We start from the raw sequence: 41,830 nt of genomic DNA, 5'->3' as shown, positions 1-41,830 counted from the left end.
GTGGGGCGGTGTGTGTTTTCGCCCCCGCCGTCCTTACCCGTCCCATCCCTGGGGCTGCCGCCCCAGACCCCGCTGTCGGCCCTGGACGGGCCTTGTCCTCAGACGCCGGACGGGCTGGGATGGCTGGGCCTGGGCTGGACTGATGCGGCAAACGGGTGGGCGGGAAACGCGACCTGGGCTGGACGGGCCTTGTCCTCAGACGCCGGACGGGCTGGGATGGCGGGCCTGGGCTGGACAGAGACGGTCAGGAGAGTTCGCGGGGCAGGGGGGTCGTGTGGGTCACGATCAGGCCCGATACCGCTCGGGTCAGGGCCACGTACAGGCGTCGTAGGCCCGTGCGTTCGTCGGGTTCGGCGTCCACCACCGCCTGGGGGTCGTCCAGGACCACGTAGTCGTACTCCAGGCCCTTCGCCAGTGACGCCGGTACCAGTGTCAGCCGGGTCTCGTGGGTCGTCTCCTCGCCCGGGGAGAGGTGGCCGATGCCCGCCGCCGTCAGTGCCTGGGCGAGGTCGGGGATGCGGGCGTCCGCCGCGATCAGGCCCGTCGAGCCCTCGTTGCGCAGCAACTCCTCGCAGGCCGCGACCACTTCACCCTCCCCGCTGATCGCCCGTACGTCGAAGAACCCCGGGTTCTCGCGGACCGACGCCACCGGCGTCAGACCCGGCGCGATGTGCGGCAGGAGGCGTGAGGCGTACGTGATCACGTCCGTCGGGACGCGGAAACCCGCCGTCAGTTCCTCGATCACGGCATCGGACTTGCCCAGGTGGGTGAGTGCCTCCGCCCAACTCCGCGTCGCCCACGGCGTCGTACCCTGCGCGAGGTCGCCGAGGACCGTCGCCGAGCCCGTCGTGCAGCGTCGGCCCACCGCCCGGTACTGCATCGGCGAGAGGTCCTGCGCCTCGTCCAGGACGACATGCCCGAGCGAGTGCGTGCGCTGGACCAGGTCGGTCGTCTCGTCGATCAACACGGCGTCCGCGGCAGACCACTTGGCCGCCTTCACCGACCGTACGGGCTTCGCCCAGAGGATCTCCTTCTGCTCGTCCGCGTCCAGGATTCCGGCCGCGTGGACGGCGAGGAAGTCGGCGTCGGTGAGCAGGCGAAGGACGAGTTTCGCGGGCTCGACGGGCGGCCAGAGGGTCTTCACGGCCGCCTTCACCGCCGCGTTGCGTGCGACGGCGTCCTGCACACGGTCGTCGGGGGCCTCGCCCGACCGTTCCATCTGCACCAGCACGAGGTGCGCGATGCGCTGCGGCAGGGCCTCCCGGGCGGCGCCGTAGCGAATGCCTCTGTCCAGCAACTCCCGTACGACGGCTTCGAGTTCGTACGCCGGGACGCGCCAGCGCCTGGATCCGCGTACGACCACCACGGGCTCGGTGGGCAGCGTCACGTGGGAGTACACGGCGCTGCGCAGGACGTCCGCCATTCGCGCGTCGCCCTTGATGACGGCCGCCGCCGACTCGTCCGTGCCACGCACTTCCACATGGGCCACCAGATCGTCGACGGTGGCCTGCTTGACCTCCAACTCGCCCAGGGCGGGCAGCACTTGCTCGATGTACTGGAGGAAGGAGCTGTTCGGCCCGATGACGAGGGTGCCGGTACGGGCCAGCCGCTCACGGTGGGCGTAGAGGAGATACGCGACCCGGTGCAGACCGACGGCCGTCTTCCCGGTGCCGGGACCCCCCTGCACGCACACCGAGCCGCCCAGCCCGCTGCGTACGATCTCGTCCTGCTCGGGCTGGATGGTCGCCACGATGTCGCGCATCGGACCCACACGCGGGCGCTCGATCTCCTGCTGGAGCAGCTTGCTGGTGGCAGCCGTCTCGGAGGGGTCGGAGAGGTGCTCGTCCTCGTACGCCGTGAGGTCCCCGCCGGTGTACCCGAACCGGCGGCGCAGGCCGACGTCCAGCGGGTCCTTCTTGGACGCCCGGTAGAACGGCTGGGACACCGGGGCCCGCCAGTCGATGACCATGGGGTCCCCGTCGGCGTCGTGGACGTGCCGCCGCCCGATGTAGAACTGCTCGCCCTCCGCGCCCTCGGCCTGCTCGGCGCCGGGGGCGTGCAGGTAATCGAGGCGGCCGAAGAACAGGGGGGTGTGGCTCAGGTCGGCGAGGGCCTTGATCCGCTCCTCGATCTGGCGGGAGAGGACCGCCGCGTTGACCCAGTTCGCGGTGACGTCCTTGATGTCGAGCGACTCCGCGTCCTCCCGCATGGCGCGCAGGGCCGCCCGGGAGGCGGCGAGGTGGGAGCGTTCGCGGCCGAGCGGATCGTCGGAGACGTGTGCGGGAATGGGCGCGGGAACGGGTTCGGACACGGGGCTGGACAAGGGGGTGCCTCCGGAGACCTGCCGCGTATCTGCTGGGTACGCGGTGCTGGGGTGTGGCGTCGAGAGCCGACCGGTTTCCGTCCGGGCGGCGGCACTCCACGACGGGAGGCGGGCAAGAGCCGAGATCCTAGGGGACACAAGGGCGCGGAGGCCAATCAATTTCGGCGCGTGCCCCCGCGTTCCCCCGCGTGCCCCCCGTGTTCTCCGGAGCGCGGACGTGCGTACGGTGCCTGTGGTTCCCTCAGTGGTCCCCTAGGGGACGGAGTCCACCTGCCTGTGGGGGAGACGTCCACCCCGAGGTGGACAGGGGGAGGCGGGAGGTTAGACCCGCAGGCCGATGCCACGGACGGCCCCGGAAGCGACCATGGATGCATGAGCGCAGCAGCCTTCAACCCCGCGTCCGTAGCCTCCGTGGCTTCCGCCCGCTCCGGCGCCACCCCCGTGCGGGGCGGCCACCGCCACCCCGTCGGCGACGCCCTGCGCGCCGTCAAGGTGTTCGCGGGCGCCGCACTGAGCGTCATACTCCTCGGCGAGTACGGGGAGGAAGCGGGCATCCGGCGCGGGTAAAGCGTTCAGGCCCTGTACGTGGTGCGGGAGGGCAGTCCCCGCAGCTTTGCCCGGTGTCCCGGTGTCCCGCTGTCGTGGGACTGCCCTCTGCCGACTTCCGATCATCCGATCAGGTGTCGGGACGTGCGTCGTCTGTCAGGTGGGGCTGGCTACGGGAGCGAGGTCCACTTCTGGTTGTTCTGGCCGCTGCACGTCCACAGGATGGCCGAGGTCCCGTTGGCCGTTCCTGCCTGTTCGGCGTCCAGGCACAGCCCGGCGTTGACGTTGCGGATCGACCCGTCGGCCTGCGTGGTCCACTTCTGGTTGTTCTGGCCGTTGCAGGGCCAGATGATGACTGGTGTGCCGTTGGTGGTGCCCTGGCCGGAGGCGTCCAGGCACTTGTCGCCGTAGACGCGGATCTCGCCGCCGGCCCAGGTGGTCCAGAGCTGGTTGGCGGCGGTCTGGCAGTCCCAGATCAGCGTCTTCGTCCCGGCCGCCGTGGCGGCACGGTCCACGTCCAGGCAGCGGCCGGATCCGGTACCGCGCAGGCGGGCGGTGGTGGAGGCCACAGGGCTGCCACCGGTCATTCTGAACACGGCGACCCCGTGCGCGGGGACGCTCGCCGAGATCTGCCCGGAGGTGTTCGACGTACCACCGGTCCACAGGTCGGTGAGCGTGAACGACCCTCCGGACAGCCCGACCTGCGCGGCCGTGGCGGTGACGGTCGCGGTGCCGCTCCCCCGGTTGAACAGGCCGACCGCGACCGAGCCGTCGGACAGGGGCTTGGCGAACACCTCGGTGTCGCCGTCGTCGCGCACCCTGCGCCCGCCCGCGCCCAGCGAGTCCTGGTCCACAGCCAGCAGCCGTGGGTTGCGCAGGATCGCGCTCACGTCGGTGGACATGGTGCGGATGTCGTTGCCGGCCATGAGCGGTGCGCCCATCAGTGACCACAGGGCGAAGTGGGAGCGGGCCTCGGTCAGCGACAGACCGGGACGGCCGACGACCAGCATGTCGGGGTCGTTCCAGTGCCCCGGGCCCGCCTGCGCGGCCAGCGGCGCGGTGATGTCCAGGACGTTGCCGACGCCCATGGGATAGCTGTTGGTGTTGCCGTTCTGCCAGATGTCGAGCAGGTCCTCGGTCGTCCGCCACAGGTCGGCGACCTGGCCCCAGTCGTAGGTGTTGCCGGTGGGGGAGTGGAAGCTGTTGGAGTTGATGCTGTAGACGATCGGACGGCCGGTGGCGCGCAGGGCGTCGCGCATGGTGGTGAACTGTGCGATCTGCTCGCTGAGGGTGCCGTTGCCGGAGCACCAGTCGTACTTGAGGTAGTCCACGCCCCATGAGGCGAACGAGGCCGCGTCCTGGGCCTCGTGGCCCTTGCTGCCGGTGGCGCCGGGGTAGTTGCCCACGCCCTGGGCGCACGTCTTCTCGTTGGGTGCCTGGTAGATGCCGAACTTCAGGCCCTTGCTGTGGATGTAGTCCCCGAGCGCCTTCATGCCGCTGGGGAACGTGGTCGGGTTGCCCCGCAGGTTGCCCGCGCCATCGCGCTGCGGGTCGAACCAGCAGTCGTCGACAACGACGTACTGGTAGCCGGCGTCCCTCATCCCCGAGGACACCATCGCGTCGGCGGCCTGGCGGACCTGCGCCTCGGTGATCCCGCATCCGAAGCTGTTCCAGCTGTTCCAGCCCATCGGCGGGGTGAGCGCCGGGCTGCCCGGCGCGGCCTGGGCGGTGGTGCCGGCGGAGGCGGTGACGCAGGTGGTGAGCGTCAGCGCGGTGGCTGCGAGGAGACGCAGCAGTCGTCTGTGTATGCGAACCATGGGGGGCCTTCCTGCGGGTGGCGAAAGGGAAGCCGCTTGTCAGCGGGCCGTTACAGGCACGGTCGCGAGCTGGTGATCATGTGTGAGCGCTCGGCGAGCGGTTGTTCGTGATGTCGAACGATGGTCGAACTGCTGAGCGGGCAGGGAGTGAGGGGGTAGGGGGTGAGTGAACAGGGAGTGAGTGAGCGGGAGGATGGAGAGCGACCCGGCGCTGCTTCCGCAGCGGCCTCAGTTCCGCACGATGCGCCAGCGGTTGTCGGTGGTGCCGTCGTCCGCGTCCTGGACCGCGAACGCGCCGACGGCGGTGGAGTTGTTCGCGATGGCGAGCAGCTTGCCGCTGTTCACGTTGCGGATCTTGTAGGTGCCGTCGCCCTGGTCGAGCAGTGTCCATCTGTGGTCGGCGGTGCCGGAGTCCGCCCACTGCAGGACGGTCGCGCCGTTGTCCGTGGACATGTTCAGAACGCCGAGCACCTTGCCGCTGTTGGCGTTGCGGAAGCGGACCGCGCTTCCGTCGGTGACCATGTACCAGTTGTGGTCGGCGGTGCCGTTGTCGGACCACTGAAGAGCGCGTCCACCGTCGGCCGTGGACATGTTCTGGATGCCCAGCAGGAGACCGCTGGCCGCGTTGACGAGACGGACGGTGCCGGTGGCGCCGGTGCTCCAGTACACGGTGTAGTTGTGGCCGTGCGCGTCGTGGAACGGGCCCAGGTTGACGGTGGAGCCGCCCGCGGTGGCGGTGAAGGCGAGCGAGCTGTTGCTGGTCCGGGTGATGGACGAGGTGTCCAGTGCCGGGAGGGAACTGAGCGCGGTGTCACCGTAGTTGCCGGACAGGACCACGGGGCCGTAGGTGATCGCGGCGACGTTCGCGTTGTCGTTGGCCGCTCGGACGACGGTCCGCATGGGCAGGCGGACGGTGACCGTGTCGCCGGAGGTCCACGAGCGGCTCAGGGTGGCGTAGCTGCCGGGGGTGGTGGCGATGTTCTGCGCGACGCCGTTGACGCTGACGGTGGCCCCGGCCGTCCAGCCCGGGATGCGCACGCGCATCGCCCAGGTGCCGGTGACGTTGCCGGTGACCTGGAGGGTCGTGGTGTCGCTGACGGGGTACGACGTGGTCTGGGTGACCGTGATGCCGCGCTCCGACCAGTTGAGCACCGAGGGCACGAACAGGTTCACGATCAGGGTGTTGTCGGTGCGGAAGTAGATGGAGTCCATCAGCTTGGTGTGCATCTCCAGGCCGGTGCCCTGGCAGCACCAGAAGGTGCCGTAGTCGGTGCTCCAGGTGCCGCCGCCCCACGCCGGGCCCACACCGCGTCGGCCGCCCGGGTTGAGCGGGGTGAAGTAGGTGACGTGGCCGTGGCTGTCGGCCGGGTTCTGCTGGCCGATCATCTGGTTCAGCCACGCCTGCTCGTAGTAGTCGAACAGCGCGGCCCGGTTCGGGTCCAGCGCGAACAACTCACGGGTGAGAGTGAGCATGTTGATGGTGTTGCAGCTTTCGCAGGTGTCCTTGTTCAGGAAGCCGGCGAGGGCGTTCGGGGCGCGGAAGTGCTCCGCCTGGCTGTTGCCGCCGATGGCGTAGGTGTGCGAGTTGACGGTGATGTTCCAGGCGTTGGTGGCGATGTCCCGGTAACGGGTGGTGCCGGTGGCCTTGAACTCCCGTGCGGCCCCGATCCACTTGGGCACCTGGGTGTTGGCGTGCAGCCCGTTGAGCTGGTCCTGGTTCGCCGCGAGCGGGTCGAACACGGCGGCGTGGTCGAACCGTTGGGCGACGGTGAGCCACCGCGCGTCGCCCGTCTGCTGGTAGAGGTCGGTCAGCACGGTGTTCATGCCGCCGAACTCGGTGCCCAGCATGGCCTGCATCTGCTGGCCGCTCAGTCGGCCGGTGCGCGAGTCGACCCAGCCCGCCAGGGCGAGCAGCACGTCACGGGCTTGGGTGCTGCCGATGAGGCGCCATACGTCCAGCAGTCCGGCGAGGGTCTTGTGGACGGTGTAGTACGGCACGTTGCCGTTGTTCAGGGTCCGCTGCTCGAGAGCGGTGAAGTCGGACTCGGGGTAGCCGGAGAGGTACCCGGCGCTGAAACCGGCGGCGCCGTTGTTGGCCTGGCACTTGGCCAGCTCCGCGACCACGTAGGTGGCCTTGTCCCGGCAGGTGGTGTCCCCGGTGACGGCGTACAACTGGGCCCACGCCGTGAGGAAGTGCCCCTGGACGTGGGTGCGGAAGGGGAAGTCCGGCGCGTCCCAGCCGCCGGTCGCGGCCGCGCCGTTGGTGGACAGCCGGTGGTTGGCGCGGAAGTTGTACAGCAGCCGGTCGGCGTCGACGAACCGCAGGTAGTTCTGCGTACGGTTCTGGTTGTCCAGCCACCGGCTCGCGGTCAGCCGTACCTGGCCGAGGTCGAAGGGGTGCGCCGAGACCCCGATGTCGGCCCTGGCGGGGGGAACGGCCGCCGCGAGGGCGGGAGAGCTGCCGACGAAGACTCCGGTGGCGGAGGCGGCGGCGGTGGCCCCGGCTGCTTGCAGGAGGCGTCGTCTGCTGACGTAGGAGGACATCTCAAACCTTTCGGGAGGCGAGAGAGCATGACTCGGCGCCGTGGGTGTGGCGGCTCACATGTCGGGCGGTGGGACGCGGCGCGCGGCTCGTTACGGGTTGGGGTGCTCGGCAAAAAAGTCCGGCCCCCAGGGGGGGCTCGGACTCTCGGGCTCATCGATCTTTGCCTTGCTACATGGGAGGGATTAACGGATATGAACCCACCTGGTGTCTAGCCTTGTGACACAAAAGCCTTGCCCCTGCACCGAATTGGCCTTCGAGTGGTGCCCTGTCGGCCAAGCCGGACATGGGATGTGTGGGGGATGTGTGAGGAAGCCTTCGGCTCCTGAACCCGCCGAACACCTCAGCCGTGGTACCGACAGGTCCTAGGGTCGCCAGTGGGCCCGCAGGGCTTCGCCCTGCGGGCCCACTGGCGAGCGTGGGGATCGGTCAGGCCCAGGGGCTGACCGCCGTGAAGGAACTGTCGGCGCGGAAGGTGGCGTTGTCCTGGAAGGGGTCGATGCGCAGTTCGTAGTTGTAGTGGCGGAGGAAGCGGCCGGGGTAGTTGTACGACTCCAGGCTGACCGAGCCGGTGGCCGAACCGGGGCGGGCGCAGTAGGTGGCGTCCTTGTTGAAGGCCGTCGTGCCGTTGCTCGCGTCGGCGCGGATCCGGTAGTCCATGTGGCGCAGGTAGCGGCCGGACGCGTCACGGAACGAGTAGCAGCTTCCGTCGGCCAGACCGGGGACGATCGTGAAGGTGGCGCTCTGCTTGACCGGCGCGGTGCTGGTGGACGTCACGGGGTCGATGTAGCCGAGGCTGTCGGACCGTACGACGGCGTAGCGGCCGGGGTAGTTGACCGACCTCAGTGAGCGGGTGGTCTCCGTCGGCAGAGTGGTGCCGGCGGTGACCGGGGCGATGCTGGTCAGGGTGGGCACGACCTTCTTGATCAGGCCGCCGGCGTCGAACTCCAGCTTGTCGATGGTGGTTTCGCGGTGGGTGCCGTCACCGCCGGGGATGGCGAAACGGTGGTAGGCGATGTACCAGTCGTCGGTACCGGGCACCTGGACCACGGAGTGGTGGCCGGGGCCCTTGATGCCGAGGGCGAGGTCCTTCTCCAGGATCACGCCTCGATTGGTCCAGGGACCGGTGGGCGAGGGGCCGGTGGCGTAGGCGACGCGGTAGTTCTCGTCCCGCGTGTCGTTCTCCGACCACATGAAGTAGTAGGTGCCCTGGCGCTTGATGACGAAGGAGCCCTCGCGGAAGCCGCTCGGGGTGATCTCGGTGACCTTGGAAGCGTCGAAGGAGATCATGTCGTCGTTCAGCGGGACCACGTAGGCCCGGGCGTTGCCCCAGTACAGGTACGACTGGCCGTCGTCGTCGGTGAAGACCGCCGGGTCGATCATCTGGCCGGAGTGGGAGCCACTGGCGATCAGCGGCTTGCCCAGGGGGTCCGTGAACGGGCCGGTGGGGGAGTCGGAGACCGCGACGCCGATGTTCGTGTCGGCGGAGTAGTAGAAGTAGTACTTGCCGTTCTTCGCGGTCATCGTCGGTGCCCAGGCCCGGCCGTTGGCCCAGCTGACGTCGGGGCCGAGGTCGAGGATGACGCCGTGGTCCGTCCAGTGGACCAGGTCCTTGGAGGAGTAGGCCTTGAACTGCGTACCGCTCCAGTTCGCGAAGCCGTCGGTGGTCGGATAGATGTAGTACGTGTCGCCGAAGCGGACGATGTTCGGGTCGGCGGTGAACCCCGGCAGGACCGGGCTGCGCATGACGAGCGCCGAGACCGTCCAGGTGCGCTTCGTCCCGTCGGAGCCGGTCACCTCGTACGTCACCGGGTTGGTGAAGTCGCGCGGGGTGCCGGAGGCCGGGCTGATGGACGCGCCCGTGGTCAGGGTGAACTGCGGGGCGAGCGCGGTGACGTCCGTGCCCTCCTTCACCGGCAGCGTGATCCTGCTGCCCGCGTCGTCGATGATGGCGTCGATCTTCAGTGCGGGGGAGGAGGCCGCGGAGATGCCCGCGGTGTTGCCGCTGATTTCGACTACCTCGCCGGGCGCCAGCGCGCGGTTGTAGACCCGGAAGTCGCGGATCTTGCCCTTGAAGAGCTTGTCCCCGCTGTAGAGCGACTTGCCGATGTAGTTGGCCGCGGTGGCGCCGGCGCCGATGGAACCGGGGGTGACGGTGACCGACGTGTTGCGGGCCACCTCCACGCCGTCCCGGTAGAGGATTCCCGTCGTGCCGGTCTGGGTGTAGGCGACGTGCTTCCAGACCGAGCGCGGCAGCGCGGCGGAGGTCCGGGTGTTCTGCTCGGTGGAGAAGCTCCCGGAGGTGATGGCGGTACGGAACGAGTCGCCGGTGCTGAACAGGTACCCGTTGCCGGTGCCGTTGGTGGTGTTGCCGAAGCCGTAGAGGAAGTAGGGCGTGCCCTGGGTGGCGTCGATCTGCACGTCCATCGAGACGGTGATCGAGTTCATGCCGCTCATGATGTTGTCCGGCACCTTGATGTAGGTGCTGGACCCGTTGAACGTGAGCCCTTCACCGGAACCCGACCAGCCCGCGGTGCCGTTCACGGTGCCGTTCCGGCCGTTGCCCGAGGCGTCCGCCGCCACGGTGCCGGAGGTGGCGTCGAGTTTGTACCAGAGGGCGAGGCCGTCGGTGATGTCCGCCGCCCGGGCAGGGGCGGCCGGGCCGACGACACCCACCAGAAGCGAGACGGCGGCGGCCACGGCGGCCAGAGCGCCCTGCCGGAATCTCCGGCGGCGCTGAGGTATGAGGCTGTGCATGGTTCACATCCCTCTGAGGAAGACAAGGGGTCAATTCGTCACGCGGGCCTGGTGACGGCGGCCCCCGGGCACCCCGATCCGCCGCGTCCGAGTGCGGTCGGTGCGGTGCGGCGACCAAGCGAGTTGTTCGATAAGTCGAACATTGTCCGTAACTTCGGGCAGACGCTAGGTGTGGGAAGCGGGGGGCGTCAATACCTCGGACGGCAGTAGTCCGCGGCACCTGAGAAGGCTGTGGGACTGAAACATGGCATGTCTATGGCGGAACAAGCGGCTACTTAAGCGAGTAAAGCGGCATGTTCTGCTCCCGCTTGAGGCACTTTCATCCACTTAACCGTTGACACGGGGCGGTTACGTCCCTGACCTTCATGCGTAACACCCGGCGCCTCGGAGCCCGAGGGGGCCCGCGCCTGAAGGTCTGGAGACCGAACGCCCTCGGGCCACCGCCCCATCTGCCGCACCCCGAACAGCAGAGTCACCCGAACCCGGAGTACACCCATGTCGTCAGGAAGACTGTCCCGTCGTAGCCTCCTGGGTGCCGCGGGCGCCGCTGTCGCCGCGACCGCGCTGCCTGTGATCCCCGCACTGTCGCCGTTGCTGGCGGAGGCCGCCGCCGCCGACCCCCAGACCAATCTGGAAAACCTGGCGAACATGCGGTTCGGCATGTTCAACCACTTCAACCTGGGCACCTTCACCAACCAGGAGTGGGCCGAGCCGAACCAGGATCCCGCTCTGTTCGCCCCCACGGCCGTGGACTGCGCCCAGTGGGCGGACGCCGCCGCGGCGGCGAAGATGAGCTACGGCATCCTGACGACCAAGCACCACGACGGCTTCGCCCTGTGGCCGAGCGCCCACGGCACCCAGAACGTCGCGAACAGCTCCTACAAGCAGGACGTCGTGAAGGCGTACTGCGACGCCTTCCGGGCGAAGGGCCTGAAGGTCGGGCTCTACTACTCGATATGGGACCGCACCTTCGGCGTCGAGGCGTGGGAGAGCCGGCACAAGGTGTCCGGACTCGAGATCACCGACGCCATCCAGCCCAGCGACATGACCTTCGTCCTCGGCCAGATCACCGAGCTGCTCACCAACTACGGCACCATCGACATGTTCGTCACCGACGGCTACGGGTGGCAGATGGGCCAGCAGGCCATCTCCTACCAGCGGGTCCGTGAGCTCGTGAAGTCGCTCCAGCCGGACATCGTCATGATCGACCACGGCGGACTGTCGGTGCCGTTCCTCGGCGACGCGATCTACTTCGAGGAGCCGCTCGGCATCACCGCCCCGGCCGGAAACACCTACGCCGCCACGCAGGGACAGACGATCAGCAACGGCTGGTTCTGGCACCCGACCACGCCGACCGAAGGCCTCATGAGCAAGGCGGCGATCCTGTCGCATCTGGCGGACCTGGAACCGAAGTACACCTCGTTCATCCTCAACTGCCCGCCCAACCGCAACGGCAAGCTGGACACCAACATCGTCAACCGGCTCGCCGAAGTCGGGGCGGCCTGGAGCCCGGACACCTCCAGGCCACCACTGCCGGCCCAGATGCCGCGCGCCGAACACCCCGTGACGCCTGTCAGCGCCTACGCGACCGGATTCCACACCGGCGAGGGACCGCTCAACGCCATCGACGGGCTGAGTGACAAGGGCTACGAGACCTGCTGGTCGACCTGGGGACTGTCCCCGGCCCTGCCGCACTCGATCACGATCGACCTGGGCGGGGTGTGGAGCAACGTCTCCACCCTGGAATACCTGCCCAAGCAGTGGAACCGCAGCGAGTCGGCCGACGGCGACATCACCTCGTACACCATCTCCACCAGCACCGACGGCGTGAACTTCACGCAGGTCGCCACCGGTACCTGGGCCGTCGGCCGCGCCACCAAGGTGGCCGAATGGCCCGCCCGGAACGTGGGTTTCGTACGGCTCCAGGCCAACGCGGGTACCGGCGGCTACGCCAACATGGGCGGTGTTCACATCGGCGGCCGGACGGCCAAGCCGGCCCTGCTGTCCACCACGCTCCCCGGCGACAGCACCGTCTACCGGCTGGTCGCCCGCCACAGCGGCAAGGTCGCCGACGTGCGGGGCGGCGGCACCGCGAACAACACCAGCGTCATCCAGTGGCCGTGGCTCAACAAGTCGAACCAGCAGTGGACCTTCGTCAAAACCGGCGACGGCTACTACAAGATCAAGGGGGTGGCCAGCGGCAAGCTCATGGAGGTCGGGGGTCTCTCCCGCGTGGACGGTGGCGTCGTCGGCATCTGGTCGGACGCCAACGCCCCCCAGCAGCACTGGGCGGTCACGCCCACCGGTGACGGCTACTACTTCCTCATCGACCGCTACAGCGGGCTCTGCCTCGCCGTCGACGAGGGCAGCACCACCGACGGAGCCACCATCGAGCAGCAGCCGTACGCGGCACTGACTCGGCAGCAATGGCAGATCATCGCCGTCTGACGATCGCACGGGTTGCGGGAGCGGGGGGTGGCGGGAGCGAGGGTGGGGGGAGCGGGCGTATCAGGCCCGCTCCCCCCACCCCCCCGCTCCCGCCGGGCTCAGCTCTCCGTCAGCAGTTCGTCCGCGTCCATGATCCGGTAGGCGTACCCCTGTTCCGCCAGGAACCGCTGGCGGTGTGCGGCGAAGTCCTGGTCGATGGTGTCCCGGGCGACCACCGAGTAGAAGTGGGCCTTGTGGCCGTCGGCCTTCGGCCGCAGCACGCGCCCCAGCCGCTGCGCCTCCTCCTGCCGCGACCCGAACGTGCCCGAGACCTGGATGGCGACGGTGGCCTCCGGCAGGTCGATGGAGAAGTTCGCGACCTTCGACACGACCAGCACGCTGATCTCGCCCTCCCGGAACGCGTCGAAGAGCTTCTCGCGCTGCGAGTTCGGCGTCTCACCCTTGATGACGGGCGCGTTCAGATGCTCGCCCAGTTCGTCGAGCTGGTCGATGTACTGGCCGATGACGAGGATCTGCTGTCCGGCGAAGCGCCGCACGATCGCCTCCGTGACCTTCCGCTTGGTCGCGGTGGTCGCACAGAAGCGGTACTTCTCCTCGGTCTCGGCGGTGGCGTACGCGATCCGCTCCGACTCCGTCAGATTGACCCTGACCTCCACACAGTCGGCGGGCGCGATGTAGCCCTGCGCCTCGATCTCCTTCCAGGGCGCGTCGAACCGCTTGGGCCCGATGAGCGAGAAGACGTCCGACTCCCGCCCGTCCTCCCGGACGAGGGTCGCGGTCAGGCCGAGGCGTCGCCGGGCCTGGAGATCGGCGGTGAACTTGAAGACGGGCGCGGGCAGCAGATGCACCTCGTCGTAGATGATCAGCCCCCAGTCGCGGGAGTCGAACAGCTCCAGGTGCGGGTAGACACCCTTACGCCTGGTCGTGAGCACCTGGTACGTGGCGATGGTGACCGGCCGGATCTCCTTGCGCGTACCGCTGTACTCGCCGATCTCCTCCTCGGTCAGCGACGTCCGCTTCACCAGCTCGTGCTTCCACTGCCGGGCCGAGACGGTGTTCGTGACGAGGATGAGGGTGGTGGCCTTCGCCTCGGCCATGGAACCGGCCCCGACCAGCGTCTTTCCCGCCCCACAGGGGAGTACGACCACTCCGCTGCCGCCGTGCCAGAAGTTCTCCACGGCCTGCTGCTGGTACGGGCGCAGCGCCCACCCGTCCTCGGCCAGCTCGATCGCGTGCGCCTCGCCGTCGACGTACCCGGCGAGATCCTCGGCCGGCCAGCCCAGCTTCAGCAGCACCTGCTTGATCTGCCCGCGCTCGGAGGGGTGCACGGCCACGGTGTCCGGGTCGAGCCGGGCGCCGACGAGCGGGGTGACCCGCTTGGAGCGCAGGATCTCCTCGAGCACGGGACGGTCGGTGGTCGTCAGGACCAGTCCGTGCGTCGGGTGCTTGCTCAACGTCAACCGCCCGTAGCGGTCCATCGTCTCGGCGATGTCGACGAGCAGCGCGTGCGGTACGGGATAGCGGCTGTACTGCACGAGCGCGTCGACGACCTGCTCGGCGTCGTGCCCGGCGGCCCGCGCGTTCCACAGGCCCAGTGGGGTCACCCGGTAGGTGTGGATGTGCTCCGGTGCCCGCTCCAGCTCCGCGAACGGTGCGATGGCCCGACGGCAGTCGCCGGCCTGCTCGTGGTCGACCTCCAGGAGCAGGGTCTTGTCCGACTGGACGATGAGAGGACCATTCACGTGCGTACACATCCCTTCCGTACGGCCTACGTACGGCCAAACGTCCAGTGTGCCTTACCGGCGGCCGGTCACGGCGGGGTGCGCATCACACCCCTACGGCTGGTCGTCCGCCAGTTCCGCCACCCCGGTGATCCGGTGCAGGGGGTACGTCCGTACCTCGTCCGCCGTGTGGTCGTACGCCGTCACGAAGCCGCCCTCCACGCGGATGGGGGCGATGACGCGCTGGCTGGCGGCGCCCTCGGCGTTGACGTACCCGATCCAGACGGCCTCGCCCGTCATCACGGCGGCCTGCATGGTGGCCAGGGTCTCGGCGGGGCCGGTGCGCGGGAGGTCGCCGTCGACGGCCGGGGTCTCCGTCGGCCTGCGTGGGGCCGTCGACGCCAGGTCGCCCGCCCTGATCGCGCGGATCGCCGCCGACAGGAGCGTGGCGTCGGGAGCCGGCGGGCCGTCCGGCACCGGGTCCGGGGCCGTGCGGGCCGGGGTGCGGTGGGCGTGGGCGCGGGTGATCAGGACGTCGCCCTCGGCGGACTCGGCGGCCGGCGCGAAACCCATGCCGCGCAGCCCTTCGAGGAGCGCCGACGGGTCGGCCTGGGCGGCCAGCACCGTGGGCGCGAGGCGCCGCAGCCGCAGATTCGCGGACCGCTTGTCGGCGAGGATCTCGCTGAGCACCGCGTCGTCGTCGCAGCGCACGTACGCCGAGGCCGCGCCGATCCGCAGGTGCCCGTGTCTGCGCGCGACGTCGTCGATGAGGTAGGCGAGGGGCTGCGGGACCGGCGTACGGGAGTGGGCGGCAAGGAAGTCGTGCAGGTCGGAGGCGGAGCGGCCGGCGTCCAGGGCGCGGCGTACGGAACCCGGGGTGAAGCGGTAGACCGTCGCGCCGCCCTTCGACTCGACGTCCGCGAGCACGCCGAGCACGTCGGCCAGCGGGCGCTCGAGCGGGCCCGGGGCCACCGCCGTCAGGTCCGCCTGGAGGAGGACGTGGTCGAGCGGTTCGGGCAGGAGCGGGGCGAGCAGCCGGGCCGCGGCGGCGGAGGCGACGGCCTGCTCGGGCGGCGAGAGCGGCTCCGGGACGGGATGCGCGGGATGGGTGTGGTGGGCGTGATCGGTGTGGTGGGTGTGGTTCGTGTGGTGGTGGACCGGGAGTTTGTCGCCCGGGCCGGTCGGTTCGGCCGTCTTCGCCGGTGCGGCGGGGGCGCCGAGCAGGGCCCGGCCCTGCGACGACAGGGCCCCCCGTCCCGTGACGCCCAGCGACTCGGCCTCGGACAGCGTCCAGCGGGCGAGTCTGGTGCGCAGGTCCTCGTCGCCCTCCCGGTCCTGCTGCGGGCCGCGCGTCGGACGCTCCCAGTGCAGCCGGGCCAGCACCGAGTCGACGGTCGGGGCCGTGCCCTCCGGGAGCGCGGCCAGCAGGGCCAGCACCCGGTGCCGTACCTCCGGCGCGGCCGACCGGTCCAGGCCCGGGCCGAGGGTGGACAGCGTACGGTCCTTGGCGTCCCGGCCGCCGATCACTCCCGGCGTCCGCGTCATCGTCAGCCACGCCTCCGCGAGCCGCGCCCAGCGCCGCGCCGCCGGCCACTCCAGCCACTCGTCGTACGCGGGGGTCGCCGCGTACCGCTCATCGGCCTCCCCGTCGGACGCCAACAGACCCGCCACATAGGCGAGTTCGACCCAGAAGGCGGCCACCGGCTCGGACACGTCCAGGGCGGCGGCCGTCCGCTTCAGATCACGGACGCTCAGCCCGCCGGCCCGCAGCACCACCGGGCCGCCCTCGTCCCAGTCCTTCAGCAACTCCTCGACGGTCGCGAGCGCCGTGTACGCCTGCCCGGCCGCCGCGCTGTCCACAACCTGTGGACGATGCGTCGCGACCGGCTCGATGCCGGGCGGCAACGGCTCCGTCGTACGGTGCGCCCGCCCGCCGCGCAGATGCAGCGCCACCTCGCGCGGCAGCACGACCGTGCCGGGCGTGGTCGGCAGCAGCAGCCCCCGGTCAAGGAGCCAGCGCAGATGTACGGCCGGAGCGGCGGTGACCTGCCCGTACGGCGGCCCCCAGACCAGGCGCCGCAACACGTCCAGGGAGTCCGGGGAGGCACCCTCGAGCAGCGCGGCCATCCGCTTGCGGTCGGTGAACAGGGCCGTCAGCGACGCCACCGCGCTCACCGCGTCGTGCGTCGACGTGAGCCCCGCCGCCGCCACGATCTCCTGGACCCGGCCCGGCGACATCCCCGCCGTCGCCTCCGCGACCGTCGGACCGAGCCCCGTCGCGGACGGATGCTGCGGCGAGGGCGCCAGCAGCTCGCGGGCGGTGCGCACGAGACGCAGCCGGTCCGTACCGCCCCACACCAGCGCCTGCTCGCGCAGCACACCGACGGCGCGCGGCAGGGCCGCCGTCACGCCGGGGTCGGCGTCGTCGCCCGCCAGAAGGGCCAGCAGAACGTCGTACGACGCCGGGTCCGGGGCCACGGCCAGCGCCTGCGCCGTCTGGAGCGTGAACCTGTCCAGACGCTCCAGGGCGCGCACGACCGACGCGCGCGTGCCGGCGCGGGTGGCCAGCTGGGTGAGGTCGGTGGGGACGGGGGTGATGAGGTCCGGACGGCTGCGCAGCAGCGCGGCGAGTGACGCGTCGTCCCGCGCGCGTAGCGCTTCCGCGAGGGAACGCGGTGCCGGTGTCTCCTCGGTGCTCATCCCGCCCACGGTAGCGGGTGGGTGCGGAGTCTTTCCGCAGCACGGGGAGTCGGTGCGGGCGTCACTGGGCGCTGCGCCCCCAGACCCCCCTCCGGCCCTGACGGGGCCTTGTCCTCAAACGCCGGACGGGCTGGAGATGCCGGGGCGGGTTGGAGACGCCGGCCGGGATATGGATGCCGGTAACGTCTCGCTCGTGGGTATCGAGAGCGATCAGGTCGTCTACGAATATCTGAGCAGGGTCGGAGACCTGGCCCAGCAGCGACAGTTGCCGTCCAGCGATCGGATGCGCCTCGTCTCCGGGCTGCGCGAGGAGATCGACCGCCGCCGCGCCAAGGCGCCGGTCGACAGCCCGGCCTCCGTACGCCGCATCCTCGACCGCATCGGCACCCCGGACGAGGTCGTCGCCGGCGCGGACCCCGGACCCGCCGCTCCCGAGGCGCCGCGTGTCGCCGTACCCGTGCAGCGCGACCGCGAGGAACCGCAGCGCAAGGGCAGGGGGCTCGGGCGTCTCGTACCGCGCCCGCGTCCGGCGGAGGCGGCGGAGACGTCCAAGTCGGCGGAGCCGTTCGCTCCGTTTCCCTCCGGGAGTGATCCCGTCCCGCCCCATCTCGCCGGCACCGACGAACTCGGGAACGGGGACGCGGACTGGTGGCTGGCGCGTCGTACGGGCCCGCTCACGGAGATGGACAGCCTCCCGCCCGGGTTCGTCGGCGGTCTGGAGATCCCCGACCTGCTCAAGCGGCCCCCCAGGCCGGCGAGGCCCGCCGACGCGGCCCCCGAACCCGCCACCGAAGCACACGAAGCGGACGCCGAGGACAGGACGGAGGACGAAACCCAGGCCGCCCCGCGCCGCCGCCCCCGGCTCCGCATCCCGCTCCCCTCCGGCCGCTGGAGCAACCCGCTGCTCCTCCTCGCCGCCGCTCTGCTCGTCGTGGGAGCGGTCCTCGGCAACCTCTACGCCCTCCTCGTCGGCTGGGCCATCGCCTACGCCTCTCGCCGGCTGACCCAGGCCGAGACGAAGTGGGCGGTCGTGTACCTGCCCGCGGCGGCGGTCGCGGCCGGCGTCGGCTGGCTGTGGGGCCGTACGCGGGGCCGCTGGGGCGAACCCATCGCCGAGGGCCACATGAACGAGGCCCTCACCCAGACCTGGCCGTGGGTCCTGCGCGGCGCCGCGATCGCCTCCGCCCTGTTCCTGGTCTGGCGCTCCCAGCGCTCACGCTGAGCCCCACAATGGTGCATATGACACTGACCGTCGGCTTCGACCTCGACATGACCCTCATCGACTCCCGCCCCGGCATCCACGCCTGCTACACGGCGCTCGCCGAGCGCACGGGCACGTTCATCGACGCCGACATGGCCGTCACCCGCCTCGGACCGCCCCTCGCGGACGAGCTCACGCACTGGTTTCCGGCCGATCGCATCGAGGCCATGAGCGATCTCTACCGGTCGATGTATCCGGCCATCGCCATCACCGCGACCCCCGCGATGACCGGCGCCCGCGCGGCGATCGAGGCCGTACGCGCGTCCGGCGGCCGGGCGGTCGTCGTCACCGCCAAGTACGAGGCGAACGCCGCACTGCACCTCGCGCACCTCGGCATCGAGCCCGACGCGCTCATCGGCGACCTGTGGGCCGAGCAGAAGGCGGTGGCCCTGCGCGAGCAGGGCGCGAGCGTGTACGTCGGCGACCACGTCGGAGACGTACGGGGCGCCCGGGCCGCCGGTGCGCTGTCGGTCGCCGTGCCCACCGGGCCCTGCGACGCCGCTGAGCTGCGCGCGGCGGGCGCGGACGTCGTCCTCGACGACCTCACGCACTTCCCGGCCTGGCTGGCCTCCTACCCGGGCGATCCGGGCTACTCGGACGCGACGGCCGCCCGCGCCTGACGGCGCCCCTCGGCCGCCGACCGGAGCACACCGGCGCCCGCGACGAGGAAGCCGACGCCCATGAGCATGCTCAAGCCGAACATGAACGTGGGGAATGGCGTCGTACCGAGGAGGAATGGGGCCACGGTGACCAAAGTGGCCACCGCACCGACGAAGAACACGATGGCACCGGCACGGATCAGCCGATCTCCGGCCGCGCCGGAATTCGTTTGGGTTTTGTCACGCACTCGACCAGGGTAGTTCCCTGCCCGAAGGAACAACCGGGCGACGTCTTGTCACCCGCCGTTCGGCCACTAGCCTTGGTACCGGCGGGTCAAGGGACCCGCCCGAGTGCTGTCAAGACTCGTTTTCCCACCCGTGGTTCGCAGTACCTTCAGCAGCCCGAAGCAGTTTTCCGACGAGTATGAGGACGAGGAACAGACGTGCCCACCGGCAAGGTCAAGTGGTTCAACAGTGAGAAGGGCTTCGGCTTTCTCTCCCGCGACGACGGCGGTGACGTCTTCGTCCATTCCTCGGTCCTGCCCGCCGGAGTCGATTCCCTCAAGCCGGGCCAGCGCGTGGAGTTCGGAGTTGTCGCCGGGCAACGCGGTGACCAGGCGCTTTCCGTCGTGATCCTGGACCCGACCCCGTCGGTCGCGGCGGCGCAGCGCAAGAAGCCCGACGAACTGGCCTCCATCGTCCAGGATTTGACGACCGTCCTGGAGAACATCACCCCGATGCTGGAAAGGGGCCGTTACCCCGAGAAGACCTCGGGCGCGAAGATCGCGGGCCTGCTGCGAGCGGTCGCCGACCAGCTCGACGTGTAGCCGGACGTGTAGGGCGTCGTCGGCAGATTCCCGAGATTCCCGTGGATCTCTAGGGGAAATCGAGTGCGTTCGGGCCGAGGGGCGGCACCAGCCCCTCGGCCGCCGCGCGTGTCAGCAGCCCCCGGACCGCCGCATAGCCGTCCTCGCCGAGGCCGGCGGTGAACTCGTTGACGTACAGCCCGATGTGCTGGTCGGCGACCTCCGGGTCCATCTCCTGCGCGTGCTCCAGGACATAGGCCCTGGAGGCCTCCGGGTCGTCCCAGGCGGCGCGTACGGACGTCCGGGCGGCCTCGGCCAGCAGGTGCAGCGTTTCGGCGCCCAGCGACCGCTTCGCGATGATCGCGCCGAGCGGGATCGGCAGCCCGGTCGTCGCCTCCCAGTGCTCGCCCATGTCCGCGAGCTTGTGCAGCCCGTAGTTCTGGTACGTGAAGCGCGCCTCGTGGATGACCAGCCCCGCGTCGACCTTCCCGTCCCGCACGGCGGGCATGATCTCGTGGAACGGCATCACGACGACCTCCCCGACCCCACCGGGGACCGTGTCCGCCGCCCAGAGGCGGAACAGCAGATACGCCGTCGACCGCTCGCTCGGCACCGCGACCGTACGGCCCGTCAGGTCGGCCCCGGCCTGCCGCGTGAGCACCAGCGGGCCGCAGCCCCGGCCCAGCGCGCCCCCGCAGGGCAGCAGCGCGTACTCGTCGAGGACGTACGGCAGCACGGCGTACGACACCTTCAGCACGTCGAACTCGCCGCGCTCGGCCATGCCGTTGGTGATGTCGATGTCCGCGAAGGTCACGTCGAGCGCGGGCGCGCCCGGCACCCGGTCATGGGCCCAGGCGTCGAAGACGAAGGTGTCGTTCGGGCAGGGCGAGTACGCGATCCGCAGCTTCCCCGGCTTCTCAGGGTGCTTCTGGGTGCTCATGGGGGTTCCAACTCTCCAGTACCGGTGTGAGCTTCCCGAAGGCCTCCGTCAGGGCCGTGAGCGCGTCGCCGATGCGCCAGGCGGCGCGGTCGCGGGGGCCGACGGGGTTGGACACGGCCCGGATCTCCAGTACCGGCACACCGTGCGCGGCGGCGGCCTCGGCGACGCCGAAGCCCTCCATCGCCTCGGCCAGCGCACCGGGGTGGCGGGCGCGCAGTTCGGCGGCGCGTTCGGCGGTGCCGGTGACGGTGGAGACGGTCAGGACGGTGCCGGCGCGGGCGCCGGTCGCGGTCGAGACATCTCGTACGAGTGCTTTCGGCGGACGGTGGGTGACGGTGCCGAAGCCGAGACCGGTGACCGGAACGAATCCTTCCGGTGTCTCGGCGCCCAGGTCCGCGACAGTGATCTCGTCGGCGACGACCAGCGAGCCGACCGGCGCCTCCGGCTGGAAACCGCCGGCGATGCCCGCCGAGACGACGAGGCCGTACGGGGTGCCGCGCAGCGCGGCGGTGGTGAGCGCCGAGGCGACGGACGCGGCGGAGGCGGCGGGGCCGACCCCCACCGCGACGATGTCGACCTGTCCGCCCTCAGCACCGCCGAACGCCTTTGCCACCGCGTCCCGTTCGACGGGAACAGCGGTGGCGACGAGTACGCGTACCCCTACTCGTACTTGTGACGTCGTCGGAATCGTCAGGAGTCCTTCTTCAGCTTGAACGACCAGAGGCCGTTGACCGTCTTGTCGCCCTCCTTGATGGAGACGAGCGTCGAGTTGCCCTGAGCGCCGTACTGGGCGTTGAAGAACACGCTGCCCGGGATCGCGCGGTACGTCTTGCTGCTGGAGTCGGTCAGCGGCTGACCGTTCAGCAGGATCGTCCAGCCCTTGTCGGCGATCTCCGGGTCGACACCGAAGCGCACGGTCTCGTCCGGGTCGACCTTGATGCTCTTGATGTCCGAGTCCTTGAGGCACTTGGCCACGTCGGCGGTCTTCAGCTCCTTGCCGTCGTCGTAGCAGGAGGCCTCCGAGTTCACCGAGGAACGGCCGACGGTGATCGTGGAGATCGGCGTCGGCTTGTCGCAGGCGGACAGGGCGAGCAGTCCGGCACCAACGGCGCCGACGGCGGCAACAGCGCGGCGACGGCGCGCACTGGAAGCGGAACGCAACGAGGTCATGGGCTGAAGGCTATCCGGCACCCGCGGCAGGGTTGTCACGTGGGTACGGCGTGCCGGGCGCCGGTAGTGGTGTCCCGGGCCCCCGGGGAGGGGGCGTCAGGCGACCCGGGGGTTGGCGCGGCCCCCGTGGCGGGCCGAGCCGATCAGGCCCTTGACGGTGGTCAACCAGCCCGCGGCGACGATCGCGGCGGCCACCGCGAGCCCCAGCTCGCCGACCAGCGGCAGCGCGATACCGATCGCGCCCCCGAGCACCCAGGCCACCTGGAGCAGCGTCTCCGAGCGCGCGAACGCGGAGGAGCGGACGAGTTCGGGGACGTCCCGCTGGATCAGCGCGTCCAGGGACAGCTTGGCGAGGGCCTGGCAGAACCCGGCGACCGCGACCAGGCAGGCCACCATGGCGGCCCCGAAGAAGAGCGCGGCGACGATCGTCGCGCCGAGGACAGCGGCGACGACCGTCACGACGATCAGCTCCGGCGCGCGTTTCTTCACGGCCGCCCCGACCGCCGTACCGAGCGCGTTGCCGGCGCCCGCCGAGACGGCGACCATGCCGAGCGACCAGGCGGCGCTCTGACCGGTCAGTGGATGCTCACGGAGCAGGAAGGCGAGGAAGAAGGTCAGGAAGCCGGAGAGGCAGCGCAGGGACGCGTTGGCGGCGAGGGCGTGGGTGACGGCCGTACCGACGGTGCGCAGTCCCGGGCGCTTGACCGGGTGCAGGTGCGGGCCGTGCAGATGGTCCGCGTCCGCCGCCAGCAGGGCGGTGTCCTCGCCCTTGGCGGAGTCCACCTTGGGCGGCAGCGAGAAGGACAGGAACGTACCCGCGATGAAGATCACGAAGGCGCCGTAGAGCGGAAACCGCGGACCGAGGGCCTGGAGTCCCGCGCCTATGGGGGCCGCGACACCGGTGGCGAGCAGGCCGCTCAGGGTGACCCGCGAATTGGCCTTGACCAGCGAGAAGCCGGGTGGCAGGAGGCGGGGCACCACGGCGCTGCGGACCACGCCGTACGCCTTCGAGGCGACCAGGACGCCCAGCGCGGCCGGGTACAGCTCGATGCTGCCGGTGGCGACCGCGGCGGCGAGCAGCAGGGCGAGGAAGGCGCGGGCGATCATCGCGCCGGCCATCGCGGCGCGGCGGCCGTGCGGGAGGCGGTCGAGGAGGGGGCCGATGACGGGGGCGAGGAGGGTGAAGGGCGCCATGGTGATGCCGAGATAGATGGCCACGCGCCCGCGTGCCTCGTCGGTGGGGACGGAGAAGAAGACGGTGGAGGCGAGGGCGATGGTGATCATGACGTCGCCGGCGCCGTTCACCGCGTGCAGTTCGATGAGTTTGCCGAGCCCGGACTCCCCGGCCCCGTGCGCGTGGGTCGCCTTGCGGATGCCCCGGGCCGTGCCGGTCACCGGGAAGTGCAGGGCGCGACCGACCGCGCGTACGGACCCGTTCACCCGGTTCCGTACGCCACGCCGGCCGCTCCGGGTGCCGGTGCCGCTCCGGTTGCTCCCCTCGGCCCCGCCGATTCCGGTGGCGCCGTGGGGCGACCTCTCGCTTGCCACCCCGCCATAGTGCCCCGGAAAAGGCGTACCTAGCGCGGTTGCCGCGCGTATGGGGCCGAGTGGGGTGGGGGAGGGAGGAGGAAGGGAGAGGGAGGAGGAAGGGAAGGGGGAAGAACAGCGGGAAGGGGCGCCGACTTTTTCTGCGAGTACCGCGAGGCCTACCAGGCCTACCGCGAGGCCTCCTGGCGCGTCTCTCGGACGGTTCATGTGGGGTGTTTTCCGGCCATCCGGAGCTGGGAAGAGTGGGGTGAGAGGCGAGTGGAAGGGGCGTCGGAGTTGCCACGGTTCGATGTCGGTCAGCCAGAACCGTCCCGTCGGTGTGGGCCCCGGGCGCTGGAGAAGGTAGCGTGCGTAGCGCGCAGTGGCGGTTGTTCTCGGCCGCGCGCCTCTCGGGCATCCCGCAGAATGGATGACGTAGGTGCGCCCGAGCGTGATCGGGCGCGAACGTTGACGCGGCCCTCTGGTCCGCTCCGTTCGCAACCGTTCGCACCCCGTCGGGACGGGCGCACTCGTGAGACGGCGTAGGAGAGAAGCGATACCTGTGAGCGCAGCGACAACGCGAAGCCGCACCCCCGACCGCCTGTGCGCCGAGGCCGTCGACCTCGCCCTTTCGGCGGCGGAGGAGGCGGCGGCACCGGGAGTGGTGGGCGAACACGCGGGCCTGATCTCCGAAGGGGACCGGGTCGTCACGCACTTCTTCGAGTGCAAGGAGTTCGGCTACCGGGGCTGGCGCTGGGCGGTGACGGTCGCCCGGGCGTCCCGGGCCAAACTGGTCACCCTGGACGAGGTGGTCCTCCTCCCCGGCCCCGACGCCCTCCAGGCACCGGAATGGGTGCCGTGGAGCGAACGGCTGCGCCCCGGGGACATGGGCCCCGGGGACCTGCTCCCGACGGACGCGGAGGATCTGCGTCTGGAGCCGGGCTACTCGGGCGAGGACGAGCCCCTGCCGAACTCGGTGCTCGCGTCGGCCCGGTCCGCGGCGGTTTCCGCCTCGGTGGAACTGGCGGCGGATCTGGCGGACGCCGAGGACGCGGACATCACGGCGGGTTCACCGTCCGACTTCACGGTCGTACCGGCCCGCGGTTCGATCGCGGCGGTCGCGGAGGAACTGGGTATGCGCCGGGCGCGCGTCCTGTCCCGGTACGGCCTCCACACCGCCGCCGACCGCTGGGAGGACGCCTACGGCTCCAACACGCCCATGGCCCAGGCCGCGCCGGCGACGTGCGTGAGCTGCGGGTTCCTGGTGGCGATCGGAGGGTCGCTCGGGCAGGCGTTCGGCGTGTGCACGAACGAGTTCGCCCCGGCGGACGGGCGTGTGGTGTCCCTGGCGTACGGCTGTGGTGGCCACTCGGAGGCAGCGGTGATGCCGACGCCGCCGGTTCCGCCGCCGCCGGTGATCGACGAGACGAAGGTGGACCCGTTCCCGCTGCGACCCGCGTCGGACTCCGGCTCGGTCTCGGTGGGTGGGGCGGACGAGGACGCGGCGGAACTCGGACACTCGTAGGCGTAGGGAGTGGGGTGGGGGCTGGGGCGCGGCCCCGGCGCCCCTCCAGGGGCGCGGGGAACTGCGCGACCAGCCCCCACCGACCTGCGGCAGACGAACTCCCGTCAGTTCTTGCTGCCGTCCACAATCACCGGCGTCCCCTTCGCATCCGTGCCACACGGCACCGCGTACACCGGATGGGCCTTGGCGGCCTCCCGGTAAGCCTCCAGGCACTGGTTGTACAGCACCTTGTCGCTCAGCGACTTCGCGAGGATCTCGTTGGCGCGGGCGATGCCCTCCGCCTCGATCCGCCTGCGCTCGGACTCCGCCTTCGCCGTACGCGACGCCTCGACGGCCCGCTCGGTGTCCTGCTCCTGCTGGATCTTCTTGTCGATCTGGTCCTGCAGCTTCTCCGACGGCTTCACGTTGCGCAGATTCACATTGGTGACGTCGATCCCGCGCGGTGCCAGGCGTGCCTTGATGAGCGTGGCGATCTCCGCGCCGATCTTCTCGCGGGCGGTGGCGTAACCCTCCTCGCTGGTGTGCTTCGCGAAGACGTTACGGATGATCTCGCGGCTGTCGGGCAGCACCAGCCGCTCCTGGACGGCCTCCTCACTGCCCGCCAGCCGGTACAGCTCGACCGCCTTGGCCGGGATCACGGCCCACTTGATGGTGATGTCCGCGTACAGCACCCCGCCCTGCGCCGAGCGGACCTCGACCACGTCCTTGTCGTAGAGGTCGAGATCCACGGGACGGGTGGAGAAGGACGTGACGTCGGTGAACGGCGACTCGAACTGGACGCCGGAGGTCATCGGTTTCCCGATCTTGCCGAAGGTCACCGGTACCCCGACCTCGTAGGCGCTCACTACATGGACGCACGCGAAGACACCGGCGAGCACGGCGGCGACGGCACTCAGCACCGCCCCGATCTTCCAGCCGCCGACCTCCCGGCCACGACCGACGAAAAAGAGCACGACCGCCGCTATGAGCAGCAGTATGGACAACACGAACATGGAGATCCCCCCTGAGGAACAGGCACCCGGTGCCTGGTTCACGGACCGGCGCCGCCTTGGGCGTGATCCGGAGGGAATGGTAAGGGGCGCCGGTTTCATGACTTCCGTCCCCTGGCACCTACGCGGTCCCCGGGGCCGACCGGGACGGTGGGCGGGCGCCCTGTCCGGCGCGCGGTACCTTCTTGCTCACGCCGATGAGGAGAGTCAACGTGAGCAAGTTCGTGCGACCGGCAGCTGAGGGCGCGGACCCTTTCGGTACGGCCCGTCTGCGCCGGGGTGTTCTGGACGCGTGGGCCACCAGCCCCGCCCGGTTCCGTGAGGATGCCAACGCCGAGGAGGATCTCGTCCTCGGCGGCTACCGGGACCGGCTCGTCGTCGAGCTCGCCCAGAACGCCGCCGACGCCGCCGCGCGGGCCGGGGTGCCGGGCAGATTCCGGCTCACTCTCCGCGAGGGCGTCCTCGTCGCCGCCAACACCGGCGCCCCGCTGGACGCCACCGGTGTCGAGTCCCTCTCCACGCTGCGCGCCTCCGCGAAGCGGGACGTCCAGGACGGTGGCCAGGACGGCAAGGAGACGGGCGCCGTCGGACGGTTCGGGGTCGGCTTCGCCGCCGTACTCGCCGTCAGTGACGAGCCCGCCGTCGTCGGACGGCACGGGGGTGTGCGGTGGGCGCTCGCGGAGGCCCGCGAGCTGGCCGCCGAGACCGCCCGGCACAGCCCCGGGCTCGGTGACGAGGTCCGGCGCCGCGACGGCCATGTGCCGCTGCTCCGGCTGCCGTTCGCCGCCGAGGGCACCGCTCCGGCGCCGTACGACACCGCCGTGATCCTCCCGCTGCGCGACACCGCCGCCGAGGATCTCGCGGAACGGCTGCTGAGCGGCGTCGACGACGCGCTGCTGCTGACGCTGCCCGGCCTGGAAGAGGTCGTCATCGAGGTGGGGGAGCAGACGCGTACCCTCAGCCGCCGCACCGACGGCGCCCTCACCCTCGTGGAGGACTCCCGGGACGGTACGAGCCGTTGGCGCACCGTCTCCGCGCACGGCCCCCTGGACGCCGCCCTGCTGGCCGGGCGGCCGGTCGAGGAGCGGCTGCGTCCGCACTGGTCGGTCACCTGGGCCGTGCCCGTCGACGCGGACGGGGCTCCCGTGCCGCCCCGGACCAGTCCCGTCGTGCACGCGCCCACACCGAGCGACGAACCGCTGGGCGTACCGGCGCTGCTCATCGCCTCGCTCCCGCTGGACACCGCCCGCAGGCATGCCGCGCCGGGTCCGCTCACCGACTTCCTGGTGCAGCGTGCCGCCGACGCGTACACCGAACTCCTCGCCGACTGGCACCCGGTGGGGGAGGGCATCATCGCGCTGGTGCCCGGCCCGCTGGGCAGGAGCGAGCTGGACGGCCAGTTGCGTCAGGCGATCCTCGAACGGCTGCCGCGCACCGCCTTCCTCCCGCCCGCGCTCGACCCGGGCGACGATGACGAACTGCCCTTCGCCCTGCGTCCCCGGGACGCGGAGGTCGTCGAGGGCGCCGGGGCCGAGACGGTCCGCGTACTCGCCGAGGTGCTGCCCACGCTGCTGCCCGCCGGGCTCGAACGCCGGGTGGAACTGCGGACGTTGGGGGTTGCCCGGGTCCCGCTGACCGAGGCCGTCGACCGGCTCGCCGGCCTGGAGAAGGCGCCCGAGTGGTGGCACCGGCTGTACGACAGCCTGGCCGGCGTCGACCCCGACCGGCTGAGCGGGCTGCCCGTGCCGCTCGCCGACGGCCGTACGACCATCGGGCCCCGGCAGGTACTGCTGCCCACCGGCGGCGAGGTGGGGGCCGCCGCCCCCGAGACGCTCGCCCGCCTCGGCCTCAAGGTCGCCCACCCGGACGCCGCCCACCCCCTCCTGGAGAAGCTCGGCGCCCTCCCGGCCACCCCGCGAGCCGTCCTCACCACCCCGCAGGTACGGGCCGCCGTCGCCGCGTCCCTCGACGAGGACGCCCGCAGCATGTCGTGGGACGACGAAGACGTCCCCGACGCGGAGGAGTTGGCCGACACGGTCCTCGCCCTCGTACGGGACGCGGGCCTCGAACCCGGCGACGAGCCGTGGCTCGGCGCCCTCGCCCTGCCCGACGAGGAAGGCGAGTTGGCCCCCGCCGGTGAACTGGTCCTCCCCGGCAGCGCGTTCGCCCAGGTGATCAGGGAGGGCGAACTGGCCTCGGTGGACGCTGAGTTGGCTGAGAGGTGGGGCGAGCAGCCGCTGGCCGCGTGCGGAGTCCTGGCGAACTTCGCCTTGGTCCGCGCCACCGACGTCGTCCTCGACCCGGACGAACTGGAGCCCCGGGACAGCGACTTCGCCGAGCCCGACGACCCGGGCTTGCTCGACGCCGTGGACGTGTGGAGCGAGGACATCCTCGACCGCTTCCCCGACTCGCCCGTGCCCCCGGTCGCCACGGAGCTGGTCGCCGTACGCGACCTCGACCTCGTCGATGACGACCGCTGGCCCCAGGCCCTCGCCCTCCTCGCCCAGCCGCCGCTGCGGGACGCGATCGTCCAGCCGGTGCGCGTCCTGCTGCCCGATGGCACGCACGAACTCGTACGGCCGTACACCGCTTGGTGGTTGCGCGGAAACCCGGTGCTGGACGGGCGCCGACCCGCCGGTCTCCTGGCAGCCGGCGGCGACCCGCTCCTGCGTGGCCTGTACGAGGAGGCCGACGCCACCGGGTTCGACGACGAGCAGGTGCTGCGGGCGCTGGGCGTACGGACGTCGGTGGCCGCCCTCCTCGACGAGCCGGGCGGCGCCGCCGAACTGCTGGACCGCCTCGCCGACCCCGACAGGGAGGTGAGCGGCGCCCAACTGCACGCCCTGTACGGCGCGTTGGCCGACCTCGATCCGGAACAGGTCACGCTGCCCGACGACTTGCGGGCCGTGGTCGACGGGCACGTGGAAGTGGTGGACGCGGCGGACGCCGTGGTGGTCGACTCACCCGACCTGCTGCCCTTCACCTCGGGCGTGCCGCTGCTCCCCGTACGCCCGGCGAGGGCCGCCGAGTTGGCGGAACTGTTCCAGGTGCGGAGGCTGAGCGAGTCGGTGACGGGCGAGGTGACGTCGGAGGGCTCGGAGCACGACGTACCGGAGTCGGTACGCGTACTGCTCGGTCCGGGGACACCGGCGACGTACGTCGAGCACGAGGAACTCGTCGTCGACGGCGTGGAACTGGACTGGCGCAGGACCAGGGACGGTGTCGTACACGCCGCCACCCTGGAGGGCGTCGCGGCGGGCCTCGCCTGGGCGGCCGGCCAGTGGCCGCGCCGGTTCGAGGTGGCGGCGCTGATGGAGGATCCGTCGAGGACTACGGAGCTGGCTCGGGATCGGTGGTTCGACTGAGGCGAGGGGTGGGGATGTGCTCGCCGACGCCGCACAGGAACGGTAATGCGAGCACAAAATCCTCGTGCCCTCCGCAACATTCCGCCACTTCCGTACAACCATCCCCACCTGTCACGGATCTGATCGATCGAGTCAACAGACTCCTACGATCACTCGGGCCCTGGTGCGCCGCGAGCCGCACGGATGGACTCCGTGCGGCCCAGCACCGCCGGGCCCCCTTTCTCCACTTGGGGAAACGCATGCGCATACGTGCCACTGTGGCCGCCGTCACCGGCGCCCTGGCCCTCTCCGCCCTTGCTGTGCCTGCCGCGCACGCCGCCGCGGCGCCCGACCTCACCTTCACCAAGGTGACGGTCAACAAGGGCAAGCCGATCGTCGCCCGCGCCTCGGGGACCACCTCCGTGCCGGTGATGTACACGTTCAAGCACGCCAGGGGTCTCGACATCCGCCCGGGCAGGCTCGCCACCCTTCCGTTCCTCTACGTCGGTAGGTTCGCCGACCTGGATCTGGAGAAGGTCCGCCTCCACGCCGACGATTCGGGCACCTGCACGGCTACTTCGTCGACCGTCGCCAGCTGCAAGGGTGTCATCAACCTGCGCACCAGTGGCGAAGACAGGCTCTTCAACACCGACGCGCGTAAGTGGAACGTGGGCGCCATCGCCGTCACGGACAGGGACGACCTCAAGAGCCAGGGCGACCTCGGCATCGCCCAGATCCAGTTCCACTCGAAGCTGTCCACCACCGACGCCACCCCGGAGCCGGTCGCGGCGGGCGCGACCATCACGGTCAAGGGCGCCCTGACCCGCGCCAACTGGAAGACCCACAAGTACGAGGGCTACGTCAACGCCCCGGTGGCGCTCCAGTTCCAGAAGAAGGGCACCACGGCCTTCACCACCGTCAAGACGATCAGGGCGGGTGCCGCCGGCGCGCTGAAGACCACAGTCACGGCATCGGTCGACGGCACGTACCGCTACGCCTTCGCGGGGTCGACCACAACCGCGCCTGTCACGGCGGCCGGTGACTACGTCGACGTGAAGTAGGCGGGGCGGGTCGCAGGTTCCGCAAGGTTCGTTTACGGAGAAGTGGGTGCCGCCGGCCAGGGTGGCAGCCGGTTACTTTGGCGCAGGCCGCAGGCGCGGAACCTGGGCGTCCTGACAATATAGGGGAACCACGTTGGCCCCGACGGAAGAGATTCCGGCGGGGCCAACCTTTGTTGCCACGTCCTACAGCGTTGCCATCGCCCGCGCGAGGGTCACCTTTTCCTCTCCGAAGGCGTCCTCGTGTTCCGGTCTCAAGAGAATCGTGGCCCCTGCCCGATCCAGCAGGACGAGCGACACCAGCAGGAGTCTGTGAGCCAGCCCGTGCTGTAGCAGCTGAAGTGTTGTCAGGAAGCGGCGAGCCCCACAAGGTCCGAAGTTCGGCGGGGCTCCGAACCTACTATTCGAACGTCACCGAGAAGCGATCGGACAATCCGAAGGATTGATCCTGCGACTGGACGCGGAGGAGGAGGTCGCGAATTTTTTCAAATTCGCTTTCACCGAGCACCGTTCTGCTGAGCGCTGATTCTCTCCAGACGATTTCGACGGGTCGCTCTACGTCCGTCGAGAGCCGATCCCACAGGGCGCTCAGATTGGCCCCATAGTGTGGGCCGAAGTCCAGAATTTGCGACAAGAGCTCATGCAGATCATTCTCGGAATGAATCGTCGCGCCATCGATTTCGATCCTCATGATTTCTCACTTCCAGTTAGGTAGCTGATGGAAGCTCTTGTAGTGGTCGTTGGTCACGTAGGCGAGCCCATCGTTCGAAAAGACCAACCGAGTTCCCGGCTGCTTTGACCGCTTCATCATGTTGTTGATCCCTATATCTGCCTCGTACCAGATCCGCCCTGCAGAGGGGGGCAGGAAACCGTCAGTATTCTCGAATATATCTCCGCCGATCTGAGCGCCGGGTATTTTATTTCCCAACGCCTTTCCCGGCTCCCAGCCGGCAGCAGCAGCTTGCGCCTTTGTTACGTAGTTGCTGGGCAGCTTCCCCGTCGCACCGAGACTTTCAACCAACGGATTTGCTGCCTCCGCAGCTCCAAGAACCCCACCGTACCGAGTACATGTGGAGTTATGCACGAGGACCGGAGTCTGGCCGGCCAGCACGTAGTACGTGTGGATGTCCGCGATGGCGAGGTTGTAGGTGGTCTGCCGTTGGGTGAAGGAGCGGTTCGCCTGAACCTGGACCGTGGACTTGTCGATGCTTAGAAGGGTCGTGCCCGGAGTCAGCCCGCCAGCCTCGATCCAGTTCTGCTGAGATGGGCTCCAGAACGGGTGCTCGCTGGTCGCGGTGAGCTTCTCAAGGCCGAAGCGGGTGGCGATCGTCAACTCGACGAATGCCTTATCGTCCCTGGTGACGATCTGACGGGTCACCTCACTGACGGCTGTCCGCCCGGAGACCGGGTCAGTGGCCAGTACACGATCACCAGGACGGACGTGTTGGATGTTCTTCCTGGAGCCATCCCCCATGAGGACCTTGGTGCCCGGTGGGAAGCATTTGGTGCAGATTCGCTTCAGCAGCTTCAGCTTGTCGTATGCCTTTTCCAGGGCCTTGAGTTTGGCGCTGATGAGGACGTCCACCGCGAGGCTGCTGCAGTGCTCGAAGTCCTTCTTCTGCAGGCAGGCTTCATATTCTCCGAGGCCGGCGAGTTCTTTGGTGCCATCCCACAGATCTTTCATGGCGGCGCCGAACTCTTCGCCGTTGGCCAGGATGTCGCAGTAGGTCTCACTCTGCTGGCACCAGCGGGCGAAGCCCTCCGGGTCGCAGGGGATGTAGCCCTGCTGGCACCGGTACATCGCGCGGGCACGCGCCCCCTCATCGTTCTTGGCCTTCTCCTTGGCTTCGACAGCGGCCTTACGGCGGGCCTCTTCCTCCTCCCGGTACTTTTTCACCGAGATCGTGAACGCTTCGGTGGCCGCCTTGAGCGCGGCGTCGGCGTCCTTGCCCGCGTCGATTGCCGACGTTTTTGCCTCGTCGGCGTAGCGCCATGCCGTGGACGCGCTGGCTTGGGCCATCTCCGAGGAGAGCGTGGCGTCGGCTGCTGAACGAGCGGCGTCGCCGGCGGCTGCGTCGGCGCTGTTGGCAGCGTTCCGGGCCGTCCTCGCGGATGCGGCGGCGCTCGCCGCAGAGGCCTCGGCGGCCTTGGCGTGCTGGACGGCCTCGGTGGCGTAGCCCTTGGCCTTGGTCGCGGAGTCGCTTGCCTTCTTCGCCCACTCGGTAGCCTCGGCCGCCGCTTTACGGGCTGTGGCTGCTACCTTCTGGGCGGTCGCGGCGTTCTGCTGTGCGGTGGCAGCGGCCTTCGCCGCGTCCGCGATCATCTTCTGGACCTGGGCCACGTGAGTGGCGGCCAAGTAGTCCTTGCGCTGAGCCTGGTACTGGCCGGAGACGATGAAGGCGTGCAGCGACTGAGGGGAGCCCTCCAGGGCGATCCGGGCAGCCGACTTCACCTCCGGGCTGCCGGTGTCGAACAGTTGCGCCGCTCTGACCCGCTCGTCCTGGGTCCGCGCGGTGAACTGTGTCCTGGTCAGGAACTTGCTGAACTTCTTGGGGTCGTCCGAGTTGAGGGCAGCGATCCCGGCCTCGGTGAGGATGGGGCCGGTGGCGGAGACGACCCGGGCGATCGCGACGCGCATGCTCTGTGCGGCGACCTTGTACTGGCCGTTGTCGATGAACTCGGTGACGGCGGCGGCGTTGCCGTCGAGGGCAGCCTCCGCGGCGTCCCGTACCTCCTTGTCCTCGCTTTCCTCCGCGAGGCGCTCGACGTAGAAGCGGTCGTCGCCCTCCTTGGCGGTCCGCCAGCCGTTGCGCAGGTAGTCGACGACGACCTCGTCGCTACCGGTGAGTGCGTCCTCGGCGGCGGCCCGTCCCCAGGCGGTGCCGTTCTGCATCACCAGGACGGCCAGTTTGCGGCCCTGGGTAGCGATGGCGGAGAGATCGGCCCCGGACTTCGCGGCCTCGGCCACCAGCCGGTTGCGCTCGGCTTCCCGGTCCTTGGCCGCCTGCTCCAGGGCGGTCTGTCCGGCCGTACGTGCGTCGGCCTCCGCCCGATGGTCCCGAGCGCGCTCGATGCCCGCGTTGGTCCGGCCGAGCAGTTCCTCGGCCTCGACCTCGCGGGCGATCTTGTAGATGTCCTGGGCCTTGTTCACGGCGGCGGTGGCCACGTTCGCGGCGGCGGTGGCCGCGCCGGCATGGCTCGTCGAACGGCCTGCGGCCTTGGAGGCGTTGCCCGCGTCCCTGGCCGCCTCGTCGGCGAACGTGGCCGCGTTGTTCGCGTGCGTGGCCGCAGACCTGGCGGCTACGCCCGCCTCGCGGGCCGCCTTGGCGGCCTTGGCTGCCAGGACCTCGGCGGCTGCAGCGGCACGCCTTGCCTCAGCGGCGTGACGCCGGGTGGACGCGGCGGCGGCACGCGCCTCTGCTGCGGCTGCGCTGGACTGGCCCGCGTAACTGCTGGCCTCGACGGCAGCGTCGGCGGCGAGCTGTGCGTTGGCGCCCGCGCTCGCGGCGGAGTGGGCCGCGTTGCCTGCCTCGTCGGCGGCGATGGCTGCCTGGTCGGCGGCATCGGCGGCGAGACCTGCGCCCTTCGCGGCTGTACGGGCGTTCTCGGCGGCCTGCCTCGCGGCCTGCGCGTTGTCCGCGTCGACCGCCGCATCGGCGGCGGCGTTACGGGCCCTGGACGCTGCCTGGGCGGCGCCGGCCGCAGCTGCGGCTGCCTGGGAGGCAGCGTTCGCGGCAATACGCGCCGAGCTGTTCGCGGCACGGGACGCGTCGATGGCCGTCTGTGCGGATGCGGCGGCCTGGGTTGCCGCCGTAGCGGCTCGACCTGCGGCGCTCGCAGCCTTGGTGGTGTCGCCCTTGGCCGCCTTGGCCTCGGTGGCGGCTTTCAGCGCGGCTTCCTTGGCGAGCTGCGAAGCCTGGACGGCCTTGGCGGACTCCGCCTTCGCCGCCGCGGTCTCCCTGGCGGCCAGCCTGCCGGCTTCCTTCGCGTGCTGGGCGAGCTGGGCGACGGTCGCGTGCTCCTGGTCCTTCGCGAGCGCGAGGTACTGGCCGACCTCCAGGAACTCCCGGATGTCGGCGGCGTTGCCGTTCAGCGCGAGGCGCCCGGCGAGCTGCACGTTGGTGCCGCCCGCGCCCATGAGCTGGGCGACCTGAACCCGCTCGTCCTGCTCGCGCTGCTTGTACTGGACTTCGCGGAGGAATTTCCGGACGTCGTCGGGTGTGCCGTTGAGTGCGGCGCGACCGGCGTCCTGGACATTGGGTCCACTCACACCCATGATCTGGGCGACTCGGACCCGGTTGTCCTGCTCCATCGGAGCTATCCAGCCGTCGTCGAGGAAGTCGCGTAGTTGGTCAGGGGTTCCGAACAGGGCTGTGCGAGCTGCGTTCAGCAGCTCAGGACCGCCCACCGAGGCGATCCGGGCCGCGGTCACCCGCTGGTCCTGGAAGGTCAGGTCGTCCGCGACCCCGAGGAAGGCGGCCACATCGGCGTTGCTGCCGGTCAGGGCGGCCTGGGCCGCCTCCTTGACGATGGGCCCACCGCCTTGCCAGTAGCCGACGACCATGTTGCGGTCGGTTGAAGTCACCTCCGACGCGGTGACGGATTCCCCTGCCCCCGTAGGCAGCTCCACGGCTACGGAGGGTGTTGAGCTCAGCAGGTTGGCGCTGAGCGCCAGAGGAAGCAAACCCAACGCGGCTCTGCGTATCAGGTGTACCGCTTTACCGGCAGTGTCGAACTGGTCAGTTCTTCGATTCACTGTGTACCTGTCTCGGTCATCGGTGACGCCTCCAAGTATGTATCTTCGAATAGTGGAGGGGAGAGCATAACCTCAACAATCTCAGCGTTCGAGTGAGATACCTGATCGTTGGATGTGTAGTCAGGCGGACTGGCTGGAATGGTCGATTTAGGTGTTTTAGGTTCCCTTGAAGGGAGGCTTCCGCGTGAGGGGGGCCACTTCGTTGGTGTGCGTGAAGGAAACGTGTTGACGACCGCTGAATCTGTAGTTACGGTGTGTCTTGTCTTTGCGTTCGCTTTGCTTGACCGGGTGTGGTTTTTCATCAAGATGGTGCCCTGACCTGGCCCTTCTTCCCCTGGGATCACTGCGATGGCGTCGGAGGCCGCGTCTCTGTACTCGCGTGGGTAATTTGCTACTTCATTGCATCTTGGCAAGGTCTTTTCGTGGGGAGACCTGTGCCCGAGGGGGTTTTCAATTGATTTCTCGTGCCCGGAGTTTCGCCATGTCAGGATCCTTGGGGTTCCTTGCCGTTCTGGCAGGTGTTTCCATTGCTTCCGCCGACAATCCGCCTCAGCCGCCGCCTTTTGCGGCCCCGCCTGCGGCGATCGAGGATTTCAATTACCCTGCGGCCGATCGAATCCTGGCTGAAAAGGGAATCAAGCTGAAGAAGGGTGATGGCCGCATCTTGCTGGCCGATTGCGATCAGGCTGCCGAGCAGATCCGAGTTCTGACCGTTGCGGACAGTTCCGTCGGTCGCGAGGGAACCTACTGCTTCAAGGCTCTCGGCAAGACCGGCAGTCTCACACTGGAACTGCCCAGGGTCTTCATGGTGCAGACCGCGGATCACCCGATCAGCGCCGACCTCACGGCCAACGGTGTGACCACGACCGTGGACGTGGCCAAGGACAAGAGCATGTCCGTCGGGGAAGCCGCCGCCGGGGGGGCCCGGTCGGTGCTCGTTGAGCTGCGAGTAACTGGTTGAGCCGAGTCCTGCGCGGGGCCGGTGCGGGTGGGTGGACGGCCGCAGGCCTCCTGGTGTCCGGCCGTCGTCGCGCGCCGCATGACGCACCTGATCGGCAGGTTCCTCTGCACGCGCAGAACACACTTTGTGATTCGAGGGAAACGTGATAAATGCCCGCCCGCGCAGGACGCGCACGGTCTGGACTGCTGGATTCTTGGCAGCTGGTCTCACGACTGGCCTATTGGTAGCTCCGTCGGCCCAGTCCGCGACGGGCGGCCAAGTCGACACCACCGAAGACCAGTTCGTCGTCAAGCTCTACATCGGGACCGGTACCGACAGGGAGCGGAGTTGCTCCGGCACGCTAGTCGACCAACAGTGGGTGCTCACCGCCGCCAGCTGTTTTGCGGCCGACCCGCGCCAAGGCTTCAAGATCATCGCGGGAAAGCCGGCCGAGACCACCATGGTGACCCTCGGCGGCGCTCGCCCCACGGCCGCGCAGATTGCCAAACAGAAAGTCCTGGAGCTGGTCCCGTACCCGGATCGAGACCTTGTCATGGCTCGCATCGGCGACGCGACCACGGTCCAGGACCCCCTCGACGGGCCTTTCCCGGGTGTTGCCACGGCTGACGTCGGCCTCGATCTACCGAACCAGGGCGACCAGTTGCGGGCTGTCGGCTTCGGGCGCACGAAGGACGAATGGGTCCCCGGACGTGCGCACAAAGGCACCTTTGCCGTGGGCGCTGTGAACGCGGCCACGCTCGATATCTCACCAGCGGCATCCGATGGAGCCTCACTCTGCAAGGGCGACTCCGGTGCCCCGGTGCTGCGCGACGACAGGGTGGTCGGGGTGGTCATCGCGGCCTGGGACGGGGGCTGCTTCAACTCCGACGAGACCCGTACCGGGGCCCTCGCCACACGTGTCGACGACATCGCGGGCTGGGTGCGACAGGTCCGCCTGACATCCCGGAAGACGCACGTCACTGACGTGATGACGGCGGCTGACTTCAACGGCGACGGCAGGACGGACATCGCGACCCTCTTGGCGGGTGGCAGAGTGGAGATCTTTTACAGCCGCCCGGACGGCACGCTTGAGTACGGGATCTTCATGAATGTTGTGTCTGGGACCATGCCAAAGCAACTTATTGCGGGGGACTTCAGGGAAGCGGATGGGCCCGAAGTGGTCGCGGTGGACAAGGACGGTGACCTACTTCTGATGCGCCCGTGGTGGCTCAACGCGTGGCGAGTTACGCGTCTCTGGACGGACGTCACATGGAAGAACCCGCTGCCTGCCGCTGCTCTCAAGGTCGGTACTTCGGGACTCGACACACTGTTGTTCCAGTGGCCCGATGGGTCTCTCTACACGTACAAGAGGGACGTTGATGGCGTGCTCGTCAACCAGAAGCAGTCGATGTGGCCCGACAAGACCTGGAAGAAGAGGCACATCGCCACGGCTGACTTCAATGGCGACGGCTTCGACGACATCGCCGCCGTAGCCACCGACGGCGCGTTGCACCTCTACCCGGGCAAGGCCGACGGCTCCTTCGACAAGGCCCGCTCCATGTGGCCCGACAAGACCTGGACCAGCCAACGCCCCTTCCAGGCCGGCGACTTCAACGGTGACGGCAAGGCCGACATCGCCGCTATGCGTACGGCTGGCGACCTGCGCTTCTACGCGGGCGACGGCAAGGGCGGACTGGCCGCGAGCCGAACCATGTGGCCGGCTGTGTAAGTAGCCGAAGCCGATCACGAAAGCTCGACTCGTCGTTGTCCCGGGTGTCCCGGTTGTCCCGTACGGAACGCTGTTCTGTACGGGACAGACCACGGACTGAGCAGCGCCGGTGACGGACGCCATGCGTGAAACGGGACCGAAGTCAGTAACGCCCGTACAGCCGTTCCCACGCGTCACTAATCTGAGCATGCGAGTCACCAGACTCCGCGATCACTTGGGCCCCGACGCGATGACGAGCCACGAGGACGACCACCGTCGGGCGCCCCTTCTCGACGTGAGGAAACGCATGCGCATAGGTGCCACGCTGGCCGCTCTCTCCGGCGCCCTGGTCCTCTCCGCCGTCCTTGTGCCGGTCGCGCTGGCCGATGGCGACAAGCCGTATCCGCTGGACGTCTCCTTCTCCAACATCACGATCAACAAAGGCAAGCCGATCGTGGCCGGCACCACCGGCGCGCTGACCGTGCCGATCACCTACACACTGACCCACGGCGCCGACGTCGACATCGCCGCCGAGGACTTCTTCACCGACGTCGAGCTGTACTACGGCGGCTCGTACGTCAACTCCGAAGCCGGGCTGTACGGCGACGACTGGGCCCACTGCACGGCCGCCTCGCCGACCGTCGCCCACTGCACCCAGTCCATCGTGCTCCATCCGGCGCGGGATCTGTTCGACGCGACCGCCGGAAAGTGGAAGGCGTACGCGTACGCGAGGGAACTGAACGGCCAGGACCCTGGCAGCGACGACTACGACGTGACCAGGACCGGGGCCGTCGAGAAAGACGGCATCGCCGGACCCAGCGTCCTGCGCCTCGCCAAGCTGAGCGTCGATGCCTCGCCGGAGCCGGTCAGGAAGGGCGCGACCATCACCGTCACCGGTCGGTTGACCCGGGCCGGTTGGGAGGGTGCCAAGTACGCCGGGTACGGCAATCAGGCGGTGAAGCTGCAGTTCCGTAAGAACGGCACCAACACCTACACCACCGTCAAAACCATCAGGACGGCGGCCAACGGGGACCTGAAGACGACCGTCAAGGCGACCGTTGACGGGTTCTTCCGGTACGTGTCCGCCACTACGACGACCACCTCGGACGCGTACGCCGCGCCCGACTTCATCGACGTGAAGTGACCGCTGCGTAAGGGGTGTGCAAAAACACGTCCCCGTCGCACAACCAACCGCTCCCCCCGTGAATCTGATCATGGGGGTCAACAGGCTCCACGATCACTTGGGTCCCGAGGTGAGTGCGCGTCGTGCGGACGATCGCCGTCGGGTCCCTTCTCCATGTGGGGAACACGCATGCGTATACGTGCCACCGTGGCCGCCGTTTCCGGCGCCCTGGCCCTCTCCGCTCTCGCTGTGCCGGCCGCGCAGGCCGACGTTCACGCCTCCGGCGGTGACTCCAACTACCGCGCGAACATCGCGAAGCTGCTCGGGGGCGGCAAGACCGCGTTCGTCACGTCGCCCGTCGAGGGTGGCGAGCCGTACAAGCTGAACGTCACCTTCTCTGACTTCAAGGTCGCCAAGTCGATCACCGTCGGCGCCACCGGCCACCTCGTCGTGCCGATCACCTACAAGCTGACCCACGGCACCGAGGTCAACATCAAGGCCTCCGACTTCGTGAGCGTCCCCGTTCTCTACCGGGGATCCGGCCCCGAAGCGCCCGACGTGAGCGGAGTGCTCCTCGCAGAGAAGCCCGCCACCTGCACCGCCACGTCGACGACGGTCGCCAACTGCAAGGCCGGCATCGACATCTACCCCGCGGAGGGTGACCTGACCGTCGCCGACGCCGGGAAGGTCTGGACGGGCGGTGCGGCAGCCATCGCCCTCAACGGCCAGGTCCTCGATGGCCCGACCATCGACCCCTCCAAGATCGGCGTCGCCCAGCAGATGGACCTCGGCACCACCACCGTGCGCCGTCTCGCCAAGCTGACCCTCAACGCCTCGCCGGAGCCCGTTCGCAAGGACGCGACCATCACCGTCACCGGTCGGCTGACCCGGGCCAACTGGGACGGGGCCAACTACACCGGGTACGGGAACCAGGCGGTGAAGCTGCAGTTCCGGAAGGGCGGCACGAACACTTACACCACCGTCAAGACCATCCGGACGGCGGCCAACGGTGACCTGAGGACGACCGTCAAGGCGACCGTCGACGGGTTCTTCCGGTACGTCTCCGCCACCACGACGACCACCTCGGACGCGTACGCCGCGCCCGACTTCATCGACGTGCGGTAGACCGCTTTACGCCGGGAAGCGGCGGTCCACCCACCTCCACAGGAGCTCCAGGGTGGCCGCCGCCACCGCCGCGATGGCGACAGCGATCCATGGCATCGTCGCGCCCACCAGCTTCAGCGCGAAGAACCTCTGGAGCGACGGTACGACCAGGACCACCAGGAATCCCGCGCCCATCGACGCGACCAGGGCGATCCGCCACCATGTGTAGGGGCGGGCGATGATCGCCAGTACCCACATGGAGATCAGGAACAGGGTGAGGGTCGCCGCGCTCGTCTCCGCGTCCAACGCGCCTGCTCCTGTGTAGTAGTGACGAGCTATCAGGTACGTCGCGAAGGTTGCCACGGCCGCCAGTACGCCGCCCGGGATCGAGTAGCGCATCACCCGGCGTACGAAGTGGGGTTTCGCGCGTTCCTTGTTGGGGGCCAGGGCCAGGAAGAACGCCGGGATGCCGATCGTCAGCGTGGAGAGCAGGGTCAAGTGGCGGGGCAGGAAGGGGTATTCGACCCGCCAGCACACCACCAGGACGGCCAGCAGTACCGAGTAGACCGTCTTGACCAGGAACAGGGTCGCCACGCGGGTGATGTTGCCGATGACCCTGCGGCCCTCCGCCACCACCGAGGGCAGCGTCGCGAAGCTGTTGTTGAGCAGGACGATCTGCGCCACGGCCCGTGTCGCCTCCGAGCCCGAACCCATGGCCACGCCGATGTCGGCGTCCTTCAGGGCCAGTACGTCGTTCACGCCGTCGCCCGTCATCGCCACCGTGTGCCCGCGTGACTGCAACGCGCCCACCATGTCCCGCTTCTGCTGCGGGGTGACCCGGCCGAAGACCGTGCCCTCGTCGAGTGCTGACGCCAACTCGTTTGTGGCGGTTGGTAGTTGGCGGGCGTCCAGGGTGGTGCCGGTCAGGCCCAGTTTGCCCGCCACCGCGCCCACCGACACCGCGTTGTCGCCCGAGATGACCTTCGCGTCGACGTCCTGCTCGGCGAAGTAGCGGAGCGTGTCCGCCGCGTCGGGGCGCAGGCGCTGCTCCAGGACGACCAGGGCGGTGGGGGTGGTGCCGGTGGCCACCTCGGGGTGGTCGAGTTCGCGGGTGGTGCGGGTGAGGAGGAGGACGCGCAGGCCGGCCTGGTTCAGGCGGTCCGTCTCGGCGAGGGCGGGGTCCTGGGAGGGCAGGAGGACGTCCGGGGCGCCCAGCAGCCAGGTGCTCGTCTCCCCGTTGCCCTCGCTGAACGTCGCGCCGCTGTACTTGCGCGCCGAGGAAAACGGCAACGCCTCGGTGCAGCGCCAGTCCTCGCTGTCCGGGTAGGCGTCGATGACGGCCTGGAGGGAGGCGTTCGGGCGGGGGTCGGACTCGCCGAGGGCGCCCAGGACACGCCGTACGTACGTCTCGTCGCTGTCGCCCAGGGAGCGCAGCTCGGTCACGTCCATGCCGCCCTCGGTCAGCGTGCCCGTCTTGTCCAGGCAGACCGTGTCGACGCGGGCGAGGCCCTCGATCGCCGGCAGCTCCTGGACGAGGCAGTCCTTCCGGCCGAGCCGGATGACACCGATCGCGAAGGCGACGGACGTGAGCAGGACGAGGCCCTCCGGGACCATCGGGATGATGCCGCCGACCGTACGGGCCACCGAGTCCTTCAAACCGTGGTTCTTGACGACCAGTTGCGTGATGCACAGGCCGATCGCGGCCGGGACCATCATCCAGGTCACGTACTTGAGGATCGTCGAGATCCCGGTACGGAGTTCCGAGTGGACGAGGGTGAAACGGGAGGCCTCTTCGGCGAGCTGGGCCGCGTACGCTTCACGGCCGACCTTCGTCGCCGTGAAGGCGCCCCCGCCCGCGACGACGAAACTGCCCGACATGACCTGGTCGCCGGGCCGCTTGACGACGGGGTCGGCCTCGCCGGTGAGCAGCGACTCGTCGATCTCCAGGCCGTCGGCCTCCACGCACTCGCCGTCCACGGCGATCTTGTCGCCGGGGCCGATCTCGATGACGTCGCCGAGGACGAGGTCGGAGGTGCTCACCTCGGCGGCGACTCCGTCGCGGCGGACCGTGGGTCTGGCTTCGCCGATCACGGCCAGGGAATCGAGGGTTTTCTTCGCCCGCCACT

Annotated in this window: 27 protein-coding genes; 12 read left to right on the top strand and 15 right to left on the bottom strand. The window is 69.5% G+C overall.

Annotated elements, in window-relative coordinates; all coding sequences use genetic code 11:
* Window positions 1-244: 244 nt before the first annotated feature.
* The gene (locus ADL01_RS35130) at window positions 245-2,323 is read right to left on the bottom strand and encodes a HelD family protein (protein ID WP_078960938.1); all 2,079 of its coding nucleotides are present in this window, start codon (window positions 2,321-2,323) and stop codon (window positions 245-247) included.
* Between the two features lie 372 nt (window positions 2,324-2,695).
* Between ADL01_RS35130 and ADL01_RS35125 the strand changes: the two genes are divergently transcribed.
* A complete protein-coding gene (locus ADL01_RS35125) occupies window positions 2,696-2,890 on the top strand; it encodes a hypothetical protein (RefSeq protein WP_053746107.1) in 195 nt (64 codons plus the stop codon).
* A 149-nt stretch (window positions 2,891-3,039) separates the two neighbouring features.
* Here ADL01_RS35125 and ADL01_RS35120 read toward each other — a convergent pair whose 3' ends face one another.
* The 3 genes from ADL01_RS35120 to ADL01_RS35110 all read right to left on the bottom strand — a co-directional run bounded on the left by ADL01_RS35120 (window position 3,040) and on the right by ADL01_RS35110 (window position 9,985).
* Entirely contained in the window at window positions 3,040-4,686 is a 1,647-nt protein-coding gene (locus ADL01_RS35120) for a glycoside hydrolase family 27 protein (RefSeq protein WP_053746106.1), read from the bottom strand.
* Between the two features lie 228 nt (window positions 4,687-4,914).
* Entirely contained in the window at window positions 4,915-7,230 is a 2,316-nt protein-coding gene (locus tag ADL01_RS35115; protein ID WP_053746105.1) for a beta-L-arabinofuranosidase domain-containing protein, read from the bottom strand.
* A 427-nt stretch (window positions 7,231-7,657) separates the two neighbouring features.
* Window positions 7,658-9,985 (bottom strand): family 43 glycosylhydrolase, encoded by a 2,328-nt coding sequence (locus tag ADL01_RS35110; RefSeq protein ID WP_078960937.1) that lies wholly within the window; start codon window positions 9,983-9,985, stop codon window positions 7,658-7,660.
* Between the two features lie 495 nt (window positions 9,986-10,480).
* Between ADL01_RS35110 and ADL01_RS35105 the strand changes: the two genes are divergently transcribed.
* Window positions 10,481-12,433, top strand: coding sequence for an RICIN domain-containing protein (locus ADL01_RS35105; protein WP_053746103.1), 1,953 nt, complete (start codon window positions 10,481-10,483; stop codon window positions 12,431-12,433).
* Window positions 12,434-12,531: 98 nt separating this feature from the next.
* On the opposite strand, the gene ADL01_RS35100 is transcribed toward ADL01_RS35105, so the two are convergent.
* Together ADL01_RS35100 and ADL01_RS35095 are read right to left on the bottom strand one after the other, a co-directional pair.
* A complete protein-coding gene (locus tag ADL01_RS35100) occupies window positions 12,532-14,175 on the bottom strand; it encodes a DNA repair helicase XPB (protein WP_053746111.1) in 1,644 nt (547 codons plus the stop codon).
* Window positions 14,176-14,268: 93 nt separating this feature from the next.
* A complete protein-coding gene (locus ADL01_RS35095; RefSeq protein WP_053746102.1) occupies window positions 14,269-16,854 on the bottom strand; it encodes a helicase-associated domain-containing protein in 2,586 nt (861 codons plus the stop codon).
* A gap of 193 nt (window positions 16,855-17,047) precedes the next feature.
* Between ADL01_RS35095 and ADL01_RS35090 the strand changes: the two genes are divergently transcribed.
* Together ADL01_RS35090 and ADL01_RS35085 are read left to right on the top strand one after the other, a co-directional pair.
* Window positions 17,048-18,076: a hypothetical protein gene (locus ADL01_RS35090; protein WP_053746110.1), complete on the top strand. Its 1,029-nt coding sequence runs from the start codon at window positions 17,048-17,050 to the stop codon at window positions 18,074-18,076.
* A 17-nt stretch (window positions 18,077-18,093) separates the two neighbouring features.
* Window positions 18,094-18,735, top strand: a complete 642-nt coding sequence (locus tag ADL01_RS35085) for an HAD family hydrolase (protein WP_107091081.1) — start codon at window positions 18,094-18,096, stop codon at window positions 18,733-18,735.
* Here the strand turns inward: ADL01_RS35085 and ADL01_RS35080 are convergent.
* Window positions 18,705-18,962, bottom strand: a complete 258-nt coding sequence (locus ADL01_RS35080) for a hypothetical protein (RefSeq protein WP_053746100.1) — start codon at window positions 18,960-18,962, stop codon at window positions 18,705-18,707. The two genes, ADL01_RS35085 and ADL01_RS35080, sit on opposite strands and share 31 nt — an antisense overlap.
* A 195-nt stretch (window positions 18,963-19,157) precedes the next feature.
* Between ADL01_RS35080 and ADL01_RS47600 the strand changes: the two genes are divergently transcribed.
* The gene (locus ADL01_RS47600; protein WP_006380984.1) at window positions 19,158-19,541 is read left to right on the top strand and encodes a cold-shock protein; all 384 of its coding nucleotides are present in this window, start codon (window positions 19,158-19,160) and stop codon (window positions 19,539-19,541) included.
* Window positions 19,542-19,590: 49 nt separating this feature from the next.
* Here ADL01_RS47600 and ADL01_RS35070 read toward each other — a convergent pair whose 3' ends face one another.
* From ADL01_RS35070 to ADL01_RS35055, 4 genes are all read right to left on the bottom strand, one after another.
* On the bottom strand, window positions 19,591-20,460 hold the full coding sequence (locus tag ADL01_RS35070; protein WP_199835007.1) for a 1,4-dihydroxy-6-naphthoate synthase: 870 nt from the start codon (window positions 20,458-20,460) through the stop codon (window positions 19,591-19,593).
* Window positions 20,438-21,148 (bottom strand): futalosine hydrolase, encoded by a 711-nt coding sequence (locus ADL01_RS35065; RefSeq protein WP_234354900.1) that lies wholly within the window; start codon window positions 21,146-21,148, stop codon window positions 20,438-20,440. The genes ADL01_RS35070 and ADL01_RS35065 overlap by 23 nt, the downstream gene beginning before the upstream one ends.
* A 2-nt stretch (window positions 21,149-21,150) precedes the next feature.
* Entirely contained in the window at window positions 21,151-21,630 is a 480-nt protein-coding gene (locus ADL01_RS35060) for a hypothetical protein (RefSeq protein WP_053746098.1), read from the bottom strand.
* Window positions 21,631-21,726: 96 nt separating this feature from the next.
* Window positions 21,727-23,178, bottom strand: coding sequence for an MFS transporter (locus ADL01_RS35055; RefSeq protein ID WP_199835006.1), 1,452 nt, complete (start codon window positions 23,176-23,178; stop codon window positions 21,727-21,729).
* Between the two features lie 541 nt (window positions 23,179-23,719).
* Here ADL01_RS35055 and ADL01_RS35050 point away from each other — a divergent pair.
* Window positions 23,720-24,682, top strand: a complete 963-nt coding sequence (locus tag ADL01_RS35050; RefSeq protein WP_053746096.1) for a DUF3027 domain-containing protein — start codon at window positions 23,720-23,722, stop codon at window positions 24,680-24,682.
* Between the two features lie 104 nt (window positions 24,683-24,786).
* Here the strand turns inward: ADL01_RS35050 and ADL01_RS35045 are convergent, their stop codons facing one another.
* On the bottom strand, window positions 24,787-25,674 hold the full coding sequence (locus ADL01_RS35045; RefSeq protein WP_053746095.1) for a prohibitin family protein: 888 nt from the start codon (window positions 25,672-25,674) through the stop codon (window positions 24,787-24,789).
* Window positions 25,675-25,883: 209 nt separating this feature from the next.
* On the opposite strand from ADL01_RS35045, the gene ADL01_RS35040 reads away from it, so the two are divergent.
* Window positions 25,884-29,036, top strand: a complete 3,153-nt coding sequence (locus ADL01_RS35040) for a sacsin N-terminal ATP-binding-like domain-containing protein (RefSeq protein WP_053746094.1) — start codon at window positions 25,884-25,886, stop codon at window positions 29,034-29,036.
* A gap of 239 nt (window positions 29,037-29,275) precedes the next feature.
* On the top strand, window positions 29,276-30,076 hold the full coding sequence (locus ADL01_RS35035; protein ID WP_053746093.1) for a hypothetical protein: 801 nt from the start codon (window positions 29,276-29,278) through the stop codon (window positions 30,074-30,076).
* Between the two features lie 397 nt (window positions 30,077-30,473).
* Here ADL01_RS35035 and ADL01_RS35030 read toward each other — a convergent pair whose 3' ends face one another.
* Both ADL01_RS35030 and ADL01_RS35025 read right to left on the bottom strand, forming a co-directional pair.
* Complete coding sequence (locus tag ADL01_RS35030; RefSeq protein ID WP_053746092.1) at window positions 30,474-30,764, bottom strand: barstar family protein; 291 nt, start codon at window positions 30,762-30,764, stop codon at window positions 30,474-30,476.
* A gap of 6 nt (window positions 30,765-30,770) precedes the next feature.
* Window positions 30,771-34,658, bottom strand: a complete 3,888-nt coding sequence (locus ADL01_RS35025) for a polymorphic toxin-type HINT domain-containing protein (protein WP_053746091.1) — start codon at window positions 34,656-34,658, stop codon at window positions 30,771-30,773.
* Window positions 34,659-35,310: 652 nt separating this feature from the next.
* On the opposite strand from ADL01_RS35025, the gene ADL01_RS43040 reads away from it, so the two are divergent.
* The 4 genes from ADL01_RS43040 (at window position 35,311) to ADL01_RS35005 (ending at window position 39,725) form a co-directional block, all read left to right on the top strand.
* Window positions 35,311-35,790, top strand: coding sequence for a hypothetical protein (locus ADL01_RS43040; protein ID WP_063783626.1), 480 nt, complete (start codon window positions 35,311-35,313; stop codon window positions 35,788-35,790).
* A gap of 142 nt (window positions 35,791-35,932) precedes the next feature.
* Window positions 35,933-37,498 carry an FG-GAP-like repeat-containing protein gene (locus tag ADL01_RS35015; protein WP_078960935.1) on the top strand — a complete coding sequence of 522 codons (1,566 nt, stop codon included), beginning with the start codon at window positions 35,933-35,935 and terminating at the stop codon, window positions 37,496-37,498.
* Between the two features lie 187 nt (window positions 37,499-37,685).
* Window positions 37,686-38,621: a hypothetical protein gene (locus tag ADL01_RS35010; RefSeq protein ID WP_324614650.1), complete on the top strand. Its 936-nt coding sequence runs from the start codon at window positions 37,686-37,688 to the stop codon at window positions 38,619-38,621.
* A gap of 168 nt (window positions 38,622-38,789) precedes the next feature.
* Window positions 38,790-39,725, top strand: coding sequence for a hypothetical protein (locus ADL01_RS35005; RefSeq protein WP_053746088.1), 936 nt, complete (start codon window positions 38,790-38,792; stop codon window positions 39,723-39,725).
* A 6-nt stretch (window positions 39,726-39,731) separates the two neighbouring features.
* Here the strand turns inward: ADL01_RS35005 and ADL01_RS35000 are convergent.
* A partial coding sequence (locus tag ADL01_RS35000) for an HAD-IC family P-type ATPase (protein WP_053746087.1) occupies window positions 39,732-41,830 on the bottom strand: 2,099 nt, incomplete at its 5' end.

The sequence above is a fragment of the Streptomyces sp. NRRL WC-3618 genome (genome assembly GCF_001280005.1).
Classification (GTDB): Bacteria; Actinomycetota; Actinomycetes; order Streptomycetales; family Streptomycetaceae; genus Streptomyces.
This window is presented reverse-complemented; position numbering and strand designations above follow the sequence as displayed.

Excerpts from the sequence above, each read along its gene's own strand:
- ADL01_RS35045 (WP_053746095.1), bottom strand. The coding sequence starts at position 25,674 with ATGTTCGTGTTGTCCATACTGCTGCTCATAGCGGCGGTCGTGCTCTTT.
- ADL01_RS35095 (WP_053746102.1), bottom strand. The coding sequence starts at position 16,854 with ATGAGCACCGAGGAGACACCGGCACCGCGTTCCCTCGCGGAAGCGCTA.
- ADL01_RS35060 (WP_053746098.1), bottom strand. The coding sequence starts at position 21,630 with ATGACCTCGTTGCGTTCCGCTTCCAGTGCGCGCCGTCGCCGCGCTGTT.
- ADL01_RS35105 (WP_053746103.1), top strand. The coding sequence starts at position 10,481 with ATGTCGTCAGGAAGACTGTCCCGTCGTAGCCTCCTGGGTGCCGCGGGC.
- ADL01_RS35110 (WP_078960937.1), bottom strand. The coding sequence starts at position 9,985 with ATGCACAGCCTCATACCTCAGCGCCGCCGGAGATTCCGGCAGGGCGCT.
- ADL01_RS35125 (WP_053746107.1), top strand. The coding sequence starts at position 2,696 with ATGAGCGCAGCAGCCTTCAACCCCGCGTCCGTAGCCTCCGTGGCTTCC.
- ADL01_RS35120 (WP_053746106.1), bottom strand. The coding sequence starts at position 4,686 with ATGGTTCGCATACACAGACGACTGCTGCGTCTCCTCGCAGCCACCGCG.
- ADL01_RS35070 (WP_199835007.1), bottom strand. The coding sequence starts at position 20,460 with ATGAGCACCCAGAAGCACCCTGAGAAGCCGGGGAAGCTGCGGATCGCG.
- ADL01_RS35115 (WP_053746105.1), bottom strand. The coding sequence starts at position 7,230 with ATGTCCTCCTACGTCAGCAGACGACGCCTCCTGCAAGCAGCCGGGGCC.
- ADL01_RS35030 (WP_053746092.1), bottom strand. The coding sequence starts at position 30,764 with ATGAGGATCGAAATCGATGGCGCGACGATTCATTCCGAGAATGATCTG.
- ADL01_RS35005 (WP_053746088.1), top strand. The coding sequence starts at position 38,790 with ATGCGTATACGTGCCACCGTGGCCGCCGTTTCCGGCGCCCTGGCCCTC.
- ADL01_RS35035 (WP_053746093.1), top strand. The coding sequence starts at position 29,276 with ATGCGCATACGTGCCACTGTGGCCGCCGTCACCGGCGCCCTGGCCCTC.
- ADL01_RS43040 (WP_063783626.1), top strand. The coding sequence starts at position 35,311 with ATGTCAGGATCCTTGGGGTTCCTTGCCGTTCTGGCAGGTGTTTCCATT.
- ADL01_RS35085 (WP_107091081.1), top strand. The coding sequence starts at position 18,094 with ATGACACTGACCGTCGGCTTCGACCTCGACATGACCCTCATCGACTCC.
- ADL01_RS35010 (WP_324614650.1), top strand. The coding sequence starts at position 37,686 with ATGCGAGTCACCAGACTCCGCGATCACTTGGGCCCCGACGCGATGACG.